Source organism: Streptomyces virginiae, assembly GCF_040638905.1.
Lineage (GTDB): Bacteria > Actinomycetota > Actinomycetes > Streptomycetales > Streptomycetaceae > Streptomyces > Streptomyces virginiae_B.
The window spans coordinates 1-56776 of the sequence record NZ_JBEZYV010000002.1 but is presented as its reverse complement, the minus strand read 5'-3'; the positions used below and the strand labels follow the sequence as shown (position 1 = coordinate 56776).

The 56776-nt window shown below is 72.7% G+C and carries 50 protein-coding genes and 2 pseudogenes; 25 read left to right on the top strand and 27 right to left on the bottom strand.

Annotated elements, in window-relative coordinates; translation table 11 throughout:
• Window positions 1-129 precede the first annotated feature (129 nt).
• A complete protein-coding gene (locus AB0F82_RS03735) occupies window positions 130-3675 on the top strand; it encodes an amino acid adenylation domain-containing protein (protein WP_362623587.1) in 3546 nt (1181 codons plus the stop codon).
• Window positions 3668-5962 (top strand): salicylate synthase, encoded by a 2295-nt coding sequence (locus tag AB0F82_RS03730; RefSeq protein ID WP_362623585.1) that lies wholly within the window; start codon window positions 3668-3670, stop codon window positions 5960-5962. The genes AB0F82_RS03735 and AB0F82_RS03730 overlap by 8 nt, the downstream gene beginning before the upstream one ends.
• Before the next feature lie 170 nt (window positions 5963-6132).
• Here the strand turns inward: AB0F82_RS03730 and ddaH are convergent, their stop codons facing one another.
• Window positions 6133-6945, bottom strand: a complete 813-nt coding sequence (gene ddaH, locus AB0F82_RS03725; protein WP_362623582.1) for a dimethylargininase — start codon at window positions 6943-6945, stop codon at window positions 6133-6135.
• 218 nt (window positions 6946-7163) lie between these two features.
• On the opposite strand from ddaH, the gene AB0F82_RS03720 reads away from it, so the two are divergent.
• Complete coding sequence (locus AB0F82_RS03720; protein WP_362623580.1) at window positions 7164-7580, top strand: chorismate mutase; 417 nt, start codon at window positions 7164-7166, stop codon at window positions 7578-7580.
• A gap of 153 nt (window positions 7581-7733) precedes the next feature.
• Here AB0F82_RS03720 and AB0F82_RS03715 read toward each other — a convergent pair whose 3' ends face one another.
• Window positions 7734-8303, bottom strand: coding sequence for a hypothetical protein (locus tag AB0F82_RS03715; RefSeq protein ID WP_362623577.1), 570 nt, complete (start codon window positions 8301-8303; stop codon window positions 7734-7736).
• A gap of 498 nt (window positions 8304-8801) precedes the next feature.
• On the opposite strand from AB0F82_RS03715, the gene AB0F82_RS03710 reads away from it, so the two are divergent.
• The 6 genes from AB0F82_RS03710 to AB0F82_RS03685 all read left to right on the top strand — a co-directional run bounded on the left by AB0F82_RS03710 (window position 8802) and on the right by AB0F82_RS03685 (window position 14760).
• The gene (locus AB0F82_RS03710; protein WP_362623574.1) at window positions 8802-10193 is read left to right on the top strand and encodes an MFS transporter; all 1392 of its coding nucleotides are present in this window, start codon (window positions 8802-8804) and stop codon (window positions 10191-10193) included.
• Between the two features lie 55 nt (window positions 10194-10248).
• The gene (locus AB0F82_RS03705; RefSeq protein ID WP_362623571.1) at window positions 10249-12228 is read left to right on the top strand and encodes a helix-turn-helix domain-containing protein; all 1980 of its coding nucleotides are present in this window, start codon (window positions 10249-10251) and stop codon (window positions 12226-12228) included.
• 63 nt (window positions 12229-12291) lie between these two features.
• Window positions 12292-13062, top strand: coding sequence for an SOS response-associated peptidase (locus AB0F82_RS03700; protein ID WP_362623568.1), 771 nt, complete (start codon window positions 12292-12294; stop codon window positions 13060-13062).
• A gap of 74 nt (window positions 13063-13136) precedes the next feature.
• On the top strand, window positions 13137-13565 hold the full coding sequence (locus AB0F82_RS03695) for a hypothetical protein (RefSeq protein WP_362623565.1): 429 nt from the start codon (window positions 13137-13139) through the stop codon (window positions 13563-13565).
• Window positions 13559-13792, top strand: a complete 234-nt coding sequence (locus tag AB0F82_RS03690; protein WP_436842027.1) for a helix-turn-helix transcriptional regulator — start codon at window positions 13559-13561, stop codon at window positions 13790-13792. Before AB0F82_RS03695 ends, AB0F82_RS03690 begins: the two co-directional genes overlap by 7 nt.
• A complete protein-coding gene (locus tag AB0F82_RS03685) occupies window positions 13789-14760 on the top strand; it encodes an NAD(P)-dependent alcohol dehydrogenase (RefSeq protein WP_362623562.1) in 972 nt (323 codons plus the stop codon). Before AB0F82_RS03690 ends, AB0F82_RS03685 begins: the two co-directional genes overlap by 4 nt.
• Here the strand turns inward: AB0F82_RS03685 and AB0F82_RS03680 are convergent.
• The 9 genes from AB0F82_RS03680 to fusA all read right to left on the bottom strand — a co-directional run bounded on the left by AB0F82_RS03680 (window position 14755) and on the right by fusA (window position 25385).
• Complete coding sequence (locus tag AB0F82_RS03680; protein WP_436842026.1) at window positions 14755-15792, bottom strand: endonuclease/exonuclease/phosphatase family protein; 1038 nt, start codon at window positions 15790-15792, stop codon at window positions 14755-14757. The genes AB0F82_RS03685 and AB0F82_RS03680 overlap by 6 nt on opposite strands.
• 175 nt (window positions 15793-15967) lie before the next feature.
• Window positions 15968-16642 carry a hypothetical protein gene (locus AB0F82_RS03675; RefSeq protein ID WP_362623559.1) on the bottom strand — a complete coding sequence of 225 codons (675 nt, stop codon included), beginning with the start codon at window positions 16640-16642 and terminating at the stop codon, window positions 15968-15970.
• A gap of 143 nt (window positions 16643-16785) precedes the next feature.
• Entirely contained in the window at window positions 16786-18786 is a 2001-nt protein-coding gene (locus AB0F82_RS03670; RefSeq protein WP_362623556.1) for an RICIN domain-containing protein, read from the bottom strand.
• A 631-nt stretch (window positions 18787-19417) separates the two neighbouring features.
• Window positions 19418-20302 carry a sigma-70 family RNA polymerase sigma factor gene (locus AB0F82_RS03665; RefSeq protein ID WP_436842045.1) on the bottom strand — a complete coding sequence of 295 codons (885 nt, stop codon included), beginning with the start codon at window positions 20300-20302 and terminating at the stop codon, window positions 19418-19420.
• 181 nt (window positions 20303-20483) lie between these two features.
• A complete protein-coding gene (locus AB0F82_RS03660) occupies window positions 20484-21032 on the bottom strand; it encodes a GNAT family N-acetyltransferase (protein WP_362623550.1) in 549 nt (182 codons plus the stop codon).
• Window positions 21033-21080: 48 nt separating this feature from the next.
• Complete coding sequence (locus tag AB0F82_RS03655; protein WP_362623547.1) at window positions 21081-21539, bottom strand: DUF6069 family protein; 459 nt, start codon at window positions 21537-21539, stop codon at window positions 21081-21083.
• Between the two features lie 226 nt (window positions 21540-21765).
• Window positions 21766-22533: a polysaccharide deacetylase family protein gene (locus tag AB0F82_RS03650; RefSeq protein ID WP_362623545.1), complete on the bottom strand. Its 768-nt coding sequence runs from the start codon at window positions 22531-22533 to the stop codon at window positions 21766-21768.
• Between the two features lie 118 nt (window positions 22534-22651).
• Window positions 22652-23191: an FABP family protein gene (locus tag AB0F82_RS03645; protein WP_362624374.1), complete on the bottom strand. Its 540-nt coding sequence runs from the start codon at window positions 23189-23191 to the stop codon at window positions 22652-22654.
• A 121-nt stretch (window positions 23192-23312) separates the two neighbouring features.
• Window positions 23313-25385: an elongation factor G gene (gene fusA, locus AB0F82_RS03640; RefSeq protein ID WP_362623542.1), complete on the bottom strand. Its 2073-nt coding sequence runs from the start codon at window positions 25383-25385 to the stop codon at window positions 23313-23315.
• Between the two features lie 461 nt (window positions 25386-25846).
• Between fusA and AB0F82_RS03635 the strand changes: the two genes are divergently transcribed.
• Window positions 25847-26746 carry a nuclease gene (locus AB0F82_RS03635; RefSeq protein WP_362623539.1) on the top strand — a complete coding sequence of 300 codons (900 nt, stop codon included), beginning with the start codon at window positions 25847-25849 and terminating at the stop codon, window positions 26744-26746.
• 11 nt (window positions 26747-26757) lie between these two features.
• Complete coding sequence (locus tag AB0F82_RS03630; RefSeq protein ID WP_362623536.1) at window positions 26758-27042, top strand: hypothetical protein; 285 nt, start codon at window positions 26758-26760, stop codon at window positions 27040-27042.
• 113 nt (window positions 27043-27155) lie between these two features.
• Here AB0F82_RS03630 and AB0F82_RS03625 read toward each other — a convergent pair whose 3' ends face one another.
• From AB0F82_RS03625 to AB0F82_RS03610, 4 genes are all read right to left on the bottom strand, one after another.
• Window positions 27156-27812 (bottom strand): GNAT family N-acetyltransferase, encoded by a 657-nt coding sequence (locus AB0F82_RS03625; protein ID WP_362623534.1) that lies wholly within the window; start codon window positions 27810-27812, stop codon window positions 27156-27158.
• A gap of 285 nt (window positions 27813-28097) precedes the next feature.
• A complete protein-coding gene (locus tag AB0F82_RS03620; protein WP_362623531.1) occupies window positions 28098-28325 on the bottom strand; it encodes a hypothetical protein in 228 nt (75 codons plus the stop codon).
• 16 nt (window positions 28326-28341) lie between these two features.
• Window positions 28342-29739: a sensor histidine kinase gene (locus AB0F82_RS03615; RefSeq protein ID WP_436842044.1), complete on the bottom strand. Its 1398-nt coding sequence runs from the start codon at window positions 29737-29739 to the stop codon at window positions 28342-28344.
• A gap of 76 nt (window positions 29740-29815) precedes the next feature.
• Window positions 29816-30493, bottom strand: a complete 678-nt coding sequence (locus AB0F82_RS03610) for a response regulator transcription factor (protein ID WP_362623525.1) — start codon at window positions 30491-30493, stop codon at window positions 29816-29818.
• 134 nt (window positions 30494-30627) lie between these two features.
• On the opposite strand from AB0F82_RS03610, the gene AB0F82_RS03605 reads away from it, so the two are divergent.
• Window positions 30628-31284 carry a hypothetical protein gene (locus tag AB0F82_RS03605; protein ID WP_362623523.1) on the top strand — a complete coding sequence of 219 codons (657 nt, stop codon included), beginning with the start codon at window positions 30628-30630 and terminating at the stop codon, window positions 31282-31284.
• Between the two features lie 229 nt (window positions 31285-31513).
• On the opposite strand, the gene AB0F82_RS03600 is transcribed toward AB0F82_RS03605, so the two are convergent.
• A complete protein-coding gene (locus AB0F82_RS03600; protein ID WP_362623520.1) occupies window positions 31514-32731 on the bottom strand; it encodes an FAD-dependent monooxygenase in 1218 nt (405 codons plus the stop codon).
• A gap of 563 nt (window positions 32732-33294) precedes the next feature.
• Here AB0F82_RS03600 and AB0F82_RS03595 point away from each other — a divergent pair.
• Together AB0F82_RS03595 and AB0F82_RS03590 are read left to right on the top strand one after the other, a co-directional pair.
• On the top strand, window positions 33295-33873 hold the full coding sequence (locus AB0F82_RS03595) for an RNA polymerase sigma factor (RefSeq protein WP_362623518.1): 579 nt from the start codon (window positions 33295-33297) through the stop codon (window positions 33871-33873).
• Window positions 33874-34727: 854 nt separating this feature from the next.
• Window positions 34728-35573: an IclR family transcriptional regulator domain-containing protein gene (locus AB0F82_RS03590; protein WP_436842043.1), complete on the top strand. Its 846-nt coding sequence runs from the start codon at window positions 34728-34730 to the stop codon at window positions 35571-35573.
• A gap of 70 nt (window positions 35574-35643) precedes the next feature.
• Here the strand turns inward: AB0F82_RS03590 and AB0F82_RS03585 are convergent, their stop codons facing one another.
• The 3 genes from AB0F82_RS03585 to AB0F82_RS03575 form a co-directional block, all read right to left on the bottom strand.
• On the bottom strand, window positions 35644-36141 hold the full coding sequence (locus AB0F82_RS03585) for a DUF1877 family protein (protein ID WP_362623515.1): 498 nt from the start codon (window positions 36139-36141) through the stop codon (window positions 35644-35646).
• A gap of 46 nt (window positions 36142-36187) precedes the next feature.
• Window positions 36188-37018: an ammonia-dependent NAD(+) synthetase gene (gene nadE / locus AB0F82_RS03580; protein ID WP_362623512.1), complete on the bottom strand. Its 831-nt coding sequence runs from the start codon at window positions 37016-37018 to the stop codon at window positions 36188-36190.
• A 167-nt stretch (window positions 37019-37185) separates the two neighbouring features.
• The gene (locus AB0F82_RS03575) at window positions 37186-37836 is read right to left on the bottom strand and encodes an HAD family hydrolase (protein WP_362623510.1); all 651 of its coding nucleotides are present in this window, start codon (window positions 37834-37836) and stop codon (window positions 37186-37188) included.
• A gap of 200 nt (window positions 37837-38036) precedes the next feature.
• On the opposite strand from AB0F82_RS03575, the gene AB0F82_RS03570 reads away from it, so the two are divergent.
• The 4 genes from AB0F82_RS03570 (at window position 38037) to AB0F82_RS03555 (ending at window position 42385) form a co-directional block, all read left to right on the top strand.
• A complete protein-coding gene (locus AB0F82_RS03570; protein ID WP_362623507.1) occupies window positions 38037-38402 on the top strand; it encodes a PRC-barrel domain-containing protein in 366 nt (121 codons plus the stop codon).
• A gap of 138 nt (window positions 38403-38540) precedes the next feature.
• Window positions 38541-40121, top strand: a complete 1581-nt coding sequence (locus AB0F82_RS03565; protein ID WP_436842042.1) for an FMN-binding glutamate synthase family protein — start codon at window positions 38541-38543, stop codon at window positions 40119-40121.
• A 54-nt stretch (window positions 40122-40175) separates the two neighbouring features.
• Window positions 40176-41906, top strand: a complete 1731-nt coding sequence (locus AB0F82_RS03560; RefSeq protein ID WP_362623501.1) for a thiamine pyrophosphate-dependent enzyme — start codon at window positions 40176-40178, stop codon at window positions 41904-41906.
• Window positions 41907-42025: 119 nt separating this feature from the next.
• Window positions 42026-42385 (top strand): hypothetical protein, encoded by a 360-nt coding sequence (locus tag AB0F82_RS03555; RefSeq protein ID WP_362623499.1) that lies wholly within the window; start codon window positions 42026-42028, stop codon window positions 42383-42385.
• Window positions 42386-42414: 29 nt separating this feature from the next.
• Here the strand turns inward: AB0F82_RS03555 and AB0F82_RS03550 are convergent, their stop codons facing one another.
• Window positions 42415-43308 carry a YihY/virulence factor BrkB family protein gene (locus tag AB0F82_RS03550; protein WP_436842041.1) on the bottom strand — a complete coding sequence of 298 codons (894 nt, stop codon included), beginning with the start codon at window positions 43306-43308 and terminating at the stop codon, window positions 42415-42417.
• A 93-nt stretch (window positions 43309-43401) separates the two neighbouring features.
• Here AB0F82_RS03550 and AB0F82_RS03545 point away from each other — a divergent pair, with 93 nt between their 5' ends.
• The 5 genes from AB0F82_RS03545 to AB0F82_RS03525 all read left to right on the top strand — a co-directional run bounded on the left by AB0F82_RS03545 (window position 43402) and on the right by AB0F82_RS03525 (window position 50588).
• The gene (locus tag AB0F82_RS03545) at window positions 43402-43980 is read left to right on the top strand and encodes a VanZ family protein (RefSeq protein ID WP_362623494.1); all 579 of its coding nucleotides are present in this window, start codon (window positions 43402-43404) and stop codon (window positions 43978-43980) included.
• A 98-nt stretch (window positions 43981-44078) separates the two neighbouring features.
• Window positions 44079-46712 (top strand): class III lanthionine synthetase LanKC, encoded by a 2634-nt coding sequence (gene lanKC / locus AB0F82_RS03540; protein WP_362623492.1) that lies wholly within the window; start codon window positions 44079-44081, stop codon window positions 46710-46712.
• Window positions 46709-46843: a SapB/AmfS family lanthipeptide gene (locus tag AB0F82_RS03535; protein ID WP_030655136.1), complete on the top strand. Its 135-nt coding sequence runs from the start codon at window positions 46709-46711 to the stop codon at window positions 46841-46843. The genes lanKC and AB0F82_RS03535 overlap by 4 nt, the downstream gene beginning before the upstream one ends.
• Before the next feature lie 68 nt (window positions 46844-46911).
• Window positions 46912-48747 carry an ABC transporter ATP-binding protein gene (locus AB0F82_RS03530; protein WP_362623489.1) on the top strand — a complete coding sequence of 612 codons (1836 nt, stop codon included), beginning with the start codon at window positions 46912-46914 and terminating at the stop codon, window positions 48745-48747.
• On the top strand, window positions 48744-50588 hold the full coding sequence (locus AB0F82_RS03525; protein ID WP_362623486.1) for an ABC transporter ATP-binding protein: 1845 nt from the start codon (window positions 48744-48746) through the stop codon (window positions 50586-50588). The genes AB0F82_RS03530 and AB0F82_RS03525 overlap by 4 nt, the downstream gene beginning before the upstream one ends.
• 43 nt (window positions 50589-50631) lie before the next feature.
• On the opposite strand, the gene AB0F82_RS03520 is transcribed toward AB0F82_RS03525, so the two are convergent.
• The 3 genes from AB0F82_RS03520 to AB0F82_RS03510 form a co-directional block, all read right to left on the bottom strand.
• Window positions 50632-51243 (bottom strand): response regulator transcription factor, encoded by a 612-nt coding sequence (locus AB0F82_RS03520; protein ID WP_362623483.1) that lies wholly within the window; start codon window positions 51241-51243, stop codon window positions 50632-50634.
• Between the two features lie 197 nt (window positions 51244-51440).
• Entirely contained in the window at window positions 51441-52262 is an 822-nt protein-coding gene (locus AB0F82_RS03515) for a DUF1206 domain-containing protein (RefSeq protein ID WP_362623481.1), read from the bottom strand.
• A gap of 5 nt (window positions 52263-52267) precedes the next feature.
• Window positions 52268-52717, bottom strand: coding sequence for an SRPBCC family protein (locus tag AB0F82_RS03510; protein WP_362623478.1), 450 nt, complete (start codon window positions 52715-52717; stop codon window positions 52268-52270).
• Between the two features lie 165 nt (window positions 52718-52882).
• On the opposite strand from AB0F82_RS03510, the gene AB0F82_RS03505 reads away from it, so the two are divergent.
• A complete protein-coding gene (locus AB0F82_RS03505) occupies window positions 52883-53314 on the top strand; it encodes a VOC family protein (protein WP_362623476.1) in 432 nt (143 codons plus the stop codon).
• Here the strand turns inward: AB0F82_RS03505 and AB0F82_RS03500 are convergent.
• Window positions 53305-53967 (bottom strand): DUF4230 domain-containing protein, encoded by a 663-nt coding sequence (locus AB0F82_RS03500; RefSeq protein ID WP_390078297.1) that lies wholly within the window; start codon window positions 53965-53967, stop codon window positions 53305-53307. The two genes, AB0F82_RS03505 and AB0F82_RS03500, sit on opposite strands and share 10 nt — an antisense overlap.
• A 589-nt stretch (window positions 53968-54556) precedes the next feature.
• Between AB0F82_RS03500 and AB0F82_RS03495 the strand changes: the two genes are divergently transcribed.
• Window positions 54557-54967, top strand: coding sequence for an Imm10 family immunity protein (locus AB0F82_RS03495; protein WP_362623473.1), 411 nt, complete (start codon window positions 54557-54559; stop codon window positions 54965-54967).
• A gap of 247 nt (window positions 54968-55214) precedes the next feature.
• Here the strand turns inward: AB0F82_RS03495 and AB0F82_RS03490 are convergent, their stop codons facing one another.
• The 3 genes and pseudogenes from AB0F82_RS03490 to AB0F82_RS03480 all read right to left on the bottom strand — a co-directional run.
• Window positions 55215-55661, bottom strand: coding sequence for a hypothetical protein (locus AB0F82_RS03490; RefSeq protein WP_362623470.1), 447 nt, complete (start codon window positions 55659-55661; stop codon window positions 55215-55217).
• A 210-nt stretch (window positions 55662-55871) separates the two neighbouring features.
• Window positions 55872-56093, bottom strand: a pseudogene (locus AB0F82_RS03485) (transposase); the annotation flags it as partial.
• A gap of 40 nt (window positions 56094-56133) precedes the next feature.
• Window positions 56134-56601, bottom strand: a pseudogene (locus tag AB0F82_RS03480) (IS5 family transposase); the annotation flags it as partial.
• Window positions 56602-56776: the final 175 nt, after the last annotated feature.

The following is a 56776-nucleotide window of genomic DNA, read 5'->3' as shown; positions in this document are numbered from 1 at the left end:
TCATGTCTGATGACTTGCAAGCCATTTGACGATCGAACAGGTGCTTCCCCTCTGCCCTCCGGCCCGTCCCAGGGCGTGCGCCGTAAGCCCGCGACCCCCACCACACGACGCGTAAGGAAGAAGCGCTTCATGCTGTCGATCGACGACCTCCGCGGTGTGGTCACCAAACTGCTCGGCTCCGGCGCCGAGCCCCCGAGTGACCAGGTCAACCTCATCGAACTCGGTCTGGACTCCCTCAAGCTCATGAGGATCGCGGACCGCTTCCGGCGCGCGGGAGTTGACGTGGGCTTCGCCGACCTGGCGAAGCGGCCCACTCTGGCCGACTGGGGCACCCTGCTCCCCGTCGAGACCTCTCGGCAGGTGGAGGCGGGCGCGGACGCGACGTCCGGTGACTCCGCGACCTCGGGTGAACCGGCGGCGGCGCAACTGCGCCCAGCGGGACCGGACTCCGAGCCCGACGGCGAAACCTTCCCGCTCGCCCTCATGCAGCACGCGTACTGGATCGGACGGGGTTCGCAGAACCTCGGCGCCGTCGCGGCCCATCTCTACACCGAGTTCGAAGGCAAGGGCATCGACCCGGACCGGCTGGGTGCGGCCGTGGCAGCGCTCGCCGAGCGCCACCCCATGCTGCGCGCACGGATCCTCGACGACGGAAACCAGCTCATAGGACCGTGGACCCGCGGAACGAGCCTGCCGGTACTCGACCTCCGAGAGGCCGACGAGGCGGAAGCCGAGGCGCAGGCGTCCCAGCTCCGGGAGCAACTGTCGCACCAGCTTCTCGACGTCGCCGCCGGTCAGGTCTTCGACGTGCGCGTCACCCTCCTCCCGGGCGGCCGGAGCCGGGTCCACGTGGATGTCGACATGCTGGCGGCGGACGCCCGCAGCTTCCGTGTGCTGCTCGCCGACCTGGTCCGCCTCTACGAGCACCCGGAGCAGCCCCTGCCCGAGCTCGGTTACAGCTACTCCCGCTACCTCGCCGAGCGCCGCACCCAGCCGCCCCGTGAGCAGGACGTCGCCTGGTGGCGCGAGCGCCTGGGTGAACTGCCCGGCGCCCCCGACCTCCCGGCCCGCCCCGAGGCCGAGCGCGGACCTGCCAACCGGGTGACCCGCCTGCACCACTGGCTCGCCCCGGAGCAGCGGGGCCGCCTGACCGAGCAGGCCCGCAAGCACGCCGTCACCCCCGCCGTCGCCGTCGCCACCGCCTTCGCGGAGGTCCTCGGCGCATGGAGCGGAGAGCCGCGCTTCCTGCTGAACGTACCGATGTTCGACCGCCGTCCCCTCCACCGGGACGTCGACAGCCTCGTCGGCGACTTCACCAGCTCGTTGCTCCTCGACGTGGACCTCACCGAGACGCTGAGCTTCGCCGATCGGGCGCGCGACGCCCAGCGGCGGATGCACTCCGCCGCGGCCCACGCCTCGTACTCGGGCGTGGAGGTGCTCCGGGACCTCTCCCGCGACCAGGGCACCCAGGTCCTCGCCCCGGTCGTCTTCACCAGCGCCCTCGACCTCGGCGAGCTCTTCGGCGCCGACGTCCAACGTGTCCTCGGCGAGCCCGTGTGGATCGTCTCGCAGGGCCCCCAGGTGCTCCTGGACGCCCAGATCACCGAACTGCACGACGGTCTGCTCGTGAACTGGGACGTACGCTCCGACGGCTTCCCGGACGGCACGGCCGAGGCCATGTTCGCCGCCTTCACCGACCTCGTCGGCAGGGTCTGCGACGGCACCGCCTGGGACGTCCCCGTCGGATCGCTCGCCACCCCCGCCCAGGTCGCCGTACGCGCGCAAGCGAACGGCACCGATGGCCCGATGCCGCTTCAGCCACTGCACCGGGCCTTTTTCGCGCGGGCCGCCGAGAGCCCCGGAGCTGCGGCCGTGGTGGCCGACGGATTCGCTCTCGACTACGGCACCCTCGCGGATCGGGCGCTGCGCGTGGCCGGCGCGCTGCGCGAGCGCGGAGTGAAGCCGGGCGAAGCCGTCGGCATCAGCCTGCCCAAGGGCCCGGAGCAGATCGTCGCCGTCCTCGGGGTGCACGCGGCCGGCGCCCACTACGTTCCCATCGGCGTCGAACAGCCCGCTGCACGTGCGGAGTCCATCCGTACCCGCGCCGGGGTGACCACGGTGCTCGGCGCCACTGCCGGCCCCGGCGTCCTGCGGGTGAGCGAAGCCATCACCGCCGAACCCCTGGCCGAACCCGTGTACGCGTCACCGGGCGACGTCGCCTACGTCCTGTTCACGTCGGGCTCCACCGGTGAGCCCAAGGGGGTGGAGGTGTCCCACCGGGCCGCCGCGAACACCGTCGACGACCTCGTCGACCGGCTCAGCCTGGGCCCCGACGACCGCACCCTCGCGCTGTCCGCCCTGGACTTCGACCTCTCCGTCTTCGACATCTTCGCCCCGCTGTCCTGCGGCGGCGCTGTCGTGGCGATCGACGAGACCACCCGCAAGGACGCCGCGGCCTGGACCGGCCTGGTCCGGCGGCACGCGGTCACCATCCTCAACTGCGTGCCCAGCCTGCTCGACATGCTGCTCACCGCGGGGGAGCAGGACGACCTCGGGACCACCCTGCGAGCCGTCCTGCTCGGCGGTGACTGGGTGGGCGTCGACCTCCCGGTCCGACTGCACGCTCAGGTCCCCGGTTGCCGGTTCCTGGGCCTGGGCGGCACGACCGAGACGGCCATCCACTCCACGATCCAGGAGTCGGTGAACGGTGAGGTACCGGCGCGCTGGACGAGCGTCCCCTACGGCACCCCGCTGCGCAACGTGCGCTGCCGCGTCGTCGACCCGCAGGGCCGCGACTGCCCCGACTGGGTCTCCGGCGAGCTGTGGATCGGCGGCGCGGGCGTGGCCGACGGATACCGCGGCGACCCCGAGCGTACGGCCGACCGCTTCCTGGAGCTGGACGGACTTCGCTGGTACCGCACCGGCGACCGTGCCCGCTACTGGCCGGACGGCACCCTGGAATTCCTCGGCCGGGCCGACGACCAGGTGAAGATCCGTGGCTTCCGGATCGAACTCGGTGAGGTGGAGGCCGCGCTCGCCGAGCACCCGGCGGTGCGCCAGGCCACCGCACTCGTGCTCCGCACCGGACCGACGCCCAAGCTGTGCGCCGTCGTGGCCACGGGCACCCAGGAGGCCGACGCGGCGGACATCCGTGCCCGGGCGGCCGAACGCCTTCCCGTTCACATGCTCCCCGACACCATCGCCGTACTGGCCGAGATGCCGCTGACGGCCAACGGCAAGACCGACCGCCGCGCACTGCGCGACCTGCTGGCCGCACGTACCGTGAACGAGGGCGCACCGACGGGCACGCAGTCCTCGCTGGAATCAGTGATCGCCCGCGTCTGGTCCCGGGTACTCGGCATCGCTACCGTCGGGCGCGACGACGACTTCTTCGCCCTCGGCGGCGACTCCATCCTCGCCACGCGCATCACGTCACGGCTCCGCGAGGCCCTCGACACCGATGACGTGTCGGTCCACGACATCCTCTCCGCCCTCACCGTGGCCGATCTCGCCCGGACGCTCACGACCCGTGAGGAGGACGAGGGCCGGATGGAGGCCGTGGCGGAGGTCTTCCTGGAGATCGACGGGCTGTCGGACGAGGAGATCGAGGCACGGCTGGCCGGCGGGGGCGACGACGGTCGTGGCGCCACGCCGACGGGGCCGGACCATGGCTGACCGGCCTTCAGGGCCGGGAGCGCCCGACAGCGACAGCTGGTTCCGCCGGTACGCCCCGCGGCCGGACGCCGCGGCGCGCATCGTGTGCTTCGGCCCCGCCGGCGGTGCCCCGGCCTTCTACCGGGACTGGGCCCGGGCGGTGCCCGACGACATCGAGGTCGTCTCGCTCGTGCTGCCGGGGCGGGAGCGCCGTGCGGCGGAGCGGCCGGTGACAGCCATGCCGGATCTGGCCGACGCGGTCGTGCAGGCCGTGGTGACCTGTATGGACAGGCCCACCGTGTTCTTCGGCCACAGCATGGGTGCCTCCGTCGCCTTCGAAGTCACCCGTCGTCTGGAGAAGAGCCGGGGGCCCCGCCCCGTCGGACTGGTCCTGTCGGGCAGGCCCAGTCCGAGACGGCTCCTCGAAAACCCCTCGCCGGTCGCCGAGTACGACGATGCCGCGATCATCGAGTACCTGCGAGGCCTGGGGGGAACACCGCACGAACTCCTCGACGACCCCGACGTCCGGGAGCTCATCCTGCCGCCCTGCCGCGCGGACTTCCAGGTGATAGGCCGATACGTACCCGACCTCGCCCACCCGCGCATCACCACACCGGTCCGCGTGCTGCTGGGCGAATCCGACCCGGCCACCCCGATCCGGGACGCGGAGCGCTGGGCAGAGGTGGCGGCCGCCATCACCGGTACGCACGTCCTTCCCGGCGGGCACTTCTACCTGCTCGACCACCTGGACCTGGTGGTCGACCACGTCCTGAGCGCGCTACGAGGTGAGGCGGCATCCGTGAACGGGACGTCCGCAGCACCGCATTCCACCGAACCCCGCGGGATCCCCCGCCTCACCGGACCCACCCGATCCGGGAAAGAGAGAGAAGCCGTGACCCTGGCCCCTGCCTACCATGAGCGCCAGATACGCCTTGGCGGCGACGTGCTGAGCACCGCGGCCGCACTGTCCGAGACCTCGGCGGACTCGTACGTCCTCTTCGAGAATCGTGGAGCCATCGGCTGGGCGGAGGGGGAGCACGCAACCCTCATCGTCCACGAGGACCGTACGGTCCTCACCGTGAACGACCTCGCCGACGGCGCCGTCCCCGCCGTGTTCACCGCCGAGCGGGGTGTGCTGCAGGCCCTCGACCAGGCACTGGCCGCCGTGCCGGTCCGGGAGTGGCGCGCGTACGGATGGGCCACCTTCGAACTCAGCTATCCCCTGCACGGCCTCCCCGCCACCGAGGGTGACGCTCCGCTCGTCCACCTCGCCATCCCCGCGCGAGAAGTGCGGCTCGAGGAGGGCAGCGCTCTGCTGCGCGCCATCGACGAGACCGAACTCGACGACCTCGAAAGGCGCGTCCGCTCCGCCGAAGCGCTCAGCGGCGCGTTCGGCAGCACCCGGCGCGTCACCGCCGATGTGGACGGCCACGACGCGGACGCCTACAAGGCGGCGGTCGCCGGCGCGGTGGACGAGATCCGTGCCGGCAAGCTCGCCAAGGCCATCCTGTCGCGCGTCGTCCCCGTCACCTCGCCCGTCGACTTCCCCAGCACCTTCGTGGAAGGACGGCGCGGCAACGACCCGGCCCGCTCCTTCCTCCTGCGCCTCGGCGGTTGGGAGACGGTCGGCTTCAGCCCCGAGATCGTCGTCGGCGTCACGGGCGACGACGGTTACGTCGTGGCCCAGCCCCTGGCCGGCACCCGTGCCCTGGAAGGCGACCGCGAGGGCGACAGCAGCCGCCGAGCCGAGCTCTACCGCGACGAGAAGGAGGTCTTCGAGCACGCGGCTTCGGTTCGCCTCGTCGTGGAGGAACTCCTTCAGGTGTGCACCGAGGAGTCGGTGAAGGTGGACGACTTCATGTCCATCAAGGAGCGCGGCAGCGTGCAGCACCTCGCGTCGCGGCTTTCGGGCACTCTGGCCCCGGGGCGCGGTGCCTGGGAGGCCGTCGCGGCGCTCTTCCCCGCGGTGACCGCCTCCGGCATCCCCAAGGCCGAGGGCTGTGACTTGATCCGGCGCGCCGAGGGAGGCCCCCGAGGTCTCTACAGCGGGGCCGTGCTCACCGTCGACGCGGACGGCACGATCGACGCGGCGCTCGTGCTGCGCAGCATCTACCGCCACGAGGGGCGCACCTGGCTGCGCTCCGGCGCCGGTATCGTGGCCAACTCCACCCCCGAAAGGGAGCTGGAGGAGACCCGCGAGAAGATGCGCAGCGTCTCCCGCTTCCTCGTCCCCGCCGCGCATGCCACGGTCGGCGGCGAGACCCCGGATTCCGCCTTGGCCGAGCAGTCCGCAGCGTTGGCCCGCTAGAGCCCGGACAGGGCGGATGTACAGGTCGGGGCGCCGCTTTGCAGGCGGCGCCCCGACGTACCGTTCCCTCCGGTGCTCGCGCGAGCGCGGCCTGCGGGCGGGCAGTACTCCGGACATGCGGCAGCCGTACGGGGTCGTCTCCCGTACGGCTGAACGGGCCCGCGGAGGTGTCAGGAACCCGAACGGAGCTCCAGCGTGCAGCACTTCACGCTGCCACCCGCCTTCAGGAGCTCGGAGAGGTCCACTCCGACCGGCGCGAAGCCCCGGGTGCGAAGCTGGGCGGCCAGGTCGGTGGCTCCTTGCGGGAGCACCACGTTCAGGCCGTCCGAAGCGGCATTGAGGCCGAAGACACGGGCGTCCGCATCGGTGGCGATGACGGCTTCGGGGAACAACCGGCGCAGGACGGCCTGGCTGCCGGGCGAGAAGGCCGGCGGGTAGTACGCGATGGTCTCGTCGTCCAAGACGGCCAACGCCGTGTCCAAGTGGTAGTAGTCGGGGTCCACCAGGGTCAGGCTGATGACCGGCCGACCGAAGAACTCCTGCGCCTCGGCATGCGAGCGGGGGTCGCTGCGGAAGCCGGTGCCGGCCAGGAGGAGGTCGCCCACCAGCAGATAGTCCCCCTCGCCCTCGTTGACCACTTCGGCGGTTCGGGGGTCGGTGAAGCCGTGGGTGTGCAGCCAGTCGCGGTAGGCGGGGGCCTCTGCGACGCGTTCGGCGTCCCGGAACTTCGCCACGAGTGCGCGGCCGTCGATGACGGTGGCGCCGTTGGCGGCGAAGACCATGTCGGGCAGTCCGTCCACCGGATCGATCAGTTCGACCGTGTGCCCCAGGTCCTCGTACACCTGGCGCAACTGCTCCCATTGCGTCACGGCCAGAGCCGTGTCCACGGGCTTGGCGGGGTCCATCCAGGGATTGATGGAGTAGACCACGTCGAAATAGGTGGGCCGGCACATGAGGTAGTGCCGGTTCCTTGCAGTGCGCATGCTGAGCGTCCCTGAGGTCGTGGGCCGTCCGGATTTCGGTGCCCGTCGGGGGGTGTGGGGGTTGGGGTGTCCCCGCACCGTTGTGAGGGTGGCAGGAGTGCCGTGAAGCGCCTCTGAGGTGGGGCCGTACGGGGGCCCTGGCAATGGCACCAGGCCAATCCTGGAGAAGTAAAGCAAGCCTTACCTAATATGCGCAATGGCGGGTTACCATCTAGGAGTTGAAGAACTCCAACGCGACGGTTCTGCCGGTCGGCGCCGAACAGAGACCCTGTCGACCGGATGTTGCGCAGTTCCGCACGAGCCCCCCACGGAAGGCAGTTGGGATGCCCACGCCCCTCGATGCATCCACCGAGCAGGCGCACCGCAGTGTGACGGAGCTCGACGAAGCCATCATCGAACTGGTCCGGAGGCGGACCGCGGCACATGCCGAGATGGTCGCCCTACGGCGAGCGGCAGGCGGCCCCGTGACCGAACTCGCCCGGGAGAACGAAGTACTCCGCCGCTACGGCGAAGTCTTCGGCGCCAAGGGAACGACTCTGGCCCTGCTCCTGATGGACCTCGGCCGCCGAACGAGACCGCCGGCGCCACGGATCCCGGCCCAACAGCGCAACGAAGCCGACTTCGCTCGGAACTGACCGGCCGAAGAGGAGCAGGTCGGCATCCACAGGGAGTCCAGTCGCGGCCCGGTCGGCCGACCACCGCCCGTGCGGCGCAATGGCCGCCTCCGCCTGGGAGCCGTTTGCTCGCCGGGCCTGCGGACGAAACTGCTGCGCAAAGCGGTCGCCGTCTCAATCGGGCTGCGGTGCAACCGGCGAGGTGCTCGGGGTTCCGCGCTGGACCAGACGGAACACCCGTTCGGTGGGCCGCTTTTGACCCGGTCGGCGGGGTCGGTACGTGGCCGGGACGAATACCTTGGAGATCCGGGGCCGTGCCCTGCGCGCCGCTTCGACGAGCGCGGCCAGGGTCGGGGAGTCCTTCGTCAGGCGCCGAAAGCGCCTCTGAGCGAAGCCGGATACCGCGAGGGCCTCCACCCAGGTCGCGCCGCGGCTGAGGGCCACCGTGGCGACCCGGATCATTGCGGGTGTGGGTGTGCCGCCCGGCTCCAGCCCGTGTTGGGAGGCCAACGCGGCAGCCGATCGCAAGGCGGAGGCGAAGGCCGGATCCGCCGCCAGCCAGTTCTGCAGGACGCGGTTGGGGATCCCTGCCCACACAGCTGCCGCCTCCGGGCCGAGGCCGTGCGCCGTGGCCTGTAGGACCTCAGCCATGCGTGCGAGGGTCTCATGGCGTGCGCTCGGCACATCGCCCAGCGCGTCCTCCAGCGCCCGCTCCATCTCGTCGCGCGCGTTCAGCCATGCCACGACCCGGTCAGCCCGGTCAGCCCGGTCCGCCCGGTCCAGGTCGGGCTGAGTGTCTGGTTTCCCTTGGTCGTGCACTTTCCTTCCCCCGCTCGGTCGCTTCGTTCGCCTGATATCGATCATTGCTCGTGGTGGGGGAGTTGGCCGGGAGGGCAGCGCACCGCATGTCGACCGTCCGTGCGTCACCAACACCGACCCTAGCGAAGAGATCACGAACGGTAGCCGCGTTTCAGGACAGTGCAGTGCGCTCCCCACCAGTCCTTGACCAGGTGAGGCACCCGCCGAGGCGTCTCGGCGGGGCCACCGCCGAGGCGGAGCGTCAAACAATGCTGCAACACGCGTGACTGACGCCCAAGCGGAGCGTGGGCCGGTCCCGTGTGGTGGTCGCGAGGGTATCGGCGCACCCAACTATGGCGGCCCGCCACATACACCCTTGAACTGCGCGTTCCTATGGTGTGGCGACGCAACGATGTCCCCCGCCCGTCCCCGGAAGTGGTGACCATGGCCTTCGCAGCACCCGCATCCACACCGCCCAGAGCCCTCGCGCGCGTCGTCGCCGCCAGTCTCATCGGCACCACCGTGGAGTGGTACGACTTCTTCCTCTACGGCTCGGCCGCCGCGCTGGTCTTCAACGAGCTGTTCTTCCCCGACAGCGAGCCGCTGGTCGGCACCCTGCTCGCCTTCCTCACCTACGCCATCGGCTTCGCGGCCCGCCCACTCGGCGGCCTCGTCTTCGGCCACTACGGCGACAAGATCGGCCGCAAGCGGCTCCTCGTCCTCAGCCTGCTCCTCATGGGCGGCGCCACCTTCGCCATGGGCCTGCTGCCCACCCACGCGAGCATCGGCGTCGGCGCGCCCGTCCTCCTCACCCTCCTGCGCCTGATCCAGGGGTTCGCGCTCGGCGGCGAGTGGGGCGGCGCGGTCCTGCTCGTCTCCGAGCACGGCGACGACGAGCGCCGCGGCTTCTGGGCCTCCTGGCCCCAGGCGGGGGCGCCCGGCGGCAACCTGCTGGCCACCGGCGTACTCGCCCTCCTCGCCGCCGTACAGTCCGACGAGGCCTTCCTCGCGTGGGGCTGGCGCATCCCCTTCCTGCTCTCCGGCGTGCTGGTCGTGATCGGCCTGTGGATCCGGATATCCGTCTCCGAGTCCCCGGTCTTCCTCGAAGCGCAGGCCAGGGCGGCGCGACAGGCAGCCGCCGGTGTGGAGGCGAAGCCGCCCGTGGCGGAGGTGTTCCGTACGAACTGGCGCGGCGTCCTGACCGCGATCGGCACCCGCCTCGGGGAGAACATCTCGTACTACGTCATCACCGCCTTCCTCCTCGTCTACGTCACCAGCCACCTCGGCCTGCCCAAGAGCGACGGCCTGAACGCCGTCCTGATCGGCTCCGCCGTCCACTTCGCCGCCATCCCGGCGTGGGGAGCGCTCTCCGACCGCATCGGCCGCCGACCCGTCACCCTCATCGGCTCGGTCGGCATGATCGGGTGGGCGTTCGCGTTCTTCGCGATGCTGGACTCCAAGTCCTTCCCGGTGATCGTCGCCGCCGTGACCGTCGGGCTGCTCCTGCACGGCGCGATGTACGGACCGCAGGCCGCCTTCATCTCCGAGATGTTCGCCACCGAGGTCCGCTACTCCGGTGCCTCGATGGGCTCCCAGCTCGCGTCCGTCATCGGCGGGGCGCTCGCCCCGATCGTCGCCGTGGCCCTGCTCAAGGACTACGACTCCTCCGTACCCGTCTCGATCTACCTGGGCGCGGCGGCGGCGGTCACCACGCTGACCGTCCTGGTCGCGAAGGAGACCCGCGGGCGTAGCCTGGCCCGCGGACACGCCCCGGCAGGCGGCTCGGTACCGGCCCCGCGCACGACCGGGCACGAACCGGTACCGGCCGACAACTGAACCGGATCGGGCGGGCCGGTCCGTGCGAGTCCACCACCACGACGGAGAGCGCCCGATGTCGACCGCAGGAAGCACAGGAAGCACAGGAAGCACAGCGAGCGCCGGCGCCGGCCCCGGAACCGGCACCGGGCAGACCCGGAGCGCGCTGCTGCACCTGCGCCACCTGCTGGACCTGCTCGACCAGGGCGCGCCGGCCGAGCAGTTCGCACCGCCGGCCGCCCCGGTCCCCGGCCCGCACCCCGACGAACCGGACGCGGCGGTGGTCGCGGAGGCCACCCGGGTCGCACTCCGCATCCGCCGCACGCTCAGCCAGCACCGCCGCCGCGAGGCCGAACTCGCCGCACTCTTCGACACCGCCGGCGACCTGGCCCGGCTCAGAGACCTGGACGCCGTGCTCAAGGCCATCGTCCGCCGCGCCAAACTCCTCCTCGGCACGGACGTCACGTACCTGTCCCTCAACGACGACGAGGCGGGCGACACCTACATGCGGGTGACCGACGGCTCGGTCTCCGCCGCGTTCCAGCAGGTCCGCCTCGGCATGGGGGAGGGCCTCGGCGGTCTGGTCGCCGAGACGGCCCGCCCCTACTCCACCGGCGACTACCGCGACGACCAGCGCTTCCGGCACACCACGACGATCGACGGCGCCGTCACGGAGGAGGGGCTACGGGCCATCCTGGGCGTACCGCTGCGCCTGGGTACCCGGGTGATCGGCGTCCTCTACGCGGCGGACCGCACCGCCCGCGCCTTCACACCCGACGAGGTCGCCCTCCTGTCCTCGCTCGCCGACCACGCCGCCATCGCCATCGACAGCGCCCGCCTGCTCGACGAGACCCGCAGCGCACTCGTCGACCTCAACGAGGCATCGCGGACCATCGAGGTGCACAGTGACGCCATGCGGCGCGCCGAAGACGCCCACGACCGGTTGACCGATCTGGTGCTGCGCGGCGCCGGCATCACCGAGGTCGCCACCGCCATCGGTACCGTCCTGCAGGGCGGCACTCTGATCCACGACGCCGACGGCACCGAACTCGCCCGGGCCGGCACCGATTCCGGGCGGCCGTCGGCCCGGGCCGTCGCCGCGTCCCGGGCCGACGGGCGTGCCGTGTCCGCCGACGGCACCTGGGTGTGCGCGGTCCTCGCCGGCCCCGAGCTGCTCGGCAGCATCGCGCTGACCGGCCGCCCCGACCTCGGCGACGCCGACCGCCGCCTGTTCGAGCGCGCCGGGGTCGTCACGGCCCTCCTGCTGCTCCAGCGCCGCTCGGTCGCCGAGGCCGAGGACCGGGTTCGCGGCGAACTCCTCGGGGACCTCCTCACCGGGGCCGCCGACCCGGCGAGCCTGCCCGCGCGCGCCCGCCGGGTCGGAGTGGACCTGGACCAGCCGCACTCGGTGTTCGTCCTGCACTCCGCCGCCGCGCCCAGGCGGCTGCTGGCCGCCGCCGCCCGCATCGCGCACGCCCGCAAGGGCCTGGCGGGCCTGCACCACGACGGCGTGGTCCTCGTCCTCCCAGCCGAGCACCCCGGACCCGGACCCGGCGCCGCGAGGCTCGCCGGCGAGCTGGGCCAGGCCCTCGCCGGCCCCGTCACGGTCGGCGCCGCCGGGCCGGTCAGCGGTCCGGAGCCGTTCCCCGACGCCCACGCCGAAGCCCTCCGCTGCGGGACCGCCCTGCGCGCACTGGGCCGGGAGGGCTCCGGTGCCGCCCTGGGCGATCTGGGCTTCCTCGGCGTGCTGCTCGGCGACCGGACGGACCTCGGCGGCTACGTGCGCCGGACCCTGGGCCCGGTGCTCGACTACGACGCGAAGCGCGGCACGGAGCTCGTCCACACCCTCCGGACCTACTTCGACGAGGGTACGAGCCCGTCCAGGGCCGCCGAGGCCCTCCACGTGCACGTCAACACCGTGGTACAGCGGCTGGAGCGGATAGGCCGACTGCTCGGCCGCGACTGGCCGCGGCCGGAACGGTCCCTGGAGCTGCAACTCGCCCTGCGCGTCCTGCGCGTGCAGCGACCGGACGATTCCGGCCCGCCCGCCCCTTGACCCGCGTGACGCGGTTCGCGGCGCAGCCGCCGGAAAGCGGCGACAGGTGGCAGGGTGGAAGGCATGTGCGGCCGTTACGTCTCCACCCGTGGTCCCGAAGACCTCTCCGGCCTCTTCCAGGCCGCGCCCCCGGATCCGGGGCACGCGCTGGAGCCCAGCTGGAACGTCGCCCCCACCGACGCGGTCTGGGCGGTGCTGGAGCGCGCCGACCGGGAGAGCGGGCTGCTGGAGCGCAGGCTGCGGCCGCTGCGGTGGGGTCTGGTGCCGTCGTGGTCGAAGAGCGCGACCGCCGGCGCGAAGATGATCAACGCGCGCGTGGAGACGGTGCACGAGAAGCCCGCCTACCGGCGCGCCTTCGCCAAGCGCCGCTGCCTGCTGCCGGCGGACGGGTTCTACGAGTGGCAGGCCGTCCCCGCCTCCGCCGGAGCGAAGGCGTACAAGCAGCCGTACTTCATCCGCCCCGAGGACGGCGCCGTGATGGCCATGGCAGGGCTCTACGAGTTCTGGCGCGACCCGGGCGTCGCCGACGACGACGATCCAGCGGCGTGGTGGGCGACCTGCACGATCATCACCACGGAGGCGACCGACGCCGCCGGCCGCGTCCACCCCCGTATGCCGCTCGCGCTCGCCCCGGCCGACTACGAGGCCTGGGTCGACCCCTCCCACCAGGACGCGGACGAGCTGCGCGCCCTCCTCGCCACTCCCGGGGGCGGCCGACTGGACGTCCGCCCCGTGTCGACGGCGGTCAACAACGTGCGCAACAACGGGCCCGAACTCCTCGACGACCCCGCGGATCCCGCTCCGGCGGCGAAGTGGGGAACCACCGCGACGTAAAGAAACATTGACACCATGTGCGGCGTGCTTGACACTTCGGGTGTCAGGTTTTCTTTACATGGGGAGTGGTGGCCGTGGCCGTCGAAGAGAAACGCGCCTGGATCATGATCGTGGTCACGGTGCTGTCGTACACGGCGTACCTGGCCCTCGTCCTCGGCCGGTCCGGGGCCGGCCCGATCACCCAGGAGCCGTACGCCGCCGCACTGCTGTGGACCGTCGGCTCGGCCATCGCCGCCTCCATCGCGCTGCACGCCACCGTGGCCCTCCTGTCGCCCGAGGAGGGCAGGACCAAGGACCAGCGCGACCGCGAGATCCACCACTTCGGCGACCACATCGGGCAGTCGTTCGTCGTCGTGGGCGGCGTGGCGGCGCTCGTCCTGGCGATGACCGAGGCGGACCGGTTCTGGATCGCCAACGCCGTCTACCTGGCCTTCGTCCTGTCGGCGCTGCTCGGATCCACGGCGAAGATCGTCGCGTACCGGACGGGCTTCCAGCCGTGGTGAGGCCCACGCGGGTCACCAACAGGATCCGGGCCCTGCGCTTCGCCACCGGCGAGATGACACAGGCCGAACTCGCCCGCCGGATCGGCGTCACCCGGCAGACCGTCATCGCGATCGAACAGGGCCGCTACTCGCCCTCGCTGGAGAAGGCCTTCGAGATCGCCCGCGTCTTCGCCGTACCGCTCGACGCCGTGTTCCAGTACTCCGCCACCGAAGGAGACACCTCATGAAGGCGATCGTGCAGGACAGCTACGGTCCCCCGGACGTGCTGCGGCTCGACGACGTGGACCGGCCGGTTCCGCGCCGGGGCGAAGTGCTCGTACGGGTCCACGCCGCCGCGGTCGACCAGGGCGTCTGGCACCTCGTGACGGGCCTGCCGTACGCATTGCGGCCCGTGTTCGGCCTCCGGGCACCCCGTGTGCGCACACCCGGTATGGACCTCGCAGGGCGGGTGGAGGCCGTCGGGCCCGACGTCACCCGGTTCCGGCCCGGCGACGAGGTGTACGGCAGCTGCCAGGGGTCGTTCGCCGAGTACGCGTGCGCGAAGGAGGACGCCCTCGCCCCGAAGCCGTCGGGCCTCGGCTTCGAGGAGGCCGCCACCGTCCCCGTGTCCGCCGTCACCGCCCTCAAGGCCCTGCGCGACGTCGGCCGGGTCCGCGCCGGGCAGCGCGTCCTCGTACTGGGCGCCTCGGGCGGCGTCGGTACCTACGCCGTGCAGCTGGCCAAGGCCTTCGGGGCCCACGTCACCGGTGTCTGCAGCGCCGCCAAGACGGACCTGGTGCGGTCCATCGGCGCCGACGAGGTCGTCGACTACGGGCAGCAGGACCCCGTCGACGGCAGCCGCCGCTACGACGTCGTCCTGGACATCGCGGGCAACCGGCCACTGTCCCGGCTCCGCCGCGCCCTCACCGCCCGCGGGACCCTCGTCATCGTCGGCGGGGAGGGCGGAGGCCGGTGGCTCGGGGGCAACGAACGCCAGCTGGGCGCCATCCTGCTGTCGCCCTTCGTCGGCCCGCGCCTGCGCTCGCTCGCCGTCATGGAGCAGCACCACAGCGACCTGCGGGCCCTCACGGAACTCATCGAGGCCGGCTCCGTCACCCCGGTCGTCGACCGCACCTACCCGCTGGCCGAGGTACCCGACGCCATCCGCCGCCTGAGGGGTGGTCAGGCACGAGGCAAGATCGCCATCCGGCTATGAGCCGTCCGCGGGGTCCCAGCTGATGCGGGCGACGACCGGCAGGTGGTCGCTCCCGGTGGCGGGAAGCGTGCGGATGTCGGCAACGGCCGCCGAGCGGGCCAGGACCTGGTCGATCCGGGAGACCGGGAAGGACGCGGGCCAGCTCAGGGCGAACCCCCGCTGCGGCACCTCCATCCGCGAGGTCACCGGAGCCAGCCCGCGGTCGTCCACGGTGCCGTTCAGGTCGCCGAGCAGCACCACCCGGTCCACCGGCTCGGCGGCGACGGCCGCGCCCAGCAGCCGCGCGCTCTCGTCCCGCAGCTGCGAGGCGAAGCCGGACGGCCGGATGCGGACCGAGGGCAGGTGGGCGACGTAGACGGCGATCTCGCCGTGCGGCGTGCTCACGCCGGCCCGCAGGCCGCGGCTCCAGCCCTCCCCGATCCCCGCCGGCTTGATGTCGAGCCGCCGTACGCCCGCCAGCGGGTACTTCGACCAGAGGCCCACGGTGCCCTCGACGGCGTGGTGCGGATACCGCGACGCCAGGGCCTGCGCGTAGGCCGGCAGCGCGGAGGGGGTCAGCTCCTCCAGGGCGATGAGTTCCGGCGCGGCCCCGGCGAGCGCGGCCGCGGTGCCCGCCGGGTCCCGGTTCTCGTCACTGGCGTTGTGCTGGACCACCGTGAGGTCGTGGGCGCCATGCTCCGCCGGCAGGAGCAGCCCGCCGAACTGGCCCAGCCATGCCAGCGCGGGCAGCAGCAGGGCCACCGGCGCGACGGCCGAGCGGCGTACGAGCGCCGCCACGAGCAGCAGCGGAACCGCCAGGCCGAGCCAGGGCAGGAACGCCTCCAGCAGGCTGCCGAGGCGGCCCACCGCATTGGGCACGGCGGAGTGGAACGTCAGCACGGCGGCGGTCAGCAGGGCGAGCGAAGCGAGGACCCGCCCGCGCCCGGCCGTGGCCGCACGCCACCGGCCTCCGCGGGGCGCGCCGCAGGCCGTACCGCCGGCCGCCTTGCCGGTCGCCCCTTCGCCCACCCGCTTCGCCAATGCCCCGCCCATCCGTCCCGGACCGCTCCCGCCCCGCAGAATGAGCACGACGTCGCCCGCTACGACGCCTGATCCGCCGCCGGGGTTCCCGCAGGGCCGCACCGCGGGGGCCCGCCCTGGCGGCGGCGGCCCGGGAAAGCGACGGCGTAAGGGCCGTCGCCGCTCGGTCGGACCGGCTACCCGCCCGCTACGACGTCCTGCACGCGCCGCGCATCCGGCGCCGGCGCAGCAGCAGGCCCACGCCCGCTCCCGCCAGGGCGGTCGCCGCGACACCCGCCGTGGTCCACCAGACGGCGTCGCCCTCGGAGGCGGGCACCGCCTGCGTCCCGGAGGGAGCCGGAGCGGGGGACGACGCGGCGGCGGAGCCCGATGCGGCGGAACCGGAAGCGGAAGCGGGGTTCGGGGCCGACACGGCCGGAGTGCCGCCGGTCGCGGAGCCCGTGGTCCCCGCACCGGTGGTCCCCGCACCGGTGGTCGGAGCCGGGTCCACCACGGGTACGCCGACTTCGAGTTCACCCTTGCCGAGCGCGGGGAACCCCACCTCGACGCTGACCTTCCACGAACCGGGCGGCAGTGCCTCGGCCGTGGTCCATCCGGCGGGCGCCGCCGCCGTGTCGCGGACCAGGCGCCAGGGGCCCATCGTGCGGGAGCCGTCGACGCTGACCGCGTTCACGGTGGCGGCGACCGTCTCGTCGACGGCGTCCCCGTCGTTCTCCCAGGTGATGTCGGCGGTGACGTGGCCGGCGCGTTGTCCGGTCACCACCACCTTCAGGGTGTCTCCGTGGGCGTGGGCCGCAGCGGGGAGCAGGAACATGAGACCGAGTGCGGCCAGGGTGGCCGAGAGAGCGATTCGTATGCGCATCGTCGGGGTGCTCCGGTCGAGATGAGGGGAACCGGCGGACGGCCGCACGGGGCGGCCGTCCGCCGGGGCGGATCACGGCGTCACGGGGTGGTCCCGGCACCGGGGCGTGGGGTACGCCTCGGCGCCGGGCGTGGCGGCAGTGCTCAGCCGGACTTCTGGAGGGTCCAGGCCTGCGCCGCGCGGCCGTCCGCACGCTGGAGGTCGAGCAGCCAGTTCCCGTAGTAGGGGCGGTTGCTGACGGTGAGGGCGAAGCCGCCGCCCGGATCCGTCACGGCGACCGCGCCACCGCGGGACGTCAGCTTCCAGGCCTGCGCGCCGTTGCTCTTGTCGCAGGGCTGCTGGGAGACCCACATGCCCGCGGCGGGCGTGCCGCCCGGCTGGAGGCACTTGCCGGAGGCCGCGGACCGGATGCGGACCTGGCCGCTGCCCGCGTCGTCGAAGTACCACTGCTGCTGGGCGTAGCCGTTGGCGCGGCCGCCGACGAGCAGGGTGCCGTCGGCGGTGCGGCCGCCCCACACCTCGGCCGCCATGCCGGTGCTGCCGTTGCCGAGCGTGTAGCGGCTGCCCGGGGTGGTCGCTCCGCCCCCGGCGCCGGTCGTACGGAACGTCGCGGCCTTGCCGGGCCCGCTGTCGCGGCCGGAGCCGTCACGGGCGGACACGGTCACCGTGTACGAGGTGTTGGGCTGGAGGTTGTAGATGCGCAGCACCTGCGACTGGACCCAGGCCAGGTGCTTGCCGTTCAGCATCACCTGGTACCAGGCGGTGCCCTCGACCTTCGGCCAGCTCACCACGACGGAGTCGGACTGGATCTGGGCCGCCGTCGCCGTCGGTCCGCCGGTGGGCTTCTTGGTCGGTGTCGGCGAGGGCTTCTTCGTGGGCGTCGGCGTCGGGTTGGGACCGGGGTCCGTGCCGTTGCCACCCTTGGTCTTCATCAGGAACTGGTTGTCCGCGATGTTCCAGTGCGTGGCCAGGTAGCTGCCGGCCTTGGGACTGGTGTGGAAGTAGTCGTCGTGGTTGCAGTCCAGGATGTTCTCGGACGCCTGGTTCGTGCAGATGTTGCGCATCTGCGGGTAGTACGGGGTGTCCGAGTAGCACATGACGTCGTACTCGTCGGTGCAGTGTGCGCCGCGGCTGGTGTTCGGGGCGCTGTTGTTGACGGCGCCCAGGTTGTGGCCGAGTTCGTGCGCGGCGGTGTGGCCGCCCCAGCAGCCCGAGTCGGTGCGTCCGTAGGACGGGCCGAAGTTGCTCTGGTTCGCCTGGCCGGGACGCTCGTCGCCCGCGAACGTGCCGATGCCGCAGTAGACCTGGCTGTCGGCGAAGATCATGTACTTGCGGTCGCGGCGGTCGAGGCCCTTGGCGGCCAGCGCGTTGTTGGTCGCGCTGAACTCGGCCAGGGCGTTGGCCGGGAGCTCGATGTTGAGCACGGTGGGGGTGCAGTCCGCGGCGGTCACGTAGCGGATGTGCCGGACGCCGCCGGTCTCCTTGGCGCTCGCCGAGTAGATGAGGTCGGCGTCGGCCGCCCACTTGCGGAACGAGGCGAGGTACTCGGAGTAGCGGTCCTTGCCCGGGGCGTGGACGTACACGACCTGCACGCGGTTGCCGGTGCTGCCGTCGCCGTCGCACTGGACGGTCTGGCCGGCGGGGCCCGCGGCGACGGCCTGGCCGCCTTCGGCGGCGGCGGGCGCGGGCGCGGTGGCCTTGGTGGCCGTGGCGTCGGCCGCGGGCGCGTCCTGAGGACGCCCGCCGCCTTCCTTGGTGGCCGGGTCGTCGGTGGAGGGTTTGGCCGGATCGGCCGCCGGGGCCGTCTCCTTGACGGCCGGCGGGATCTCCTTCGTGATGTCGACGCCCTTCGGCGGGGCGTCGGGGCCGTGGGTGCACAGCCCGTCCCCGGTGCGGTAGACGCCGACGCAGCGGTCGCCCTTGGGCGCCGGCTGCAGGCCGTCGTAGATCATGCCGCGCGCGTTCTCGTTCGCGGGCGCGGCGGAGAGGGGTTCCGGCTCCTGGTCCCGGGCGGGGGCGGCGGCCGGAGCGGAGGCGGCGGCCTCGACGGATCCGGCGGCCTGGGCACCGTCGCCGAGCCCGGAGTAGGCGATGCCCGCGGCGATCACCGCCCCCGCTGCCACGGCGGCGGTGGCGAGTATCAAGCGCCGGGGTTTACGGCGGTGATCGGTTGCAGTGCGTCTGCGGCGGCCAGTCATGGGCACCTCAAATCATTGTCGGACTAGTGGGGTGCGCGGAAGCCTGCCAGACGAATGCGGCGGAGAATTCGGACAAACGGGAGCGCGGTCCGGGAAATCATTCCGTTACCTGTTGGCATGATTTGACGAACACTCAACTTGCGGTAAACGCAGGCGAGTTACGCGCGTCGCACTCGAAAGGTCCAGTCCTTTCGGGGCGGGTTGTTATCAAATCGAGATATGATGTGGAAGCTTATTGACGGGAATTCAGTCAGGAATTCACCTAATTACTACCTGCCGAATTCTCTCCGTCACGAGCGGTGAGGGTCGGCGCCCGGCTTCCGGCCCGAGCGGTCGTCGGCTCCCTTATGGAGACGGCCAGTTGGCGAAACCCGTCGGTCGGCCCGTCCCAAGTGCTGCGGTACGGAGCGTCGTCGTCCGCTCCGGATGCCAGGCCGGCCGCTGTCGACGACCTGGCCGACCCCGAGGGCAACGAGGCCGGCGTCGGGGCGGCCGGCTGGACCGGGCCGGAGCCGCCCCGGCGGTGAGGACTGCTGGGGCGGCGGGGCGGGGCCGTGGTTCGTTGCTGTCCGCCCTGTCAGTCGAGGGCGACGACGGCGCTCAGATCGATGCGTGCGAGGCGCTCGGGATCGGTGAGGATGTCGAGCGCGATGATCCGGCCGTCCCGGACGGTGAACGCCATGACCGACCTCGCCCGGCCCTCCGCCACCGCGACCGCACCGGGAAGTCCGTTCACCAGCACCGGACGTGCTGCCTCCGCGAAACGGGCGAAGGCGATCGCCTGCGAGGCGACCTCGGCCGCGCCTCGACGCACCAGCGAGGGGTGCAGCGCACCTCCGTCGGAGCGGGCCACGACCTCGGGGTCGAGGACGTCGACCAGGGCGGCGAAGTCCCCGCCGCGCGAGGCGGCGAGGAAGGCGTCGACGACCGCACGCAGGCGGGCCGGATCGGGATCCGGAGCGGGTACGGCGCCCTGCACCCGGCGGCGGCCCCGGCTGGCGAGCTGCCGCGTCGCGGCCGCGCTGCGCCCGAGGGCCGGGGCGATCTCGTCGAAGGGCACGGCGAACAGGTCGTGCAGGACGAAGGCCAGGCGTTCGGCGGGAGGGAGCGTCTCCAGGACCACCATCAGGGCGATGCCGACCGAATCGGCCAGGAGGACCTGCTGTTCCGGGTCGAGGCCGTCCGCCCGGCTGACGACCGGGTCGGGAAGGCGGACCTGCCCGTCCTGGTCGTGCAGCGGATCCTCGCGCCGCGTCGTACGGGAGCGCAGCATGTCCAGGCACACCCGCCCGACCACGGTGGTCAGCCAGCCGCCCAGGTTCTCGACCGCGTCGGCGTCGGACCGGTGCAGCCTGAGCCATGCCTCCTGTACGGCGTCGTCCGCCTCGCTGAGCGATCCCAGCATCCGGTAGGCCACTGCCCGCAGATGGGGGCGGTGCTCCTCGAACCGCCGCGCCGGCATCTCTTTCCCGCTCACCCGTCACATCCCGTCTCGGAAGCCCAGTCCGAAGTCCGGACCATAGCCGAACGTCCAACGGGCGCAACATCCGGTTGAGTTGGCGTGGCGAGTGGTGAGGGGATGCGGCGGCCGGGATCGCCCGGCCGGGCAGCGGTCAGGACGAGGGCGACGGGCGGCGAACGGGTCACGCCCCGTTCGCCCACTCCTCGCGGAGCATCCCGAAGAGCACGCGGTCGTACCGTTCCCCGTCCACCATCACGGCCGACCGGCGGCGGCCCTCCTCGCGGAAGCCCAACCCGGCGAAAGCACGGACGGCGCGCTCGTTGCCGCTCCAGGTGTCCATCTCCAGCCGGCTCAAGTGGTAGGCGCCGAACAGATGGCCGACGAGCAGCCGCAGCGCGTCCCGGCCGTGCCCACAGCCCCAGAAGTCCCGCTCGCCGATGGTGACCCCCAGCGTCGCCACCCCGGCGTACGGGTCCATGTCCCGGTAGTCGGCCATGCCGATCACCCGCCCGTCCTCCAGGTTCTCCACCGTGAACACGGCCGACTCCGTGGGGACGAGCCTCAGCATGGTGTCGAAGCCGAGCCCGACCGCCTCCGCGGTGACGGGGCCGAAGCACGGGTCGCCGGCGGCGGCCCAGCGCACCACTTGGGGGTCGTTGCGCCAGCGGAGGTGGTGCTCCGCGTCGTCGGACCGCAGCGAGCGCAGCCTGACCAGGTTTCCTTCGATCATTGCGGAATCGTAAGTGATCACGAGAACCGCTCACGTCTGCGGATGTGCTCAGCGGTGGCGGCGGTGGAGTTGCAGGGTGGTGAAGACCGCGACGCCGAGGGTGATGTGCATGAGGGAGAGGGCCGCGACGGTACCGCCATCGGCGTCGGCCGACAGCGGGCCGGCGACCGACAGCAGTGCCAGACCGCTGCCCACGTACTGCGCCATCCGCAGGAAGACCGGCTTCCACAGGGCCAGCAGCAGGGCCGCGCCGGTCCCGATCAGCAGCGGGACGACGGAGGAGCCGATGACGCCTCCGACCGTGATCGGGTGTTCCGCGCCGGCGTCCATGACGACGAGGGAGGCACCGGCCAGTTTGGCGACGGCGAAGACGGCCAGATTGACCACGGTCGCGCCGACCGCGCCGGTGACCAGCACCTTCCACCAGCTGAAGCCGGAGCGGCGGACCGAAGGTGCGGCGGTCGCGGCCCCCGAGGGGCCGGAGTTCGAAGCGGTGCTGCTCGACATGGGACTTCCTCCACGTGTGAATCGCCGCACCGCCGTGCGGCGGTCGGCCTACGCATAAGCCTCCAACCTGAACCTCGCTTGAGGTCAAGCCCTGTTGCCTCACCCCGGGGACGCCACTTCGCCCCCGTCGCCGTCAGGCCCGTCCAGGCCGTGTCGTCAAAGTCCCGATTGGCCGGTGGGGCCTGCCCCGCCCTTCGGGCGGCCGACGCCACTTTGACGACACCCTTTAGGTGACGAGGAATTCGCGGAGGTCGATGATCGTGTAACCGTCCGCCTCGGCGGCGTCGATGATCAGGGGGAGGGCCTCGGCATCGAGGACGATGCCGTCGCCGTTGCTGCCGACGTGCATCTGGATGATCGCTCCGGGGGCCAGGGCGCCGATGGCGCGGCCGGCGGCGGCCTCCACGCTCATGCCGCCCTGCGGGCCGAGGTAGCCGTTGGTGTCGGCGGTGAACTCGATCGCCGCGTATCCCAGGTCGTTGACGTCGGCGACGGAGTCCCGCGTCGTGGCGCTGTAGGGGAAGCGGAAGAACGGCAGCGGCTCCGTGCCGGAGGCCGTCCGGATCGCCGCGTCGGCGCGGCGTACCTCCTCCACCCGCTGCGCCGTGCCGAGGCCCTCGAAGTGGGGATGGCTGTACGAGTGGTTGCCCAGCCCGTGCGCCGCGCCGATCGTGCGGACCGCCGCCGGGTGTGCGTCGGCGAAGGCGCCGGTCGGGAAGAAGGTGCCCGGCAGCCCGCGCCGGCGCAGTTCCGCCAGGACGGTGTCGATCCCGGCCTCGTCCCACGCGGCGTTGAATGTGAGCGCCACGACCCTGCGGGACGTGGGCAGTCGGCGGATCTCACCGCCGAGCAGCGAGGCCGGCGGGCGGGGACCGGAGGGGAGCGCCGTACTGTTCGCGAAAGCCGTACCGTTCGCGGCCCGGGCGCCCGAGCACGGTACGAGCCCTGCCCCGAGAAGCGCCGCCAGCGCGGCGCGTCGTCCGATGTCCACCACGATCGCTCCCTCCGGCACGGCACGGCACGTCGCGTCGGCTCCGGCCTGCCACGACTATGCGACGGCACGCGTCTGCGGAGCCGCAGCCCCGGCCGTGCAGCCGGGTGAACCCCGCCCCTCAGTCCCGCCGGCGCAGGTGTGTCGTCAGGTGGTGCTGGAGGGGCCGGCCCACCGCGGCCATGTCGTGAACGACCGTCATCTCCCCGCCTTGGACGGTGTACCGGCGCCGCGTACCGGTGACCTCCTTGGCCAGCGGCGTCAGCGACACGTCCTTGGTCTCGATCTCGAACTCCGTACCGGACGCCCGCCCCACACAGGTCTCGACGATGCCGGTGGGGTGGGCGAGCACGACCTCCAGGGAGGCGTCGGGCGTCACCCGCCACCACCCCGCCTCGCGTCCCGCCGGCCGGACCGGAGCACCGGCGTCGTCGATCAGCCACGCCCGTGCCTCGTAGCGCAGGAAGGGGCGGCCGTCGTGGCTGAAGGTGACCTCCTGCGTGTAGCGGAAGTCCTTCTCCAGCGTCGGATAGCCGCCCCGGCCCCGGCCGTGCCAGCGCCCGAGCAGTGGCAGCACGGGCTCCAGCAGCGGATGCGGGTCCGGACCCTCGCCGAGCACGTGGCTGTCGGGGTACGGATTCTCCTGCACCGACTCGAACATGTTCACCCTGCCTGTCTGCCGGAAAGCCCCACCGGAAGCGGAACCCGCAGCAGCATAGGCGGTGCGCCCCCGCCCCGCCCGGGAAGCCGGGGGCGGGGCGGGGGCGGGAGCGCGGCGCGGGTCACCGGCCCGGCAGGGCCCCCGCCACCGAGGCCGGTACCGGTGCCAGACCGGCCGGCCTGGTGGTGAAGACGCCCCGGCCCTGGGTCCGGCCCCGCAGCCGGGACGCGTACCCGAACAGCTCGGCCAGCGGCACGGCCGCCGTGATCACCGCGGTGCCGGCTTCGGCGGCCTGGCCCGAGACCCGGCCGCGGCGGGCCGCGAGATCACCGAGCACGCTCCCGACGCCGTCCTCCGGGACGCTCACCATGACCTCCACGATCGGTTCGAGCAGCTCCATCGTGCTGAGTCGCAGCGCTTCGCGCAGCCCGAACCGGCCCGCCGCCCGGAACGCCATCTCCGAGGAGTCCTTGGAGTGCGTCGCCCCGTCGGTGAGCGTGACGCGCAGCCCCGTCACCGGATACCCGCCGAGCGGGCCCCCGGCGAGAGCGTCCCGGCAGCCGGCCTCCACGGCGCGCGCGTACTCCTGCGGCACCCGGCCGCCGACGACCGTCGAGCGGAACTCGAAGACCGCCTCCTCCAGCGGCTCCACGTCCAGCACGACGTGCGCGAACTGGCCCGCGCCCCCGTCCTGTTTGACGTGCCGGTGGACCAGGCCGGCCACCCCGCGCACGACGGTCTCCCGGTAGGAGACCTGCGGGCGGCCCACGACGACCTCCACCCCGTGGCCGCGGCGGACCTTCTCCACCGCCACCTCCAGGTGCAGCTCGCCCAGCCCCGACAGCACGGTCTGCCCGGTTTCCGGGTCGGACCGGACCACCAGTGAGGGGTCCTCCTCCGCGAGCCGCGCCAGTGCCGACGCCAGCCGGCCGGTGTCGGCGTTCTGACGGGCCTCGACCGCCACCGACACCACCGGCTCGGCCACCGTCGGCGGTTCGAGCACCAAAGGCGCGCCCGGCGCGCACAGGGTCGTGCCCGCCCGGGCGGACTTGAGCCCGATCACCGCGACGATGTCACCGGCCACCGCTTCCTCCCTGTCCTCGTGCCGGTCGGCCTGGACCCGCAGGATCCGGCCCACCCGCTCCGTACGGCCCGAGGCCGCGTCCAGTACCGTCCCGCCCTTGCGCAACGTGCCGGCGTAGATCCGCAGATGGGTGAGCCGCCCCGTCGGCGTCGCCGACACCTTGAAGGCGAGGGCCGCGAACGGCTCCGCCGGGTCGGGGGCGCGCTCCTGCTCCGCCCCGTCCGCCGTACCCCGTACGGGCGGCATGTCGGCGGGCGCCGGCAGGTACGCGACGACCGCGTCCAGCAGCGGCTCGATCCCGCGGTTGCGGTACGCCGAGCCGCACAGCACCACGACGCCGTCCCCGCGCAGCGTCAGCTCCCGCATGGCCCGCGCCAGTGTCCCGTCGGCCAGCGCGGAATCCGCGCAGAACTCCTCCAGCGCATCGGCGTGCAGCTCGGCCACCGTCTCCTCCAGCAGCCTGCGCCGCCGCCCGGCCTCCTCCCGCAGTGGTTCGGGGACCGGCCCGGACTCGAAGTCGGCGGAGCCGGTCGTCCAGCGCAGCGAGCGCATGGTCACGAGGTCGACGACCCCGGTGAAGGCGTCCTCCTGACCGATGGGCAGTTGGACCACCAGCGGGACGACGCCCAGGCGACGGCGGATCGACGCGACGGCCGTGTCGAGGTCGGCGCCCGCCCGGTCCAGCTTGTTGACGAACGCGATCCGCGGCACACCGTGCCGGTCGGCCTGCCGCCACACCGTCTCGCTCTGCGGCTCCACCCCGGCGACGGCGTCGAACACGGCGACGGCGCCGTCGAGCACCCGCAGGGAGCGCTCCACCTCGTCGGAGAAATCGACGTGCCCGGGGGTGTCGATCAGGTTGACGTGGTGCCCGCCCCAGGTGCAGCTCACGGCCGCGGCGAAGATGGTGATGCCGCGGTCGCGTTCCTGCGGGTCGTAGTCGGTGACGGTCGTGCCGTGGTGCACCTCGCCCCGCTTGTGGATGGCACCGGTCGCGAACAGGATCCGTTCGGTGATCGTGGTCTTGCCGGCGTCCACATGGGCGAGGATGCCCAGATTGCGGACCGCGGTGGGGGAAGTGGTGGTGAGGGGGCGTCCGTTGGCGCGCATGGCCCGGGGCCTTTCGAGTGAAGAGATGAAGAGGGCGGCGCGAATCCCCTGACGACAGCCCGTCACCCGCCCGGCCGACAGCCGTGGACGGCCCTCCTCGTCCGGAGCGGGTCCGGGCAGGCGGTGGCGTACGTACGGAAGGCGGGGGAGGGGGACGGGACCTAAAGGTGCGTCACGGGCATGCGGTGACGGCCGCGCAGCCGGCACCGGGCGTCACGAGACACCGGGATCACGTCGTACCGGGACGGGGGAGCGAAGGCGGCGGTGCGGTACGTGCACATGGCGCTGCTCCCCTTCTCTTCGGACTCGGCATGAGGCGCGCAAGGCCTTGTCGGCAGCGCGTACGGCGAGTGTAGGGACCGGTCGGGGCCGGGGCACCGCATTTTTCCGGGAACTACCTGTACCGTGAGTGACGTTCAACTACGGAAAGTGACATTCTGCGTCGTCTCCCGGGAGTCATCATGTCCATGCTGCTCATCAGAGGTTCCTTCCGGGTGGACGGCGGTGCCGAACCGGACGGCGACACCCTCCCCTTCATCCCGGACGACGCGGCGGACTGGAAGCTCGTGGGGGGCCGGACCCGGATCGTACCCAAAGCGGACGGCCGCGCTCCCGTGCGCCTGGAGGGCGTGGACGCGCTGGAGACGCACTACAGGAAGCCGGGTTACGGCCCCGAGCGCCACCAGCCGCGGAAGTTCGGGCGCCAGGCCGCCGACGCGCTGCTCAGGCACCTCGGATTCACCAGCATCGACCGCCACCAGAACGAGACCGTCACCACCGATCCCGTCCAGGTCCCGGGATTCATCCTGACCAGCGGCGCCGACGCCTACGGCCGCTGCATCGCGCTGGCCTACGACGGCAGCGTCCGCCCGCCCGTGTACAGCGGCTACGAGGTCGCGGTCGACGAAGCCCTGCTCAAGCGGAGCGCCAACTACCGCCTGGTCGAGGACGGCCTGGCGTACCCGATGTTCTATCCGGGCCTGCCCGGTTACCTGCGCGACGTCCTCCGGGACGCCGCCCGGGCGGCTCGCGCCGCAGTGCCGCCCAAGGGGGTGTGGAGCGTGGACAAGACCGTCGACGGGGCGCTCATCGCCGACATCGGATCGATCACGGACGACGACACGGGCGTGGTGATCCTGCCCAAGCTGTTCCGCCGGCTGAAGGACTACCTCGACTCCGGCTCGGACGTCACCTCGCTCGCAGGGTTCTCCGCCTACCTCGCCGGAGCCGCCGACGAGTACCGCTTCCTGCCCGAGGGCAAGACCCAGACCGGACTGCACAGGCTGATCAAGATCAGCGAGGACGGGAAGACCCTGAGAATGCCCCGTCCCTCCGACGAGATCCTCTTTCTCGACAAGTGAGGAGACCAGCCATGTACGCGGTGATCCGGCGCTACGAAGGGGTGACCGACCCGGCCGAGGCGGGACGACTGGTGGACGAGGGCTTCGTGGCCATCCTCCGCCGGGTCCCGGGATTCGTGGCCTACTACTGGGTCGACGCCGGGGACGGGGTGATGGTGTCCACCAGCGTCTTCGAGGACCGGGCCGGGGCCGACGAATCGGTGGGCAGGGCGGCTGACTTCGTCCGGGAGAACCTCGCGTCACTGCTCCCCAACCCACCCCAGGTCACGGCGGGCCGGGTGGTGGCTGCCGGGTAGCATCACCGCCCACCGGCCCCGCCGTGAGCGGCGGGGCCGGTGGGTACGCAGGCGCGCCGGACCTGGGTCGTGTCGTCAAAGTCCCGTCTGGCCGGCGATCGGGGCGGCCGACGCTACTTCGACGACACTCCCTGGACGGCGTCGACCGCCACGGCGGCCGGGAGCACGGCGGGGCGCTCCAGGAAGGCGAGCACGGCCCGTTTCTCGGGGAGGTACACCTCGGGCAGGTCGATCTCGGGGAGGGTGATCTCCCCCTGCAGGACGAAGCCGAGCCGGTTCATCAGGGCGACGGCCTTGTCGTTGGCGGCGTCGGGCTCGGCCACCGCGCGCCGGACGGCCGGGTCGCGGAAGGTGAACCGGATCAGCGAACCGATCAGGGTCCCGCTGAACCCGGGCCGGGGCCGGCCGGCCACCGGCGCCAGCATCAGGTGGACGCCGATGTCGCCCTCCCGCACCGGGTAGCACTCGCTGATCCGGTCCTCGGTCGGCTCGTACGTCTGGAAGAGCGCCACCGGCACGTCGTCCAGCCGGACCATGTACGCGTGATGGGTGTCGCGGCGGTCCACGTCCTCGTAGATCTCCTGGACCAGTTCCCGGCTGGCGCCGTTCATGCCCCAGAACTGTGCGCGCTCCTCGACGACCCAGGAGTGCAGCACGGCGGAGTCCGTGGCGGGGTCGACCGGGGTGAAGCGGACCGTGCCGAAACCCTCGACGGTTTCGGCCAGCACGTCGGCGCGCGGGGAGGAGAGGGCGGTGGACTCGGGTCTCATACAGGTTCCGGTTTCTGCTCGGCAGGGCTCGGGCGCAGGCGGGAACGCGCGGGAACCCCGGTTAGGGTGACCTAACTATAGACCTCCTGGGCGGCGGTCCGAGAGGCCTACCGCAACGGCGGACGGGAGGTCGGCCGTGTTGGCCGCGGCAGGTTGGGCACAAGCGCCTCATGACACTTCTTCTGCTGTTCCTGCTGCCGCTCGGACTGGCTCTCGTCCTGCTGACGACCGACCACCAGCCGCCCAAGCACGGCCGGCACCGCCACACGCGCTGAGCCCAGGGGCTCAGTCGGTGGGCTCCTGAGGTTCGGGGCTCTCGGCCTCCGCCGCGTGATCCGCGTCGGTCCGCGGTGCGTCCTCGGCCTCCTCGGGGCCGTCGGCGGTCCACAGGTCGGGCGCGGGAGGGTCCGACGGGGGAAGGTCGGGGGTGACTGCGTCCCCGTTCTCCGGAACCTTGGCGGGCAGCTCCGGCTCGGTGGTGCCGGGCGCGTGGGTTTCTCGTTCGTTGGTCATATGTCCCACCTGCCCCTCATCCCGCCGCGAATGCCTGCTCGCCGGCCCGCGGTGTCAGCGGCAGCCTGAGCACCAGTCTGGCGCCGCCGCCCGCGCCGTCCTCGGCCGTCAGCGTTCCCCCGTGGTGCGTGCTCAGGTCACGTGCGATGGCGAGGCCCAGGCCGGCCCCGCCGTGGTCACGGCTGCGCGAGTCGTCCAGCCGCGTGAACCGTTCGAAGACCCGCTCCCGATCGGCCCCGGGGATCCCCGGCCCGTCGTCGACGACCTCCAGTACGGCGGTACGCTGCCCCGCGCCGCCGCCCGCGGTGCGCAGTGTCACGTCCACGCCCCGCTCGGCGTACCGCTGCGCGTTGTCGACCAGGTTGGTGATGACACGGCCGAGCCACAGGGCCCCCGCCGTGACTTCCACCCGTGCCTCGAGGTCCACCCGTACGGGCACCCGGTCGCCCAGGCGGGCCTGCACCACCTCCCGCACCAGGGCGGCCAGGTCCAGCGGAACGGCCGCCACCGGCTGGGCCGCGTCGATGCGGGCGAGCAGCAGAAGATCCGCCGCGAGGCGCTGGAGCCGTTCGATGTCCTCCAGGGCGCCGCCGATCAGCTCGGGCCACAGCTCCGGGTCCCGAACGGCCAGCGCCACCTCCAACTGCGTGCGCAGCACGGTGATGGGACTGCGCAGTTCATGGGAGGCGTCGGCGATGAACTGCCGCTGGCGGATGCCGGACGCCTCCAGCCGGTCCAGCGTGGCGTTCACGGTCTCGGCCAGCCGGGCGACCTCGTCATGGGTGGCGGGAACCGGCACCCGGCGGTGCAGGTCCCGGTCGGTGATCCCGGCCACCTCGGCGCGGATCGCCTCCACCGGCCGCAGCGCGTGCCCGGTGACCCGCCAGGTCACCAGGACGACGGTGGCCAGGAGCAGTGGCATGCCGATGACGAGCGCGGCGGTGGTGACGTCGTCGGCCGCGTCCGCGTCCCGCAGCGAGGCACCGGCGTAGACGGTGGCCGGGCCGTCCGGCGTCTGGGTGACGACCTGCACGACCCGCTGACGGTGATCGCCGTCGACGGGCCGGACCCGCCAGGTGTGCAGCCGGGTCCCCGGCATCTCGGGCGGGGCCGGCGGGAACGCGGGCACCCCTACGAGGTTCGGGCTGGAGAACAGGACCCGCCCGTCCGCGCTGACCACCTGGACGAATTCCACCGCGCGGCCCGCCGGACGGGCACGGCCGAGCTTCCCGGTGGCGGCGAGTTGCGCCACGGTTTCGGCCTGCCGCCGCGCGTCGTTCTCCGCGTTGCGCAGCAGATTGGCCTCCAGCAGCCCGAGCAGGGAGAACGAGGCGAGCGCCAGGGCCGCGCCCACCACCAGGCCGGCGCCGGCCGTGGCCCGGGCCCGGACCGTGGTGGGCCACATCCGGCGCAGGACCGGCCACCGGCCCAGGGCGGCGTGGGGGAGCGAGCGCAGGGCGTCGCCGACGTGCCCGCGGAGGCGGGAGGGTTCAGCCACCGTCGGCCGCCAGTCGGTATCCGGCTCCCCGGACGGTCTCCAGCGCGGCCCGGCCGAACGGTGCGTCGACCTTGCGGCGGACCGCGCTGACGTGCACCTCCACGACATTGGGGTCACCGTCGAAAGCGGCGTCCCACACCTGCTCCAGGATGTCCCGCTTGGAGACCACCTCGCCGGACCGGCGGCCCAGGTACTCCAGGATCGCGAACTCCCTGGCGGTCAGCCGGATCTCCGTCGCACCACGCGAGCAGGTGCGCCGGGCCGGATCGATCAGCAGGTCGCCGAACCGCAGCACCTGCGGCCGCCGGCCACCCGTACGCCGGCCGAGCGCGCGCAGCCGGGCGACCAGCACGAGGTAGGAGAACGGCTTGGACAGGAAGTCGTCGGCGCCGGTGTCCAGCGCCTCCGCCTCGTCGTACTCGCCGTCCTTGGCGGTGAGCATCAGGATCCCCGACTCGTTGCCGGCCGCGCGCAGCTTCGCGCAGACCCGGTAGCCGTTCAGCCCGGGGAGCATGATGTCGAGGACGATCAGGTCGTAGTCGTGCTCGGTCGCCATCCACAGGCCCTGGGGCCCGTCGTGGGCCACGTCCACCGAGAACCCCTCCGACTGCAGACCCCGTTGCAGGGCCACGGCCAGCCGCCGTTCGTCCTCCACCACCAGTACGCGCATCCGAACAGGATCGCAGGCGCCCGCGGCGCCCGGCTGAAGAGGTCTTCAGGTGGCTTCAGCTGGGCTTCAGCATCCCCTCAGCATGCTCTGGGGCGAGCCGGGCACCGCGTCCGGCCGTCAGAAGGAGCAACCGTATGTCTGAATCCGTTCCGCCGCCGCCCGAGCAGCCGCCCGGGAACGCGCCGGAGGCCGGCGCGCGCAAGCGCGTGGTGCTGTCCCGGCTGGTGCCCCGCGGCCGGCGCGCCCGCTGGGTGGCGGCGGGCGCGGTCGTGGTGGTCGTGGGCGGCGGGGTCACGGCGGTGGCCGTGGCCGAGCACCACCATCACCACGAGCGTGCCGACCGGCCGCACATGCTCCGTTTCGAGCCCGGCCACGGGGGCGGGTTCAAGCGGGGACCGCAGGACGAGGCGCCGGACGGCGAGCGCGCACGGAAGGTGCCCGGCGGCGAGGGCGGCCCCGAGGTGCGCGAGCGCTTCGGCCACCCCGACGCCCCCGGTCTGCCCGGTGCTCCCGGCCGTTTCGAGGGGCGCGGGGGCTACGGCAAGGGCGGTCAGGCGCCCGCGCCGCTGCCGTCCCTGTCCATCGGCGACGCGGCCGCCAAGGCCGCGGCGGCCGTGTCGGGCGGCAAGGTGGAGAGCCTGCGCGCGGTCGCCCAGGACGGCGGTGGCGGCGCCTGGCTGGCCGTGGTCCTCGGCCCCGACGGCGTCCGCCACGCGGTCACCGTGTCCGGCACGGACGGCACGATCACCGGCAACACCACCCTCGGCGGCCGGGGAGTGTCCGCGAAGTAGCGTCGGCCGCGCGGCAGGCGTGCGTGCCGGATCCCGCCACACCGGCGGGACTTTGCGGGCAGGACCTTGGGACGTGATCCCCGGTGGCTCAGCGCGCGGCGTCGGATGCGGTGCATCGCACGGCGGAGGAGCGTGCCGATACCGGGCGTATCCGGGCGTTCCGACGACGCGCCGAGGTGCCGTGGCTGTCGTTGTGCGCCCGCCGGGCATTACGGGACAGGGACAGCCCTTAGCCACGCCCGAGGGCGTGTCCCCCGATGCCGGGCGCTCCGTCGAGCTGGCCCTGCCACCAGGCCGCCATGCGGTCGCCGTCCATGGCCGCCCAGGCCGGGGTCCGTTCCACCTGGGCCCGGCCCAGGCGGCGGGCCAGCTCGACCAGTTCCCGGCCGGCGGCCCCGCGCGCCCGGTGGTAGCCGTCCAGCAGATCCTCGAAGGACTCCGAGCGGCGCCAGCCGTCCGCGAGGGCGGTCGCGTCCTGGAGGGCCTTGGCGGCCCCGCTCGTGTTGTGCGGGCGTACGACGCTGGCGGCGTCCCCGGCGAGCAGCAGGCGGCCGCCCGCGGTCCGGGCCGCCTCCAGGTCGTAGATCGGCTGGACGAAGGTGTCCGCCGGGTCCGTCAACGCGAGCGCCCGCCGCCAGTACGGCGGGAACTCCCGCTCGAGCAGCGCGTCGAGGTGCTCCGCCAGTCCGGAGGTCAGCGCGCCGGGCGGGAAGCTCGTGGGGTCGTCGAGGCGCAGCTGCCCGTCCTGCGGGGGAGCCGCGTAGAGCACCCAGTTCACCCGGGGGCCGCCGGGCCCGGGGATCCGGTACACGACGCAGGTCCCGCCCGGGAAGCAGACCGTGGTCACCGCCTCGGGCACCGGGTCCGCGAAAGCGCCCAGTTCGTCGAGGCGCGCCGCGTCGAAGTTCCCGCGCCAGCACACGTACCCCGCGTAGCGCGGCCGGGAGTCCGTGCAGAGCGCCGCGCGCACCACCGACCGGTAGCCGTCCGCGCCGACGACCAGGTCGTACCGTTCCACCGAACCGCCCGCGAGCCGCACCCGCGCCCCGTCGTCCCCGGCGGCCCCGCTCCCGGCGGCCTCGACGGCCGTCACCGTCTGGCCCTGCCGGTAGACGACCGTGTCGGGCACGGACTCGCGCAGTCCGCGCCAGAGCAGCCCCCAGTGGTAGGAGTGGAAGGGGAACGGCTGCTGCCACAGCAGCCGCCCGCCGGCGCCCTCGGCGTCGTCCCGGACCACCCAGCGGCGCCGTTGGAGCCGGTGCGCCGCGATCCCGGCGGGCAGGGCGCCGCTCGCGCGGAGTTCGACGGCCCGCTCGTCGTGCACGCACAACCCCACGCCCCGGTCCGCCAGCCGGCCGCGCGTACGCTCCAGGACCACCACCTGCCCGGCGCCCGCCCGCGCCACCGCCGTGGCGACCGCGCAGCCCGCGATGCTTCCGCCGATCACCGCAATCGTTCCGCCCCGCACAACCGCCTCCTGACAGCCCGCTGTTGGACGACACCGCCCGTGGACCCGTGCCGGGTCGCCTCCGGGGCCGACCACGTTACTGAAACTCCGCGCTTCCGTGACCGGTGCGATGAGCGGCCCGCCGATCGGGGGCGTGCGCGGGGGACCAGGGGCGCGCGGAGAAGTGAATGCGCTTCGTTCCCGGGATTTCCGAGGACCGGCTTGCACGATCGGGCTCCTTTTCCGATGGGGTGGTGAGTGGGAGCGCCCGGCGCTCCGCGGCTGCTGGTGCGGGGGCAGGCAGCCGGTCACGCACACTCCATCGGGAAGGTTCGCTCCGAAGTGAATGTCGCCGAGACGGTCGCCCGCGCGCTGTCAGTCACCACCGTGGTCAGCGTCGGCGTAGCCGATGTGTTCCGGGCGCGCATGCGCCTGCCGGGCCGCGGGGCGGGCAGAGGAACGGACGGGCCGGCCCCCGACCGTCTCCCGGCCGGTCCCGCGGCCCGCCACCGTCAGGTCCCCGCCACCTCGACGGGCGGCCGTGAACAGCTGTGGGGGAGCGTATGAACGAAGGAGAATTCGACCCATCAGGAGACCGCGCCGTCTCCAGTGAACTGGCCGGAGTGCTGCCGGTGGAATTCACCGCTTTCCATTCCCAGCAGCACCGCGCCTATCTGCGCTACGCCCACCTGCAGTTGGGCAATCCCAAGGACGCCGAGGAAGTCGTCGACGACGTGTTCACCTTCCTGCTGAAGGTGTGGTGCCAGGCGCTGAAGGAGGCGAGCCTGCACGGCTTCGCCTGGGCGGTGCTCCGCGAGCACGTCGAGCGGCGGCTGGCCGTCCTGGGCCGGCAGGTGGCTGTGGTGGAGACGGCCTGGTTCGCCGCCCTGCGCCGCTCCTCCCGGGAACGGCTGGAGCTGCTGGAGTCGAAGCTCGGGCTGTATGCGGCGATCGCGGGCCTGTCCGAGCGGCAGTACGACGTGGTGCTGCTGGCCTTCCTGCTGGGCAACGACTGCGACACGGTCGCCCGGATGATGGGGATCTCCCCCGCCACCGTCCGATCGCACATCCGCGGCGCACGCCGAACCCTGTCCCGCAAACTCGGGGTGGACTGGATCCCCGGAGAGGAGAAGGACCAGTGAGCGACCTGCCACGCCACCGCGACATGCCGCTGTGTGAAGTGGACGCGGCCCTGGCGGACGCGACGGTGCTCGCGGAGGAGTACGCCGGATACGACGAGGGCGCCGCCCGGCGCCGCATCGCCCGCCGGATCGCCGCCGACCGCGCCCGCTCGGCGACCGGAACCGCCGCCGGCGCGGCCGCGCCCGGACGCGGGCGGACCGCACCGGCCGAGAACGACGACCTGGTCCTCGACGCCGCCTGCCACGTGCGGGCCGCCCGCGGCCTGGACGACGTCGCCTGGTGCCTCGTGGAGAGCCGGGACTTCGCCGAACTCGCCCTGGCCGCCGACTCCTGGCCCCACGGCATGGACTCGGCGCTGCTGTTCGGCTGCCTGCTCCACCTCGCCGACCGCACGGAGGGCGCGCAGTTCTGGTTCCAGTACGCGGCGGGGGCGGGCTCGCAGACCGCCGCCCGCTGCCTCTACCTCCACCACCTGTCGCGCGCCGAGGTCGCGACCGCCCGCTACTGGAAGCGCCAGGCCCACGCCCTGCCGCCCGACGAACATCTCCCGCCCGTGCCCCAGATCCCGCCCGACCTCGAAGAGGCCCTCGGAGCCTCCGTCATCTGGACGTCCCCGCCCATCACCACCCAGGACCTCACCTCCCTGACCAGCGGACCCGGCCGGGCCTGCAGGCCGCCGCTGCGGCTCCCGGCGCGACTGCGGGAGGCCCTCATGGCGCGCCCCCGCAAGGAAGACCCCGACCTGGGCGAGGTCTACACCCCCGGCCCGCAGGTCGCCGTGGCCGTCGCCCAGAACGCCCGGCTCAACCCCCTGCACCTCACGGAGCAGGCGAACGGGTGGTCCCTCGAAGCGCTGAAACGGCCGCAGTCGACCCATGCGGTCCGCACGTCCCCCGAGGGACGCCCGGCCCAGGCGGCGCTGGAATCCGTCCACCAGGCCCTGCGCGTCCTGGAGGTCGTCAACCGCTGCTCGGGCGGGGTGAACCTGACACAGATCGCCCGGGAGACGAAGCTGCCCCAGCTGGTCCTCGCGCGGGCCGTCGAGCAGCTGATCCGGGCCGACCTGGCCACACCGATCGGACCGGACGCCTACGTGGCCGGCCACGCCCTGCTGCTGAGCGAGACGGACGGCGGCGAGGGCCGCGGGCACCTGCGCGAGACGCTGGCGTGGGTACGGGACGCGGTCGGCGCCGCCGTCTACGTCGCCCGCTACACCGACGGCGAGGTCGCCATCACCCAGTACGCGGACGGCCCGGCCACACCCGTGGTCGAGGAGTGGGTCGACTTCCGCGCCGCCGCGCACGCCTCCGCCGTGGGCAAGGCGCTACTGACCCAACTGGACTACGACGACCGGCGCGACCACCTGTCCCGCCACCCGCTCACGCCCTTCACCACCCACACCCTCACCAGTCAGCGGGTCCTCTTCCGGCAACTCGACGGCCGCCCGCCCAACACGCCCCTCCTCGACCTCCAGGAGTACGTCCTCGGCACGGTGTGCGCGGCGGTCCCCATCACGGCCGGCCGCAACCCGGAATGCGTGGCCCTGTCCATCCCCGTCCCCGACCCGGGCCGGCTGAAGCAGGCCGCGCGGATCCTGCAGAGCGAGGCGGCCGCCGTCCTGCTCGCCCTGATCGTCGCCGGCAGCACCCGGCCCACGGTCCGCAGGCCGGAGGACACCATCCTGTCCACCTCCGCCTGAGCGCCCTCAAGCGGGCGGTGATCCGCCCCCCCGCCGCGGGCCAGGGCTCCGACCCGGGTCCTGGCCCCGCTCAGGAGATCCACATCAGCAGCGCGTCGCCCTCCCGGGCAGCCGCACGCAGGTAGGCCGCCAGGGCGGCCCAGTAGGACGCGACCCAGGCCGGCTCCTCGCCCCGCTCCCAGACGGTCTGCGGGTAGATGTTCGCCGCGGCCAGATCGGCCGGGGTGACGCCGTCGGCCAAGGCATCGGGAGTGTGGGCGTCCAGGGCGTCCGCGGCCGCACGCACCCGGTCCGCGGGCAGCAGCCGGGGCGGTCCGTAGCCCCAGTCCCGGCCGGCCGGCCAGGGCATGTCGGCCTCCCCGAAGACCACGTCCACCGGGAAGCCGCGCCGGGTCAGCAGGAAGTCGAGGGCGTGCCAGGCCTTGTCGGTCTCGTGCACGCGCGCGGCGGCGGCCGCGTCGTCACGGTCGTACAGGCCGTGCGCGTGCTCGGCCGCCCAGTCCGGGTCGCGGGAGGCGCGTTCCAGTTCGGCGGGGGAGAGGCGAAGGTACTGCCCGATCATGCTCATGGCCCACACCGTAGGCGTGGGCACTGACAGAGCTGACGGGACCGGATCAGGGGGCGATCGGCAGCTGCCGCTTGTGCTCGGTGGCGCGGTAGCGGTTGACGATGATGCCGAGGGCGGCCGCGTCGACGGGCTTGCCCTCCAAGACGTCGTCGATGTCGTCGTAGGTGACGCCGAGCGCCTCCTCGTCGGCCAGCCCCGGCTTCAGCGTCTCCAGATCCGCGGTCGGGGTCTTCCAGATCAGCGCGGACGGCGCCCCCAGCGCCTCCGCCGTGGCCCGGACCCGGCGCTTGGTCAGGCCCGTGAGCGGGACGACGTCGGCCGCACCGTCGCCGAACTTGGTGAAGAAACCGGACACCGCCTCGGCGGCGTGGTCCGTGCCCACCACGAGGCCCGCGTGCGCTCCCGCCACCGCGTACTGGGCGATCATCCGCTGGCGGGCCTTGATGTTGCCGTGCACGAAGTCCTGCTGGTGCTCGTCACGGAAGACCGTGCCGCCGGCCAGCACCGCATCCAGGGCGGCGTCGCTCGACGCCTTCACGTCGACGGTCAGGACCCGGTCGGGCCGGATGAACTCCAGCGCCAGCTGCGCGTCCGACTCGTCCGCCTGGACGCCGTACGGCAGCCGCATCGCGAAGAACGTCGCCTCGTGCCCGGCGGCGCGCACCCGCTCGACCGCGAGCTGGCACAGCCGGCCGGCGGTCGTGGAGTCCACACCGCCGCTGATGCCCAGGACCAGCGAGCGCAGGCCGGTGGAGACCAGCCGGTCGGCGAGGAAGGCCACGCGGCGCTCGATCTCCTGCCGGGCGTCGAAGGACGCGCTCACCTGGAGGTCCCGGGCGATCTCCTGCTGCAGCGATATGGACGCCTGGTCGGTCACGATTGCTCCTCGGTCGGGCCCGCGGACAGTTCGCTTCGCGCCGCGGGGCGGGCCGCAGGCGCGAAGAGGGGCCGGAAGCACTCTAGAGGAAACGCCGCGAAGGCCTGCTCAGGGGCTGCACGAGCCGGCGGGGAGGCTGCCCGTGGGCCGGGGACAGCCGGTCCCCGTCAACCCGCCGCGATGAGGCCGGGCAGGTCGCGCATCTCGTGGAACACCCGCGTCCCCGGACCTTCGAGGCGTTCGGCCGGGGTCATCCCGCCCCCGAAACCGAAGGCCCGCATCCCGGCGGCGCGGGCCGCGTCGACACCCGGACGGCTGTCCTCCACGACCGCGCAGGCCGCCGGGTCGACGCCCATCCGCTGCGCCGCGTACAGGAACAGGTCCGGCGCGGGCTTGCCGCGCGCCACCTGGGTGGCACTGTAGATGCGGCCCGCGAAGCGGTCGTAGAGACCGGTCCGGCCCAGGGTGTGCCGCATCTTCTCGTGGGAGCCGCTGGAGGCGACGCAGGTCGGCAGGGTGATCGCGTCGAGCGCCTCGGGCAGCCCCTCGACGGCGGTCAGACCGGCGTCCACCGCCTCGCGGTGCAGCTGTTCGAACCGCTTCGCCCAGACGTCGGCCGTCCCCTCGCCGAGCCGGGCCGCGACCTGGTCCCGTACCGAGGCGTTGGACCGCCCGATGAACAGATCGACCACATCGCCCTCGGTGAGCGGCCACCCGAGCTCCGCCCCCAGGCCGACCTGGACGCGCGTCGCGATGCGCTCGGTGTCGACGAGCACACCGTCGCAGTCGAATATGACGAGTTCAATCGGCTTGATCACCCCCGCAGCATAGGGTCCGGGCCGTTTCGGCGGCGCCGGGGCCCGCGGACCGGGCGAGTGCGTCCGCGTGCATGAGGCGCCGGAGGCGGGGCAGGCGGAGTTCACGGGGAGCACGAACACCCCGTGCACGACGTACGAAGAAGGACGGACGGTCGGGGGGTCCCCCGCCGTCCCCCGTCCATCGGAGGAGTTGTTTCCGCGTGACTGAGCATGTGTGGAGTTACAAGTCGACCTCGGGCCACCTGGCCGGCACCGATCTGACCGGCTACAAGGTCGAGGCGACCGACGGCGGCATCGGCAAGGTGGACAAGCACTCCGACGAGGTCGGTGACGCCTACCTGGTCGTGGACACCGGGGTCTGGATCTTCGGCAAGGAGGTCCTGCTGCCGGCGAGCACCGTCGTCAGCATCGACCCGGAGGAGCGGACCGTCTACGTGGACCGCACCAAGGGCCAGATCAAGGACGCCCCCGAGTTCCACCGGGAGAAGCACCTCGGCGACCGGGACTACCGCGAGGAACTGGGCACCTACTACGCCACCACCCGTCTCGGCCTCCCGCCGCTCTGACCGGCCGGAGTCCGACCGCTGCGAGGCCGTGGGCCCGAACTCCCCGAGTTCGGGCCCACGGCCGTGCCGTGTTCCGCGAGGAGGAGCACCGCCGGCCGACCGCATGGCTCCGCGGCTCCGGGACACAAGCGCGATGTGCTGAAACTACTTGTGGTCGCCGTCCTCGTCCCGCTCGCGGTGGTGGCCTGCGCCGCCGCCGTCCTCGTCTCGCCCTGGTGGTCGGCCGCGGCCGCTCCGCTGCTCCTGCTCGCGGCGACGGCCCTCCACGACGTCGTGCAGCGGCGGCACTCCGTCCTGCGGAACTACCCGGTGCTCGGACACCTCCGCTTCGCGCTGGAGAAGCTGCGGCCGGAGCTCCAGCAGTACTTCATCGAGCGGAACTTCGACGGCCGCCCCTTCGACCGCGACACCCGCGACATCGTCTACGAGCGCGCCAAGGGCACCGACGCGGAGGAGCCGTTCGGCACCGAACTCGACCTCTACCGGGCCGGCAGCGAGTACCTCACCCCGTCCATGGCCCCCCGGCCGGTGAGCACCACCGCCCCCAAGGTCCGCATCGGCGGCCCCGACTGCACCCGGCCCTACGACATGGCCCTGCTGAACGTCTCGGCGATGAGCTTCGGCTCCCTCTCGGCCCGGGCCGTCCTCTCGCTCAACACCGGTGCGCGGCTCGGCGGATTCGCCCACGACACCGGTGAGGGCGGTCTGTCGGAGTACCACCTGCGCCCCGGCGGGGACCTCGTGTGGGAGATCGGCACCGGGTACTTCGGCTGCAGGACGGCCGACGGCGGCTTCGACGAGCGGGAGTTCGCGCGCAAGGCCGCCCACGAGCACGTCAAGTGCGTGTCACTGAAGATCAGCCAGGGTGCCAAGCCCGGCATCGGCGGCGTCCTGCCGGCCGCCAAGGTCAACGAGGAGATCGCCCGCATCCGTGGCGTCCCGCAGGGCCGGACCGTCATCTCGCCGCCCTTCCACCGCGTGTACTCCACCCCGCGCGAGCTGGTGCGCTTCCTGGCGCGCATGCGCGAACTCGCCGACGGCAAGCCCGTCGGCTTCAAGCTGTGCCTCGGCTCGCGCCGCGAGTTCCTCGCCGTGTGCAAGGCGATGCTGGACGAAGGCAGCACTCCGGACTTCATCGTCGTCGACGGCGCGGAGGGCGGTACCGGCGCGGCGCCGCTTGAGTTCGTCGACAACATCGGCCTGCCGCTCGGCGAGGGCCTGATGGCCATGCACAACGCCCTCGTGGGCGTCGGGCTGCGCGACCGGATCCGGATCGGGGCCAGCGGCAAGGTCGCCACCGGCAGCGACATCGTCAAACGCCTGCTCCAGGGGGCCGACTACACCAACGCCGGCCGCGCCATGATGTTCGCCGTCGGCTGCATCCAGGCCCAGCGCTGCCACACCAACACCTGCCCCGTCGGTGTCGCCACCCAGGACGAGCGGCGCGCCCGTGCCGTCGACGTCGCCGACAAGTCGCAGCGGGTACGGCGCTACCAGGAGGCCACGGTCAAGAGCGCCCTCCAGATCATGGCCTCGCTGGGGGTCGACGACCCGCGCGGCCTGCGCCCCCACATGCTGCTCCAGCGCGTGGACCCGTACACCGTGCGCTCCTACGCCGAACTCCACACCTGGCTCACCCCGGGCCAACTGCTCGCATCCGCACCCGTCGACTGGGCATCCGACTGGCAGGCGGCCGACCCCGACCGTTTCGCCCACTGAACCCGGCACCCGCACCGACGGGGAGCCGTACCGAACCGACCGGAGGGTACTCCTGTGGCATCACGCACCGTCGCCCACGTCATCGTCGACGGACTGAAGAGCCTGGGCGTCCAGCACGTCTTCGGAGTCGTCGGAGACGCACTGAACCCACTGACCGAAGCGATCCGCACCACCGACGGCCTGGACTGGATCGGCTGCCGGCACGAAGAGGCCGCCGCCTTCGCCGCCGGCGCGCAGTCCCAGCTCTCGGGCGTCATCGGGGTGTGCGCGGGCACCGTCGGGCCGGGCTCCGTACACCTCCTCAACGGGCTGTACGACGCGGCCAAGAGCCGGGCCCCGGTGCTCGCGATCTGCGGCCAGGTCCCCCTCGCCGAGATGGGCGGCGACTACTTCCAGGAAGTCGACAACGACCTCCTCTTCCGTGACGTGGCCGTCTACCGCGCCACCGTCACCTCCCCGGAGCAGATGCCCCGCATGCTGGAGTCCGCCGTCCGCGCGGCCGTCGGCCAGGGTGGAGTGGCGGTCCTCACCGTGCCCGCGGACCTCGGCGACATGGAGCTGGGCGAGGACCGGCCCGTCCGGTTCGCCCTCGGCCACGCCGTCACCCGCCCGGACGACGCAGCCCTCGCGGAGGCGGCCGAACTCCTGAACACCGCATCCCGGGTCACCCTGCTGGTCGGCCGCGGAGCCCGCGACGCCCGTGCCGAAGTGCTCCGCACCGCCGAGCTGCTCGCCGCGCCCATGGTGCTCACCCTCAAGGCGAAGGAGGGCTTCGAGCACGACAACGCCTACGAGGTCGGCCAGACCGGCCTGATCGGCAACCCCGCCGCCGCGCACGCCCTCGACCACGGCGACGCCCTGCTCATGCTGGGTACCGACTTCCCCTACCGCGACTGGTACCCGAAGGGCCGCAAGGTCGTCCAGATCGACGTCCGCGAGGAGCACCTGGGGCGCCGGGTGCCGGTCGACGTCGGCCTGGCCGGAGACGTGGGGGCGACGCTGCGGGCCCTGCTGCCGCTGCTGGAGAAGGCACCCGACCGGGCCCATCTCGACGACGCCCGGAACCGGTTCGCGAAATGGCGGGAAGGACAGCGGCGGCTGGCCGACCCGGCCCACGACCGGCGCCGGACCGGCAGGCTGCGGGCGGCCCTGGACAACCGGGACCATGCCGTCCGCCCCGAGGCCCTGGCCGCCGCGGTGGACTCGTACGCAGCCGACGACGCCGTCTTCACCTCCGACACCGGCATGGCCACCGTCTGGCTCTCCCGCTTCGTCACCCTGCGCGGCGGCCGCCGCCTGATCGGCTCGTACAACCTCGGGTCGATGGCCAACGCCATGCCCCAGGCCCTCGGAGCACAGCTCTGGGCGCCCCAGCGGCAGGTCGTCGCCCTGTGCGGTGACGGCGGCCTGGGCATGCTGCTGGGCGACCTGATGACGATCGCCGCGTACCGGCTGCCCGTGAAGATCGTCGTCTTCGACAACCGCCGCCTGGGCATGGTCGAACTCGAACAGGAACAGGGCGGGCTGCCCGAGTTCGGCACCGTCCTGGACAATCCCGACTTCGCCGCCGTCGCCACCGCTCTCGGACTCACGGGGATCCGCGTCACCGACCCCGACGGCCTCCACGACGGCGTGCGCAAGGCGTTCGAGACCCCGGGTCCCGTCCTGCTGGACGTACTGACCAACCCCGGCGAGGTCGCCGTTCCCGCGAAGCCGACCGTAGGCCAGGCATGGGGCTTCGCCGTCGCCAAGGCCAAGGAGATCTTCCCGGGCGGTGCGGGCTGACGGGCCGTGTTCCGGTCCCCGCGCGCGTGATCGGGCCGTTGCCGGGTACCCGCGCAGCACACCGCCGAACGCTGACAACTCCATGCCGAGAACGAGTACTTCAAGGAGAGGGCATCGCCATGACGCTGATACCGCACGTGAACGAAAGGTCCGTCCCCACCCCGGCGGAGCTCCGCAAGCACGTCACACGCGCGACCGGTCGGCTCCGGGACACGGCCGTGCACGTCGGGCGTCTGGTGGAGGACAGGACACCCGATCCCGTCCTCGCCGGGGCGCTCCGTACGGCGACCCGCGTCCGGGACACCGCCGCCCGCGCCGGACGGCTCGCCGGGCACCGCAACCTCGACTCCGCGAAGGCCGGGGCGGGCCGCGCCGCGACCCTGGCACGGGCCAACCGCACCGCGCTGGCCACCGTCGCCGGCGTACTGACCGCCGCCGTGCTCGCCCGGCGGGCCCGCCGGGCCCGGCGCGCGAAGTAGGGCCTCCTGCGCGGCCGGTCCGCAGGGCCTCAGGCCCGCGGCCCGGCCGCCGGCTCCCGCGCCCGCTCGGCGTTGAACTGGGCGCCGGTGACCAGCGCCAGATTGGCGAACCAGAGCCAGACGACGAAGACCACGATCCCGGCCAGCGACCCGTACAGGCGGCCGTAAGTGTCCAGTTGCGTGTACAGCGTGAAGAGCACCGAGGCGGCCAGCCACAGCAGCGCCGCCAGTACGCCGCCGGGCAGGCCCCGCCGGGTGCCCCGGCTCTGGGACGGCCCGGTCCGGAAGAGGACCAGCACCAGGAGGGTCACCACCACCAGGAGCACGGGCCAGCGCAGGAACGCGACGGCTTCCGCACCGCCCGCTCCCACGGCCCGCGCGGCCCAACGGGCCGGCGGCCCCGACACGACCAGACCCACGGCGCCGACGACGAGCAGCACCAGCAGCAGCGCCGCGTGGACGACGAGGGTGTGCGCGGCACGCAGCGGACGCCGCGTGTCCGGCACCCGGTGCATCGTGTGCAGGGCGCGGCGGAACACCGCCAGGTAACTGCACGCCGACCACAGCGCGCTCACCACCCCGCCGAGCAGCAGGGCCCACATCGACGAATGCCCCTCGGGGAGGCCGCCCAGCGCCTCTCGGAGCACCTGCGCCGACTGCGGTGGCGCGTAGGCGGTCAGGTCGGCGACGAGCCGGTCCCGCCGTGCCCCTCCCAGCAACCCCACGACACAGACGGCGATGACGAGCGCCGGCAGCAGCGCCAGCAGGGCGTAGTAGGTGAGGGCGGCGGCGTGGTCGGCCAGATTGTCCGTCCACACGCGGACGGCCGTACGCCGCAACTGCGCGCGGGTGCGGGCCGCGAGGCCGGGGGCGGCAGAGGCGGCGGCGGGCGGATCGCCTCGACGCGAAGTGGTGCGGGGGATGTCGGTCACCCCGTGCGCGTGCCCTCCCGGGCCCGCGCCCATGCGCCGTGAGGCCCCCGCGTACCGGCCCGCCCGCCGGGTAGACGCGCCCCCATGACGTGGAGCCACGCGCGACGGCGCGACGAAGAACCCCGGGAAGCGGTGCGACCGGACACCGGTACGAAGAGCCGCCCGGCCCACCCTGCCCACCCGGCCCGCCCTGCCCACCCGGCCGTCCGGGCCCTGGCCATGCTGGCGGCCTTCGCCGGAACCGTCCTGTTCAGCGTGGTTCTGGCCCGGCTGACCCTGGAACCGTCCGCCGCCTCGGCGGCCCTCGTGCACAGCAACCTCCGGCCCGGGCACTCGATCGGCGCCTACCTGGAAGGGGCGTCGACGGTCGAGGCGGCACGCCAACTGGGCGGCAACCTGCTGCTCGGCGTGCCGTTCGGGGTGCTCCTGCCCGTCCTGCTGCCGCCCGCCCGCGGACTGCTGCGGGTCGCCGTCGTGACCGTGTGCCTGATGACGCTGGTGGAACTGATCCAGGGAGCCCTCGTCACCGGACGCGTCTTCGACATCGACGACGTCATCCTCAACACCGCCGGGGCGCTCCTGGGTTACCTCCTGATCGGCCTGCGGCTGGGCCGCGCCGTGCACCCGCGCCGCAGGCACTGGTGGCACCGCCGCCCTTCGTGACTCGTGAGTACTGCACACCCCATCGGTGACAGCGGTGACTGTCGCACCCCGCGCGGGGCGTGACACCTTCGGGTCTGCCACCGACCGAGGGAGCAGGTGTGAACAAGGGGTACGCCGCCTTCTGCGACGCAGACCGCTGGTTCTACGACGCGCCGTACCGGCGGGCCGGAGAGAGCTACCCGGCCGCCCTCGCCCCCGTCCCGTCGGGCTGGCGCTCGCACCGCAGCGGCGACTGGCTCGCCCTGCGCCCCGCGGGCGCCGAACTGCCCGCGCAGGGCTGGAAGATCCACGTCTCGGCCACCCTCGACAACGCCGAATCGGTGCTCGGGACGGTCCAGGCCTACTGCACCGAGCGGAACATCGCCTTCAAGTTCATCCCGAGCCGCTACCTGCTGCACCTGCGCAACGCCAAGTACGCGGACCGCGCGGCGAGCGGCAAGTTCATCACCGTGTACCCCGCCGACGAACAGCAGTGCCGCCGCGTCGCGGAGGACCTGGACGCCGCGCTGGCCGGGGCGGCCGGCCCGTACATCCTCAGCGACCTGCGCTGGGGCGCCGGCCCGGTCCACCTGCGCTACGGCAGCTTCACCCTGCGGCACTGCTACGACGAGCACGGCGAACTGGTCCCGGCCGTCGAGGCACCCGACGGCCGGCTCGTACCGGACCGGCGCGGGCCCGCCTTCCAGCCGCCGGAGTGGGTCGAACTGCCCGCCTTCCTGGCGCCCCACCTCCAGGCGCGTTCCGCCGTCACCCTGACCGGCATCCCCTTCACGGTGGAGCGGGCGCTGCACTTCTCCAACGGTGGCGGGGTCTACGTCGGCAAGGACACCCGCACCGGCGAGACCGTGGTCCTCAAGGAGGCCCGGCCGCACGCCGGACTCGCCGCCGACGGCGCCGACGCCGTGACCCGGCTGCACCGCGAACGGGCCGCGCTGGAACGGCTGGCGGGCCTGGACTGCGTACCGGCGGTCCGCGGCGCCTTCACGGTCGGCGACCACCACTTCCTGGTGCTGCAACACCTCGACGGCAAACCGCTCAACACCTACTTCGCCCGCCGCCACCCGCTGATCGAGGCGGACCCCGCTCCGGCGGAACTCGCCTCCTACACCGAATGGGCGCTGAAGATCCACCAGCGGGTGACCGAGGCCGTCGACGCCGTCCACTCCCGCGGGGTCGTCTTCAACGACCTCCACCTCTTCAACATCATGGTGGCCGAGGACGCGACGGGTGAACCATCCGTCGCACTGCTGGACTTCGAGGCCGCCGCGCACATCGACGAGGGGCTGCGGCAGACCGTGGCCAACCCGGCCTTCGTCGCCCCCGCCGAGCGGCGCGGATTCGCCGTCGACCGCTACGCCCTCGCCTGCCTGCGGCTCGCCCTGTTCCTCCCGCTGACCAGCCTCCTCGTCATGGACCGAACCAAAGCCGCACACCTGGCCGCCGTCGCCGCCGAGCAGTTCCCCGTACCGCGCCGGTTCCTCGACGAGGCCGTCGAGGAGATCCTGTCCGGCGTACCGGAGGGCCGGCCGGGCGACCGCCTGCAAGCACCGGCCGGACCGTACCTCCCTGTCGAACCCCGGGAATGGCCGGCCGCCCGTGCCTCGATGACCGCGGCGCTGCGGGCGAGCGCCACCCCGCACCGCGAGGACCGCTTCGTCCCCGGCGACATCGCCCAGTTCGCGACCGCCCACGGAGGCATCGGCTTCGGCAACGGGATCGCCGGGGTGCTTTACGCCCTCGCCGAGACCGGCGCCGGCCCCTGGCCGGAAGCCGAGGAGTGGCTGCTCGAACGGATCGCGGAACCGGCCTCAGGCACTCCGCTCGGCTTCTACGACGGCCTCGCCGGCACAGCCTGGACGCTGCACCGGCTCGGACACCCGGAGCGCGCCCTCGCCCTCGCCGAGCGGCTGCTGCACCAGCCCTGGGAGAGCGCGGGCCCCGACCTGTACGGCGGCCTCGCCGGCATCGGCCTCGCCCTGGACGCGCTCGGCACCGCGAGCGGCGAGCGCGAACTGCACTCCGCAGCCCTGCGCTGCGCCGAACTGCTCGCCAGGCCGGAGCAACGGCCCACCCGGGCAGGCCTGTTGTACGGAAACTCCGGCCCGGCCCTGCTCTGCGTACGCCTCTACGAGCGCACCGGCGACAAGGAACTGCTGATCCAGGCCGCCCACGCACTCCACCGCGACCTCGACCGCTGCGTCACCAGCGCGTACGGCACCCTCCAGGTGAACGAGGGCTGGCGCACCATGCCGTACCTCGGCGAGGGCAGCGTCGGCATCGGCATGGTCCTCGACGACTGGCTGGAGCACGGTCCCGACGAGCGCTTCGAACAGGCCCGGCTGGAGATCGTACGGGCGGCGCAGGCCACCTTCTACGCCCAGCCCGGGCTGATGCGCGGCGCCGCCGGAATGATCCTCCACCTCGCCCGGACCACCACCCCCGGGCCGGGTACCGGATCCGGTGCCATCGCCCGCCAGATCGACGCACTGGCCCGGCACGCCGTGCCGTACCAGGGGCATCTGGCCTTCCCCGGCGAGCAGATGATGCGGCTGTCCATGGACCTCACCACGGGCACGGCCGGCGCTCTCCTCGCCCTCGGCAGCGCCGCGCCCGGCGGGCGCGCGCACCTGCCGTTCCTCCCGCCGCTGCGCGACGCCGCGGCCCACGAGCCGGTCCCGTCCGGGGCCGTGACCCATCGCACCACTCGAGAGAAGAAGAGGAACCTGACATGACGCTTCTTGACCTGCAGTCGATGGAGACCCCGAAGGAAGAGACCACCGAGGTCGCGATGACCGGCGGCGGCAGCCGCGCCAGCCTGCTCCTCTGCGGGGACAGCAGCCTGAGCATCACGACCTGTAACTGACCCAGGTCACCTCGGGCCCGGGCGGTTCACCGCCCGGGCCCGCACCACATCACTGGAGGCATCCGCCGATGAGCCCTCCCGACGCCGACGCCGACGCCGATGCCTCCGCCGGACCGGCGCAGGAACCGGAGCCACCCGCCCTGGCGCGCGGCGCGGACCGGGCGCTCGTCACAGCCGCCCGGCACAGCGCCGGACGCACCGCCGCGGTCCTCGGATGCACGCTGGCGGCCGCCGCGGCGGCGCTCGCCGAACCGGCCGTCCTCGGCCACACCCTGGACCTGCTGCTGCGCGCGGACCCGTCGGGCCCCGCCTGGACGCTGCTGTGCGCCGCCGTCATCGCGGCCGAAGTGGCCCTGGACGCCGCCGCCGCACGGCTGACCGGGGAGGTCGACGGCCGCTCCACCGCCCTGCTGCGCAGGCTCGGGCTCGCCCGGCTACTGGGGACCGCACCACACCACGCGGCCCGGCACGCGCCCGGCGAGACCGCCGCGAGGCTGACCGCGCACGCCGCGGAGGCGGGGAAGGTCCCGGCGGCCGTCGCGCACGGCGCCGCCGCCCTGCTGCCGCCGCTCGGCGCGGTGGCCGCGCTCTTGCTCATCGACCCGTGGACGGCGCTCACCTTCCTCCTCGGGCTGCCGGTGCTGGTGCTCCTGCTGCGGGCCTTCACCCGCGACACCCTCACCAGCGTCGCCCGCTACCAGCAGGTGCAGCTCGCGACCGCCGGACGCCTCGTCGAGGCGCTGGCCGGGGCGCGCACGATCGCCGCAGCCGGGACCGCAGACCGCGAACGCGCCCGCATCCTCGCGCGGCTGCCCGAACTCGGCGCCGAGGGCAGGCGCATGTGGCAGGTCTACGGCGGCACGACGGCGCGGTCCGCGGCCCTGATGCCGATGCTCCTGTACGCGGTCCTCGCCGTCGGCGGCATCCGCCTGTCGGCCGGGGCCATCGGGGTCGGCGAACTCCTTGCCGCGCTGCGGTACGCGGCCCTCGCCGCCGGTGTAGGCGCGGTGACCGGCGCACTGGCGGCGGTGGTCCGCGGCAGGGCCGCCGCCCGCCGCACCGCCGCCCTCCTGACCCTGCCCCCGCTCGGCCACGGCCGCGCCGAGCTGCCGGACGGCGGGCCCGGCACCCTCGAGCTGCGTGACGTAACGATCGTGCGCGGCGGGTCGGCCGTCCTGCGGGACATCAGCCTGGTGATCCCCGGAGGCAGCACGGTGGCGGTGGTGGGCCGCTCAGGGGCCGGCAAGACGCTGTTCGCCGCCGTGGCCGGCCGGCTCACCGACCCCGACACCGGCCGGGTGCTGCTGGACGGCGTGCCGCTGCGGGAGCTGTCCGCCGAAACCCTGCGCCGCGAGGTGGGCTACGCCTTCGACAGGCCCGTGCTGCTCGGCGGGACGGTCGGCGACGCGATCGGGTTCGGCGCCGGCCCGGCCCCCGGGCCGCAGGCGGTCCGGGCCGCGGCACGGGCCGCGGGCGCCGACCCGTTCGTACGGCGCCTGCCCGACGGGTACGCGACGCGCCTCGCCCACGCCCCGCTGTCCGGCGGCGAGGTCCAACGCCTGGGACTGGCCAGGGCGTTCTGCCACGCGGGCCGGCTCCTCGTACTGGACGACGCCACCTCCAGCCTCGACACCGTCACCGCCCGGGAGGTCGAGCGGGCGCTCGCCCGCGAGATCCGGCCCGGCACCCGGATCGTGGTCGCCCACCGCCTCTCGTCCGCCGTCCGCGCCGACCTCGTCGTATGGCTCGACGACGGACGGATACGGGCGGCCGGCACCCACGCCGACCTGTGGCGGCGCGAGCCCGCCTACCGGGAGGTGTTCGCCGCCGGCACGACGGCGACGCCCCGGACGGAGAGGGACGACCGCCCGTCGCCCCCACGGAAGCAGGAGGCGGGACGATGACCGGCACCGGCACCGGCACCGAGACGGAGGTCTGGCGCCGGGTGGCCCCCGAGGGCCGGCGGTTCCTGCGCGGCCGCAAGAGCGCCCTGGCACGCCTGGCGGCATGGTCGCTCCTCGAATCCGCGCACACCTTCCTCGGCGGCTACGGAGTGGCCCGCGCCCTCGACGACGGCTTCCTCGCCGGCCGCACCGCCACCGGACTGGCCTGGCTGGCCGCGGCAGCGGTCGGAGCGCTCCTCGGCGCCCTCGCGCTGCGCGGCGTGTTCGCCGGACTCGCGGACCTCGTCGAGCCGCTGCGGGACGGCCTGGTCCGGCGGGCGGTCCGGCAGGCACTGGACCGCGCCATCGGCGACCCGGTACGGCCTCCGGACGCCGGCGCGGTGTCCCGCCTGACCCAGCAGACGGAGATGGCCCGGGACTCCTTCGCGGGGCTGGTGCTGACGGTGCGCTCGTTCGTCTTCACCGCGGTGGGCGCCTTCGCGGGCATGGCGGCCTTGGCCCCGGTCCTGCTGCTGATCGTGCTGCCGCCCCTGCTGCTCGGCGTGGCCGTCTTCCTGGCCACGCTCCTGCCCATGGCGGCCGTGCAACGCCGCTCCCTGGACACCGACGAGGCGCTCGCGGACCGGCTGGGAGAGCTGGGCGAGGGCCTGCGCGACATCGTGGCCTGCGGCGGACAGGCGGCGGCGCGGGGCCGGGTCGAGCCCCTGATCGCCACGCAGGAGCAGCTGGCCCGCCGACTCGCGCGCTGGGCGGCCCTGCGCACCTTGGCCCTGGGTACGGCGGGCCGCCTGCCGGTGATCGCACTGCTCGCCGCGGCGCCCTGGCTGCTCGGCCACGGGGTCACCGCCGGGACGCTCGCCGGCGGTCTCACGTACGTGGTGCAGTCCCTGCTGCCGGCTCTCAACTCGCTGATGACGGCTCTCGGTTCCGCCGGATCCCGACTGCTCGTCGTCCTGGAGCGCTTCTGCTCCCCCCTGTCGCCACTGCCGGCCGCTCCGGCCGCTCCGGCCGCTCGGGCCGCTGCGGACACCGCTCCGGCGACGGAGGCGCGGCGGGCCACCGACCCCGTCGCTCCGGCCGCCGCGGCGGCCGAACTGCGGGGCGTCACCTTCGCCTACGGCCGCGGAGCTGCGCCCGTACTCGACGCCCTCGACCTGGTCGTGAGGCCGGGGGAACACCTCGCCGTCGTCGGTCCGAGCGGCATCGGCAAATCCACGCTCACCGCCCTGCTCGCCGGGATGCTCACACCCGGCGCGGGCACGGTGCTCGTCGCGGGCGCGGCCGCCCGCAGGGCGCCGGACGCACGCGGTCCGGACCCCCGGCGGACCCTGCTGCCGCAGCAGGCCTACGTGTTCACCGGCACCGTGCGCGAGAACCTCACCCACCTTTCCCTCGCCCCGGACCCGGGCGACCACCGGTCCGCAGACGCCCTGACCGGTGACGCCCGGGTGCGGGACGCCGTCAGCGTCCTGGGCCTGGACGGCCTGGTGGAGCGGCTGGGAGGGCTGGACGCGCAGGTGCGGCCCGGGCTGTTGTCCCGCGGCGAGTGCCAGCAGCTCGCGCTCGCCGCCGCCTACCTCTCGCCGGCGCCGCTCCTGCTCCTCGACGAAGCCACCTGCCACCTGGACCCGCGTACGGAGGAGCGTGCCGAACGGGCCCTCGCTGCCCGCCCCGGCACCCTCGTCGTCGTGGCCCACCGCGTCTCCTCCGCGGCACGCGCCGACCGGGTCCTCGTCCTGGACGGGACCCGCGCCGTGTGCGGCACCCATGCGGAACTCCCCGCCCGATCGCCCCTCTACCGCGATCTGGTGGGGGAGTGGAACGGGACCACCGACGGATGATCCGGCCGCCCCGCCCGCCTGCGGCGGTCGCGGCGGCCGCGGATCAGACCCAGCCCTCCCGCCGGCATATTCGGATCGCGTCGATGAGGTTGCGCGCGCCGGTTTTGCGGGTCGCCGCGGCCATGTAGTTGCGCACCGTTCCGCTCGCCAGGTGCAGTGCGCGGGCTATCTCGACGATGGAATCTCCCTCCGCCGCCCGGGCCAGCACACTCAGCTCGCGCGGGCTCAGCGGGACCGGGTCCGCCTCCATGAAGGCGGAGGCCAGCGAGGCGTCGATGAACCGTTCCCCCGCGGCGACCCGCCGCACCGCCCGGACCAGCCGCCCCGGGGAGCCGTCCTTGTCGACGTAGCCGCGGGCCTCGGCGCGGAAGGCCCGGTGCAGCGAACCGGGCGCGCCGGTCGACGCGAGCACCAGCACGGGGGAGCGGGATGCGAGGACCTGGCGGTCCGCGGCGCGCCCGTGGTCGGCCAGCACGGCCGTCGTCCCCGGACAGTCGAGGTCGACGACCGTCACATCCGGTCGTAAGGACTCCGTCCGGGGTGTAGCGCTCCGCCAGCCCGCGGAGGTGACCTCGAAAGGCCCTTCCGATCTCAGCAGGGCGGCCAGGGCGGACCGGACCAGGCTGACGTTGTGCAGGACCAGGACCTTCGTCATCGTGAGCTCTCCTCGGTGAACGAACCGGCAGCACCACGCGGCTGCCCCCGTACGAGGGAGATGGAACGTCACTGCGGGGGGCTTGCAGGGGCGTACGGCCAACTTGGCCGAGATGCCCCCGGATCCGGCTCCGCTTAGGCGGGTTACCCCCTTGAAGACCGGCGGCCTCCCGCTCCTTCCGCCCCTCGCGGAACGGCTCACACCTGACGCCACCGGGCCATCGCCCAGTCGAACGCCCCGTACAACGTCAGTCCGACGGCCACCGCGACCAGCAGCCACGGGCCCGCCGGGGTGAGGGAGAACGACCTCAGGGTGTCGTCGAGCCCCTTCGCCTGCCCCGGGTCGTAGCGCAGCGCCGCGTACAGGACGAAGCCGCCGACCGCCGCGAACACGGCTCCGCGGGCGATCCCGCCGGCCACTCCGAGGAAGTCGACCGCCTTGCGCGAGCCCTGCGGGGCCCCGCCCATGGCGAGGTGCTTCCGGAAGTCGCGCCGGGCCGCCTTCACCGCGATGACCACGCCCGCGACGGCGATCCCGAGTCCGACGGCGCCCACCAGCCACTGGCCGGCCGGCAGGTCGAGTGCCTTCGAGGTCGTGTCACGCGACTGTTCGTCGCCGGAGCTGCCGCCGCCGCCCGCGGCGAACGCGAAGACGGAGAAGGCCACCACCGCGTAGAACAGGAACCGGGCCGCCGCGGCCAGCCGCTTCGTGGGCTTGTCGCCCTTCGGTCCGGCCGCGCCGAAGACGGCCTCCGACAGGCGCCACAGCGCCATGCACACGAGACCGATCCCCACGGCCCAGATCAGGACGGAGCCGAACGGCTTGTCCGCGAGTTCCTGGAGGGCACCCTGCCGGTCGGCCTCCTGTTCGCCGCCGCCGAAGGCGATGCGTACGGCCAGCACCCCGATGAGCACGTACAGCACCCCGTGCGCCACCAGCCCGGATCTCCCCGCGACCGCCCGGACCGTGCCGCCGCGCGACACGGTCCGGGCGCCCCTGCTCGCAGCCTCGCCGCTCATGGCGGTCAGACCTCGCCCCGCCAGGCGCCCGTTTCGACCCCGCGCGACTCGATGAACAGCTTGAACCGCTTCAGATCACCCGTGACCTGGCGCTTGACGAAGCCGAGCTTGTCGGCGGCGGCCTCGGCCAGACCGTCGGGCACCCAGTTCATGCGCAGGACGACCTTGGTGGTCGACGCGTCGATCGGCTGGAAGGTGACGAGCCCGGCCTGGCGGGCCTCACCGTCGACCGTCATCCACGCGACGCGCTGGTCCGGGAGCTGCTCGGTGATCTGCGCGTCGAACTCGCGCCGCACCCCGTTGACGTTCGTCACCCAGTGGGTCAGCGTGTCGGTGCGCTGGTCGATGCGCTCGACGCCCTCCATGAAGGCGGGGAAGTCCTCGAACTGAGTCCACTGGTTGTAGGCCGTGCGTACCGGAACGTTGACCTCGACGTATTCCTCGACGTGCGACATGCGCACCCCTTCCCTGCGATCGGCAGTCCCGCACCCCCGAGGTGCGGGCGTCCGTCTGGACGTGTCGCAGCGCGGTTACCCTGCCGCGTCGGTGGCATGCGCAGCCCCCGGCGCGGGGACGGGTACGGCGCGTGTACGGGCGACGACGCAGGGCACACGCGGGGCATGACCGTACTCAAGACAGGTGTGATCGTCCTGGACTGCGCCGAACCCGAGCCGCTGGTCCGGTTCTACGCGCAACTGCTCGGCGCGTCGGCGGGCCCGGCCACCGACGACGGCGAACTGTTCCTGGTCACCGGCCGCGCCGGCCCGCTGCTCGGTGTCCGCCGGGATCCGCACCGCGCGACGCCGAGCTGGCCGCTGCCGGAGGGCTCCCAGGAGGTCCACCTGCGGATCCTGGTGGCGGAGGAAGCCCTCGACGAGGCCGAGCGCGAAGCCGTGGCCCTCGGGGCGCGCCCGGTGGCGGCCGAGGAGGACGGCACCCGGCCGGACAACCGCACGACCGTGCGCCGCTACGCGGATCCGGCGGGCCACGCGTTCGTCCTCGCGGCCGTCCGGGAAGACCCCGCGCAGCCCGCCGGGGGCCGTCAGCCGTAGGTGACCGTCACCTCGCGGAAACCCAGGGAGCGCAGCAGCCCCTCCAGCATCGACGTGGTGTTCTTCTCGGCGCGGTCGACGAGGCCGCTCTCGCGGGCCGCCGCGTCGATGTGCTGCGCGGCGAGCTTCTGCACGGCCTGCTCGCCGGCCGGGTTGTCGGAGAACAGATCGCCGATCCGGTCCAGCAGGCCCCGCTGCTTCGACACCGCGTACGAACGGCTCGGGTCGAGGGCCGCCGTGCCGAGCACCGCGTGCGGCAGCCGGATCGCGGCCCCCGTACGGTCCTCGTTCACGGTGACGCTGCGCTCGTCCAGCCCACCCATGTCGACGTAGCCGCTGACCGTGCCGGCCCCCACGTACAGCGTGCGGGTCCCGCGGATCGCGTCCGGCAGGAACGCCGCGTCCTTCTCCAGGTCCACGACGACCTGGAAGTTTCCGACCGCCGCCTCGTACCGGTCCATGTCCTGCACCGACTTCAGCAGCGCGGGCCCCGACCGGTCCCTGGTGTCCGAGCCGAAGAGTCCGCCGAATCCGGGCACGAGACTGAAGCGCTCCACGAGCACCAGCAGCACTACGAGCACCGCTGCGCCGGCGATGATCCGACCCCACATCGGGCGCCGCGTGCCGCCCGGCCGATCCGAAGAGGTTTCCATGCCCCGCGGATACCCCGTGGGCGCGGCTCCACTACGGAGGGAGACGCTCACGTCGAAGGGCTCGTCGTGCCAGCGCCAGCTGGCGGTGCCGTCGTCGTGGATGTGCAACATGAACTCCGCGACCGGGCTGCCGTCGGGGAACGTCAGAGTGAGTGCACTTCGGATCTGGGTGTAGCAGGCGTCGGCCCGCTCCCAGTCCTCCTCATCAATGGCCCGCTCTTGCTCGGCGAAGGCAGGACGGAACTCCTCGAAGCCAGGAGGTGTCTCCACTTCTGCGTGGATCCATGGCATGTCGGCGCCGGTCACAGTCATCCGGGCAATCTCCTGGTCGCCGTGGTGGAGCCTCCAGATGCTGCCGGTGGTCAGGTTCGGGTTGGCCATAGCCCCATGATGACGATCACCGCTGACAGGCGAAGCGCGGGGCGTGGCGTCCCTCCGTGTGGACGCCCACGTTATTCCCAGCCAGAAGTTCACGATCATCCCAGGGGAATCCCGGTGTAGGTGTGACGGTCACCGCCTCAGTGTGACGGTGGACATCGTGCCCACCCCTGCCTCATGCCTCAGCTGTACTCGCTGATAGAACCCCGTCATGACGTACCGATTCACCGCCCGCGCCGCCAGAACCGAGATCGACCCTGACGGCTACTTCACCGAAGCCGCCCTTGCCGAGGATGAGGACGGAAGCGGCTTCATCTTGATGTTCATGGCGGGAGAGGAGGAGCCCGATGATCAAGAGGTCGCCCTGGGGATGGACACACGCTGCCTGGTCACAGCCGGGCAAGGGACCGCGTACGGCTGTGTGCGGGAAGCGGTCCTGACGGGCAACGTCCTCCGCGTCTCACTCGACCCTGATGCACTGGAAGACCTGCGGTTGACCGACAGTGAGATCGAGGCCGTCATCGAAGCGCCGGACGAAGATATCGTCCTGTTCCGCGAAGTCCTCGCCCAGGTGCTCGGCTACGGACGGGCGGACGCTGTGCCCACCCGTGTAGGCATCTGACCAGCCGGCCGGGCGTCGTGCACTGGCGCGAGGCCGACCAGGTGGGCAATTACGTGAAGATGCAGCGTCATGGGGTGCCGGTAAGAACCCTGTCACCGATCCTGCTGGCCAATTCCGTTGCTGGTCGGTTGTGACGCTCGTTGGCTGTGGCCGCAGAAACCGGGCGGGCGGCAGTGAGCCGAGCCGCACCAGCCAACGCCTTCGGCGGAGTGATCAGTGGCTCCGTGGATGCCCCAGGTCTTGTGGATCAATGGATTTGGGTAGTGGCTGCGGTCATGAAGGCGTTGAGGGCGTCCTGTAGGTCTTGCTCGCGGTTGGCCAGTTCGGTTCTGGTGGATGCCGTGCGTATTGGAGTGATGGCATCGAAGGCCGAGGCGGCAAGAGACACGAGCGTGGAGTCTTCGGCGAGGAGGCGGACTTGGAACTGGGCGTTCTCTGTGGCGGCGCCAAGTCGGTCGCACTCTGTGAAGGCGTGTCGCGTCTCGGGGCTGTCGGGGGCTTCCTGCAGACGGAACCAGAGGGCGACGGTGGCTTGTTTGAGTGCCGTAACAGCTCCTGCGTAGGCACTGTAAGTCGTCAGACGTTCCTGTCGTAGCTGCTGGGAACGGGCGAAGACCTCCGCTTGCGCACTCGTACGGCGCTGGACGGTAAAGGTGATGATTGAACCCAACAGGGTTCCCGAGACAGCGATCAAGCTGGCTAGCACAGCCTCCATGTCCGCATCTCACCACACGGACCTACACCCGCACAGCCTGAGGACGAGGTCAGCTGAACGAGCGATACGAGAAGGCGCCTGAAGTCGATACGGCTCGGACACCACTCAACTGTTTGCGAGCCTGGATCGCCTGGCTAATCGGGGTGTCGATTCAGAACGGTGTCACCGATCCTGTTGGTCTACTCGGGATCATGCGGTGAGGGAGAGGTCCAGTCGGGCGAGGTGGCTGGTGCGGGTTCGGTCGAGGGGATGGCCGCTCCACCAGGCGTTGAGACGGATGAGGTTGAGCGCGACCGCTGAGAACGCGTGTTCCAGGTGGGTCTTCTTCAAGCCGCGGTAGCGGGCACGTCTCATGCCGGGGACCGCGACAGCCTGGTGGATGGTTCCCTCGACGCCGGCGCGGGTGGCGTACTTCGCCCGCCATTTCTGAGTGGTCTGCTTAGACCGTGTCCTATGTGGTGAGGCGGACCAGTCGCTTGTAGCAGCAGATGGCTGCGGCGAGGCCGAGGAAGGCCAGGTAGTTGCGGGGGTATCGTTCGTAGCGGTGGTTGAGCCGGCGGTAGCCGGTCAGCCAGGACATGGTTCGCTCGATCACCCACCTGCGGCGTCCGAGCCGTTCTGACGATTCGACGCGTTTGCGGGCGATGCGGACGCCGATGCGTTTGCCGCGGAGCCATTTCCGCAGTTCAGGTATGTCGTAGGCCTTGTCGGCGTGCAGGCGCTGGGGCTTGAAATGACGGCCGCGGTGGGGGTCGTGTCTCGTTTGGAGACCCGTGATCATGGGCCTCAGGGTCTGGCTGTCGTGGGTGTTGGCGGCCGAGAGGCCGACGAGGAGGGGCAGTCCGTTCGCGTCCGACAGGACGTGCATCTTGGAACCCGCCTTGCCCCGGTCCACGGGGCTCGGACCGGTGAGTTCGCCTCGTTACCTTCTTCGTGGCCCCGCAACGGGGTTCCCGGTCTCCGGGTCCGGTATGACTTGAGCCCCTTGTCGATCATGGCCGAAAAAGTGGTGTCACCGGGCCTGGAGGCATTGGCAGACCGCTGATCAGGGGCATGACCGCTCACCTTGCTCGTCGAGGTGAAACAGGCCTTCG

Bases quoted from the DNA above. Each gene is read 5' to 3' on its own strand.
- AB0F82_RS03685 (WP_362623562.1), top strand. From the start codon at position 13,789: ATGAAGGCGATCGTGCAGGACAGCTACGGTCCCCCGGACGTGCTGCGG.
- AB0F82_RS03735 (WP_362623587.1), top strand. From the start codon at position 130: ATGCTGTCGATCGACGACCTCCGCGGTGTGGTCACCAAACTGCTCGGC.
- AB0F82_RS03660 (WP_362623550.1), bottom strand. From the start codon at position 21,032: ATGATCGAAGGAAACCTGGTCAGGCTGCGCTCGCTGCGGTCCGACGAC.
- AB0F82_RS03730 (WP_362623585.1), top strand. From the start codon at position 3,668: ATGGCTGACCGGCCTTCAGGGCCGGGAGCGCCCGACAGCGACAGCTGG.
- AB0F82_RS03545 (WP_362623494.1), top strand. From the start codon at position 43,402: ATGACGTGGAGCCACGCGCGACGGCGCGACGAAGAACCCCGGGAAGCG.
- AB0F82_RS03620 (WP_362623531.1), bottom strand. From the start codon at position 28,325: ATGACCAACGAACGAGAAACCCACGCGCCCGGCACCACCGAGCCGGAG.
- fusA (WP_362623542.1), bottom strand. From the start codon at position 25,385: ATGCGCGCCAACGGACGCCCCCTCACCACCACTTCCCCCACCGCGGTC.
- AB0F82_RS03665 (WP_436842045.1), bottom strand. From the start codon at position 20,302: ATGCCGGCGCGGCGGTTCGAGGAGCACCGCCCCCATCTGCGGGCAGTG.
- AB0F82_RS03495 (WP_362623473.1), top strand. From the start codon at position 54,557: ATGACGTACCGATTCACCGCCCGCGCCGCCAGAACCGAGATCGACCCT.
- AB0F82_RS03585 (WP_362623515.1), bottom strand. From the start codon at position 36,141: ATGAGCATGATCGGGCAGTACCTTCGCCTCTCCCCCGCCGAACTGGAA.
- AB0F82_RS03555 (WP_362623499.1), top strand. From the start codon at position 42,026: ATGACGCTGATACCGCACGTGAACGAAAGGTCCGTCCCCACCCCGGCG.
- AB0F82_RS03625 (WP_362623534.1), bottom strand. From the start codon at position 27,812: ATGAGACCCGAGTCCACCGCCCTCTCCTCCCCGCGCGCCGACGTGCTG.
- AB0F82_RS03710 (WP_362623574.1), top strand. From the start codon at position 8,802: ATGGCCTTCGCAGCACCCGCATCCACACCGCCCAGAGCCCTCGCGCGC.
- AB0F82_RS03630 (WP_362623536.1), top strand. From the start codon at position 26,758: ATGTACGCGGTGATCCGGCGCTACGAAGGGGTGACCGACCCGGCCGAG.
- AB0F82_RS03675 (WP_362623559.1), bottom strand. From the start codon at position 16,642: ATGCGCATACGAATCGCTCTCTCGGCCACCCTGGCCGCACTCGGTCTC.
- AB0F82_RS03530 (WP_362623489.1), top strand. From the start codon at position 46,912: ATGAGCCCTCCCGACGCCGACGCCGACGCCGATGCCTCCGCCGGACCG.
- AB0F82_RS03680 (WP_436842026.1), bottom strand. From the start codon at position 15,792: ATGGGCGGGGCATTGGCGAAGCGGGTGGGCGAAGGGGCGACCGGCAAG.
- AB0F82_RS03645 (WP_362624374.1), bottom strand. From the start codon at position 23,191: ATGTTCGAGTCGGTGCAGGAGAATCCGTACCCCGACAGCCACGTGCTC.
- ddaH (WP_362623582.1), bottom strand. From the start codon at position 6,945: ATGCGCACTGCAAGGAACCGGCACTACCTCATGTGCCGGCCCACCTAT.
- AB0F82_RS03655 (WP_362623547.1), bottom strand. From the start codon at position 21,539: ATGTCGAGCAGCACCGCTTCGAACTCCGGCCCCTCGGGGGCCGCGACC.
- AB0F82_RS03505 (WP_362623476.1), top strand. From the start codon at position 52,883: ATGACCGTACTCAAGACAGGTGTGATCGTCCTGGACTGCGCCGAACCC.
- AB0F82_RS03520 (WP_362623483.1), bottom strand. From the start codon at position 51,243: ATGACGAAGGTCCTGGTCCTGCACAACGTCAGCCTGGTCCGGTCCGCC.
- AB0F82_RS03525 (WP_362623486.1), top strand. From the start codon at position 48,744: ATGACCGGCACCGGCACCGGCACCGAGACGGAGGTCTGGCGCCGGGTG.
- AB0F82_RS03535 (WP_030655136.1), top strand. From the start codon at position 46,709: ATGACGCTTCTTGACCTGCAGTCGATGGAGACCCCGAAGGAAGAGACC.
- AB0F82_RS03605 (WP_362623523.1), top strand. From the start codon at position 30,628: ATGTCTGAATCCGTTCCGCCGCCGCCCGAGCAGCCGCCCGGGAACGCG.
- AB0F82_RS03610 (WP_362623525.1), bottom strand. From the start codon at position 30,493: ATGCGCGTACTGGTGGTGGAGGACGAACGGCGGCTGGCCGTGGCCCTG.
- AB0F82_RS03705 (WP_362623571.1), top strand. From the start codon at position 10,249: ATGTCGACCGCAGGAAGCACAGGAAGCACAGGAAGCACAGCGAGCGCC.
- AB0F82_RS03700 (WP_362623568.1), top strand. From the start codon at position 12,292: ATGTGCGGCCGTTACGTCTCCACCCGTGGTCCCGAAGACCTCTCCGGC.
- AB0F82_RS03635 (WP_362623539.1), top strand. From the start codon at position 25,847: ATGTCCATGCTGCTCATCAGAGGTTCCTTCCGGGTGGACGGCGGTGCC.
- AB0F82_RS03510 (WP_362623478.1), bottom strand. From the start codon at position 52,717: ATGTCGCACGTCGAGGAATACGTCGAGGTCAACGTTCCGGTACGCACG.
- AB0F82_RS03515 (WP_362623481.1), bottom strand. From the start codon at position 52,262: ATGAGCGGCGAGGCTGCGAGCAGGGGCGCCCGGACCGTGTCGCGCGGC.
- AB0F82_RS03595 (WP_362623518.1), top strand. From the start codon at position 33,295: ATGAACGAAGGAGAATTCGACCCATCAGGAGACCGCGCCGTCTCCAGT.
- AB0F82_RS03500 (WP_390078297.1), bottom strand. From the start codon at position 53,967: ATGGAAACCTCTTCGGATCGGCCGGGCGGCACGCGGCGCCCGATGTGG.